General features: G+C 64.9%; 44 protein-coding genes and 4 pseudogenes. 26 read left to right on the top strand and 22 right to left on the bottom strand.

Translation table 11 applies throughout. From position 1 onward, the window contains the following. Both ACTIFP_RS17450 and ACTIFP_RS17445 read left to right on the top strand, forming a co-directional pair. A partial coding sequence (locus ACTIFP_RS17450) for a hypothetical protein (protein ID WP_439569948.1) occupies positions 1-571 on the top strand: 571 nt, incomplete at its 5' end. Between the two features lie 22 nt (positions 572-593). Then, entirely contained in the window at positions 594-1,214 is a 621-nt protein-coding gene (locus tag ACTIFP_RS17445; RefSeq protein ID WP_439569947.1) for a c-type cytochrome, read from the top strand. Here ACTIFP_RS17445 and ACTIFP_RS17440 read toward each other — a convergent pair. Continuing rightward, a complete protein-coding gene (locus ACTIFP_RS17440) occupies positions 1,186-1,758 on the bottom strand; it encodes a rhodanese-like domain-containing protein (RefSeq protein ID WP_439569946.1) in 573 nt (190 codons plus the stop codon). The genes ACTIFP_RS17445 and ACTIFP_RS17440 overlap by 29 nt on opposite strands. Before the next feature lie 86 nt (positions 1,759-1,844). On the opposite strand from ACTIFP_RS17440, the gene ACTIFP_RS17435 reads away from it, so the two are divergent. Both ACTIFP_RS17435 and ACTIFP_RS17430 read left to right on the top strand, forming a co-directional pair. Next, on the top strand, positions 1,845-2,642 hold the full coding sequence (locus ACTIFP_RS17435; RefSeq protein WP_439569945.1) for a quinoprotein dehydrogenase-associated SoxYZ-like carrier: 798 nt from the start codon (positions 1,845-1,847) through the stop codon (positions 2,640-2,642). Beyond that, entirely contained in the window at positions 2,642-3,595 is a 954-nt protein-coding gene (locus ACTIFP_RS17430; protein WP_439569944.1) for a quinoprotein relay system zinc metallohydrolase 1, read from the top strand. Before ACTIFP_RS17435 ends, ACTIFP_RS17430 begins: the two co-directional genes overlap by 1 nt. Here the strand turns inward: ACTIFP_RS17430 and ACTIFP_RS17425 are convergent. The 6 genes and pseudogenes from ACTIFP_RS17425 to ACTIFP_RS17400 form a co-directional block, all read right to left on the bottom strand. Next, positions 3,592-5,904: a TonB-dependent receptor gene (locus ACTIFP_RS17425; protein ID WP_439569943.1), complete on the bottom strand. Its 2,313-nt coding sequence runs from the start codon at positions 5,902-5,904 to the stop codon at positions 3,592-3,594. The two genes, ACTIFP_RS17430 and ACTIFP_RS17425, sit on opposite strands and share 4 nt — an antisense overlap. 74 nt (positions 5,905-5,978) lie before the next feature. After that, entirely contained in the window at positions 5,979-6,497 is a 519-nt protein-coding gene (locus tag ACTIFP_RS17420) for a cytochrome b (protein WP_439569942.1), read from the bottom strand. Between the two features lie 5 nt (positions 6,498-6,502). Continuing rightward, positions 6,503-8,446: an acetate--CoA ligase gene (gene acs / locus ACTIFP_RS17415; protein WP_439569941.1), complete on the bottom strand. Its 1,944-nt coding sequence runs from the start codon at positions 8,444-8,446 to the stop codon at positions 6,503-6,505. An 11-nt stretch (positions 8,447-8,457) separates the two neighbouring features. Then, complete coding sequence (locus ACTIFP_RS17410) at positions 8,458-10,464, bottom strand: TonB-dependent receptor plug domain-containing protein (RefSeq protein ID WP_439569952.1); 2,007 nt, start codon at positions 10,462-10,464, stop codon at positions 8,458-8,460. Positions 10,465-10,541: 77 nt separating this feature from the next. Then, positions 10,542-11,934 (bottom strand): annotated as a pseudogene (locus ACTIFP_RS17405) (porin). A 123-nt stretch (positions 11,935-12,057) separates the two neighbouring features. Continuing rightward, on the bottom strand, positions 12,058-13,023 hold the full coding sequence (locus tag ACTIFP_RS17400) for a PQQ-dependent catabolism-associated beta-propeller protein (protein ID WP_439569940.1): 966 nt from the start codon (positions 13,021-13,023) through the stop codon (positions 12,058-12,060). Positions 13,024-13,168: 145 nt separating this feature from the next. On the opposite strand from ACTIFP_RS17400, the gene pedF reads away from it, so the two are divergent. The 4 genes from pedF (at position 13,169) to ACTIFP_RS17380 (ending at position 17,055) form a co-directional block, all read left to right on the top strand. After that, positions 13,169-13,573 (top strand): cytochrome c-550 PedF, encoded by a 405-nt coding sequence (gene pedF, locus ACTIFP_RS17395; protein ID WP_439512547.1) that lies wholly within the window; start codon positions 13,169-13,171, stop codon positions 13,571-13,573. Positions 13,574-13,579: 6 nt separating this feature from the next. Continuing rightward, entirely contained in the window at positions 13,580-14,437 is an 858-nt protein-coding gene (locus ACTIFP_RS17390) for a substrate-binding periplasmic protein (RefSeq protein WP_439512546.1), read from the top strand. 123 nt (positions 14,438-14,560) lie between these two features. Beyond that, a complete protein-coding gene (locus ACTIFP_RS17385; protein WP_439512545.1) occupies positions 14,561-16,306 on the top strand; it encodes a methanol/ethanol family PQQ-dependent dehydrogenase in 1,746 nt (581 codons plus the stop codon). Between the two features lie 62 nt (positions 16,307-16,368). Continuing rightward, on the top strand, positions 16,369-17,055 hold the full coding sequence (locus tag ACTIFP_RS17380; protein ID WP_439512570.1) for a response regulator: 687 nt from the start codon (positions 16,369-16,371) through the stop codon (positions 17,053-17,055). 12 nt (positions 17,056-17,067) lie between these two features. Here ACTIFP_RS17380 and ACTIFP_RS17375 read toward each other — a convergent pair whose 3' ends face one another. The 4 genes from ACTIFP_RS17375 to adh form a co-directional block, all read right to left on the bottom strand. Then, complete coding sequence (locus tag ACTIFP_RS17375; RefSeq protein WP_439512544.1) at positions 17,068-19,329, bottom strand: NahK/ErcS family hybrid sensor histidine kinase/response regulator; 2,262 nt, start codon at positions 19,327-19,329, stop codon at positions 17,068-17,070. Continuing rightward, on the bottom strand, positions 19,326-20,468 hold the full coding sequence (locus ACTIFP_RS17370; protein ID WP_439569939.1) for an FIST N-terminal domain-containing protein: 1,143 nt from the start codon (positions 20,466-20,468) through the stop codon (positions 19,326-19,328). Before ACTIFP_RS17370 ends, ACTIFP_RS17375 begins: the two co-directional genes overlap by 4 nt. A gap of 74 nt (positions 20,469-20,542) precedes the next feature. Next, a complete protein-coding gene (locus ACTIFP_RS17365; RefSeq protein ID WP_439569951.1) occupies positions 20,543-20,932 on the bottom strand; it encodes a DUF779 domain-containing protein in 390 nt (129 codons plus the stop codon). A gap of 124 nt (positions 20,933-21,056) precedes the next feature. Continuing rightward, positions 21,057-22,577, bottom strand: coding sequence for an aldehyde dehydrogenase (adh, locus tag ACTIFP_RS17360; RefSeq protein ID WP_439512542.1), 1,521 nt, complete (start codon positions 22,575-22,577; stop codon positions 21,057-21,059). A 360-nt stretch (positions 22,578-22,937) separates the two neighbouring features. Here adh and ACTIFP_RS17355 point away from each other — a divergent pair, with 360 nt between their 5' ends. Next, complete coding sequence (locus ACTIFP_RS17355) at positions 22,938-23,921, top strand: DUF3500 domain-containing protein (protein WP_439569938.1); 984 nt, start codon at positions 22,938-22,940, stop codon at positions 23,919-23,921. After that, complete coding sequence (locus tag ACTIFP_RS17350) at positions 23,918-24,457, top strand: hypothetical protein (RefSeq protein WP_439569937.1); 540 nt, start codon at positions 23,918-23,920, stop codon at positions 24,455-24,457. The genes ACTIFP_RS17355 and ACTIFP_RS17350 overlap by 4 nt, the downstream gene beginning before the upstream one ends. 342 nt (positions 24,458-24,799) lie before the next feature. Here ACTIFP_RS17350 and istB read toward each other — a convergent pair whose 3' ends face one another. Together istB and ACTIFP_RS17340 are read right to left on the bottom strand one after the other, a co-directional pair. Beyond that, on the bottom strand, positions 24,800-25,528 hold the full coding sequence (gene istB / locus ACTIFP_RS17345) for an IS21-like element helper ATPase IstB (protein WP_031304487.1): 729 nt from the start codon (positions 25,526-25,528) through the stop codon (positions 24,800-24,802). After that, positions 25,515-25,883: pseudogene (locus ACTIFP_RS17340) on the bottom strand (IS21 family transposase); the annotation flags it as partial. The gene istB and the pseudogene ACTIFP_RS17340, both read right to left, overlap by 14 nt. On the opposite strand from ACTIFP_RS17340, the pseudogene dnaE2 reads away from it, so the two are divergent. Further along, positions 25,876-26,286, top strand: a pseudogene (gene dnaE2, locus ACTIFP_RS17335) (error-prone DNA polymerase); the annotation flags it as partial. The pseudogenes ACTIFP_RS17340 and dnaE2 overlap by 8 nt on opposite strands. On the opposite strand, the gene ACTIFP_RS17330 reads toward dnaE2, so the two are convergent. Then, complete coding sequence (locus ACTIFP_RS17330) at positions 26,220-26,858, bottom strand: hypothetical protein (protein ID WP_439569936.1); 639 nt, start codon at positions 26,856-26,858, stop codon at positions 26,220-26,222. The pseudogene dnaE2 and the gene ACTIFP_RS17330 sit on opposite strands and share 67 nt — an antisense overlap. A gap of 66 nt (positions 26,859-26,924) precedes the next feature. Next, positions 26,925-27,929, bottom strand: a complete 1,005-nt coding sequence (locus tag ACTIFP_RS17325; RefSeq protein ID WP_439569935.1) for a serine hydrolase domain-containing protein — start codon at positions 27,927-27,929, stop codon at positions 26,925-26,927. Positions 27,930-28,060: 131 nt separating this feature from the next. On the opposite strand from ACTIFP_RS17325, the gene ACTIFP_RS17320 reads away from it, so the two are divergent. From ACTIFP_RS17320 to ACTIFP_RS17300, 5 genes and pseudogenes are all read left to right on the top strand, one after another. After that, a complete protein-coding gene (locus tag ACTIFP_RS17320; RefSeq protein ID WP_439569934.1) occupies positions 28,061-28,801 on the top strand; it encodes a GntR family transcriptional regulator in 741 nt (246 codons plus the stop codon). Then, on the top strand, positions 28,798-30,114 hold the full coding sequence (locus tag ACTIFP_RS17315) for a hypothetical protein (RefSeq protein ID WP_439569933.1): 1,317 nt from the start codon (positions 28,798-28,800) through the stop codon (positions 30,112-30,114). The genes ACTIFP_RS17320 and ACTIFP_RS17315 overlap by 4 nt, the downstream gene beginning before the upstream one ends. A 99-nt stretch (positions 30,115-30,213) precedes the next feature. Further along, entirely contained in the window at positions 30,214-31,101 is an 888-nt protein-coding gene (locus tag ACTIFP_RS17310) for a TonB-dependent receptor plug domain-containing protein (protein ID WP_439569932.1), read from the top strand. Next, positions 31,013-31,216, top strand: a pseudogene (locus ACTIFP_RS17305) (P-type conjugative transfer protein TrbJ); the annotation flags it as partial. The gene ACTIFP_RS17310 and the pseudogene ACTIFP_RS17305, both read left to right, overlap by 89 nt. Positions 31,217-31,315: 99 nt before the next feature. After that, entirely contained in the window at positions 31,316-31,591 is a 276-nt protein-coding gene (locus ACTIFP_RS17300) for a helix-turn-helix domain-containing protein (protein ID WP_439569950.1), read from the top strand. Between the two features lie 228 nt (positions 31,592-31,819). Here ACTIFP_RS17300 and ACTIFP_RS17295 read toward each other — a convergent pair whose 3' ends face one another. After that, complete coding sequence (locus ACTIFP_RS17295) at positions 31,820-33,145, bottom strand: tannase/feruloyl esterase family alpha/beta hydrolase (RefSeq protein WP_439569931.1); 1,326 nt, start codon at positions 33,143-33,145, stop codon at positions 31,820-31,822. A 25-nt stretch (positions 33,146-33,170) separates the two neighbouring features. Further along, the gene (locus tag ACTIFP_RS17290) at positions 33,171-33,929 is read right to left on the bottom strand and encodes a phytanoyl-CoA dioxygenase family protein (protein ID WP_439569930.1); all 759 of its coding nucleotides are present in this window, start codon (positions 33,927-33,929) and stop codon (positions 33,171-33,173) included. A 115-nt stretch (positions 33,930-34,044) separates the two neighbouring features. Here ACTIFP_RS17290 and ACTIFP_RS17285 point away from each other — a divergent pair, with 115 nt between their 5' ends. Next, positions 34,045-34,836: a helix-turn-helix transcriptional regulator gene (locus ACTIFP_RS17285; RefSeq protein ID WP_439569929.1), complete on the top strand. Its 792-nt coding sequence runs from the start codon at positions 34,045-34,047 to the stop codon at positions 34,834-34,836. Between the two features lie 33 nt (positions 34,837-34,869). On the opposite strand, the gene ACTIFP_RS17280 is transcribed toward ACTIFP_RS17285, so the two are convergent. From ACTIFP_RS17280 to ACTIFP_RS17265, 4 genes are read right to left on the bottom strand one after another with little or no spacing between them, the layout of a single operon-like run. Then, the gene (locus ACTIFP_RS17280; protein WP_439569928.1) at positions 34,870-35,325 is read right to left on the bottom strand and encodes a GNAT family N-acetyltransferase; all 456 of its coding nucleotides are present in this window, start codon (positions 35,323-35,325) and stop codon (positions 34,870-34,872) included. Beyond that, the gene (locus ACTIFP_RS17275; protein ID WP_439569927.1) at positions 35,319-36,239 is read right to left on the bottom strand and encodes a phytanoyl-CoA dioxygenase family protein; all 921 of its coding nucleotides are present in this window, start codon (positions 36,237-36,239) and stop codon (positions 35,319-35,321) included. The genes ACTIFP_RS17280 and ACTIFP_RS17275 overlap by 7 nt, the downstream gene beginning before the upstream one ends. Before the next feature lie 5 nt (positions 36,240-36,244). Beyond that, positions 36,245-37,516, bottom strand: coding sequence for an MGH1-like glycoside hydrolase domain-containing protein (locus ACTIFP_RS17270; protein WP_439569926.1), 1,272 nt, complete (start codon positions 37,514-37,516; stop codon positions 36,245-36,247). A gap of 23 nt (positions 37,517-37,539) precedes the next feature. Continuing rightward, the gene (locus tag ACTIFP_RS17265; RefSeq protein ID WP_439569925.1) at positions 37,540-40,119 is read right to left on the bottom strand and encodes a TonB-dependent receptor; all 2,580 of its coding nucleotides are present in this window, start codon (positions 40,117-40,119) and stop codon (positions 37,540-37,542) included. A 151-nt stretch (positions 40,120-40,270) separates the two neighbouring features. Here ACTIFP_RS17265 and ACTIFP_RS17260 point away from each other — a divergent pair, with 151 nt between their 5' ends. The 9 genes from ACTIFP_RS17260 to ACTIFP_RS17220 all read left to right on the top strand — a co-directional run bounded on the left by ACTIFP_RS17260 (position 40,271) and on the right by ACTIFP_RS17220 (position 50,627). Then, positions 40,271-41,173: a LysR substrate-binding domain-containing protein gene (locus ACTIFP_RS17260; protein WP_439569924.1), complete on the top strand. Its 903-nt coding sequence runs from the start codon at positions 40,271-40,273 to the stop codon at positions 41,171-41,173. An 88-nt stretch (positions 41,174-41,261) separates the two neighbouring features. Next, positions 41,262-42,572 (top strand): glycerate kinase type-2 family protein, encoded by a 1,311-nt coding sequence (locus tag ACTIFP_RS17255; protein ID WP_439569923.1) that lies wholly within the window; start codon positions 41,262-41,264, stop codon positions 42,570-42,572. A gap of 13 nt (positions 42,573-42,585) precedes the next feature. Further along, entirely contained in the window at positions 42,586-43,845 is a 1,260-nt protein-coding gene (locus ACTIFP_RS17250) for an MFS transporter (protein ID WP_439569922.1), read from the top strand. After that, entirely contained in the window at positions 43,832-44,875 is a 1,044-nt protein-coding gene (locus tag ACTIFP_RS17245; RefSeq protein ID WP_439569921.1) for a zinc-binding dehydrogenase, read from the top strand. Before ACTIFP_RS17250 ends, ACTIFP_RS17245 begins: the two co-directional genes overlap by 14 nt. After that, a complete protein-coding gene (locus tag ACTIFP_RS17240; RefSeq protein ID WP_439569920.1) occupies positions 44,872-45,855 on the top strand; it encodes a Gfo/Idh/MocA family protein in 984 nt (327 codons plus the stop codon). Before ACTIFP_RS17245 ends, ACTIFP_RS17240 begins: the two co-directional genes overlap by 4 nt. Continuing rightward, positions 45,852-47,564: a glycoside hydrolase family 36 protein gene (locus ACTIFP_RS17235; RefSeq protein ID WP_439569919.1), complete on the top strand. Its 1,713-nt coding sequence runs from the start codon at positions 45,852-45,854 to the stop codon at positions 47,562-47,564. Before ACTIFP_RS17240 ends, ACTIFP_RS17235 begins: the two co-directional genes overlap by 4 nt. Then, complete coding sequence (locus tag ACTIFP_RS17230; RefSeq protein WP_439569918.1) at positions 47,561-48,574, top strand: UDP-glucose--hexose-1-phosphate uridylyltransferase; 1,014 nt, start codon at positions 47,561-47,563, stop codon at positions 48,572-48,574. Before ACTIFP_RS17235 ends, ACTIFP_RS17230 begins: the two co-directional genes overlap by 4 nt. Next, on the top strand, positions 48,571-49,722 hold the full coding sequence (galK, locus tag ACTIFP_RS17225) for a galactokinase (RefSeq protein WP_439569917.1): 1,152 nt from the start codon (positions 48,571-48,573) through the stop codon (positions 49,720-49,722). Before ACTIFP_RS17230 ends, galK begins: the two co-directional genes overlap by 4 nt. A gap of 26 nt (positions 49,723-49,748) precedes the next feature. Further along, the gene (locus ACTIFP_RS17220; RefSeq protein WP_439569916.1) at positions 49,749-50,627 is read left to right on the top strand and encodes an ROK family protein; all 879 of its coding nucleotides are present in this window, start codon (positions 49,749-49,751) and stop codon (positions 50,625-50,627) included. Positions 50,628-50,643: 16 nt separating this feature from the next. Here ACTIFP_RS17220 and ACTIFP_RS17215 read toward each other — a convergent pair. Then, positions 50,644-50,786: hypothetical protein (locus tag ACTIFP_RS17215; protein ID WP_439569949.1), on the bottom strand; the 143-nt coding region annotated here is incomplete at its 5' end.

Genomic DNA, 50,786 nt, shown 5'->3' with positions numbered 1-50,786 from the left:
CGACGTTCAATCAGGCGCGGCGCTCGCTCGGCCCCTTTACATTGAGGCTAGCGCCAATCCGCGCAGCGGTTCGTGCACCGGCCATCCCTTGCAGAAAGGTCCAAACTACCGCACTTTCTCGATGGCCAGAATGGGAGGCGAGCAGGGACTCTGCGGCAGTCGCCCCGAAGCGAATAGCCTTCACGCGTTGGCTTGGCTGATGCCGGCTGCGTTCACAGTCCACATCGGTGAAGAGTTTTTCGGCGGCTTCCAGTCCTATGTCATCGCGAGGATGCACGGGCCGCCGATGGGCGACACCGCCTTCCTCATCAACAATGCGGTGTTTATGACGATCCTGCTCGCACTCAGCATACAGGTCTCGCGGCGGCCTTCGCGAACCTCGGCCTTTCTGCTGATGTGCTGGGCGAGCGGAAACCTGTTCTGGGATTTCCTGGTCCATCTTGGCTACACGGTTGGAACCGGCATGCGTCGGCTCTCGCGAGCGCCAGCCGGTCGGACCTTACGCGGCATATTGGCCATTGGTGCAATTACCGCGACGGATTTTTCCGGGCAGAAGTCGCGCGTCGATTGATTCTACAGAGGGCAACTGCATTATGAAACTGCGCCTGACCGGTCCTTTTGGTGTTGCGCTGATCGCTCTGACGGTCGGCTGCTCATCGCAGCCGCAAGATGATGCCGAGGCGTCCGGAGCGCCGGACGCCGAAATCGCCGCCGGGCCCGCGGCCGCGCCCGGAGCGGCGCCTGAATCCGCAACGATCTCGCCGCCCGTCGACCCGGCGGCGGATGCGGCGGCTGCGGCAGCGGAGAAGGAAAAGGCGGCTGCTGCCGACAAGGCTGCGGCCGAAGCCAAGGTCGCAGCAGAGGCCGAAAAGGCCAAGCTCGCGGCTGCCGCGCCGCCGCAGGAGGTCAAGGTCGCAGCGGCGCCGCCGGCGGCTTTCGCGCGCTGCTCCGTTTGTCACGATGTCACCAAGGGCGGTCCGAACAAGCTCGGGCCGAATCTCTACGGAACCTATGGCAAGGCGGCAGGCGTCCATGCCGGCTTCCAATATTCGGCGTCGCTCAAGGCGGCGGGGCTACGCTGGGATGATGCGACGCTGGACAAATGGCTGGAGGCGCCACGCACGCTGGTGCCGGGCAACACCATGAGTTTCCCGGGGCTGAAGGACGCCGCCAAGCGCAAGGAAATCATCGATTATCTGAAGACGCTGAAATAGCGCCCGCTTCTGGCAGAAGCGGGACGAGGGGCCGTCCCAGGTCGGACCAGCCATCGCTGCCTTCGGCGAGCCACCAGATGTTCGAATAGCCGCGTGCAGCCAGCCGTCGGGCCGCATTCCAGCTCATCCAGCAATCGGCGCGACAGAAGACTATGATCATTTTGTCGCGCCTGCCGTTGGTGAGCTGCACGATCCCGCGATCGAACCAGCGCGCGATATCGGCGTCGGGCTCGCCGCGTCCGGCTTCGGGGAACCAGTGCGCCCCGGCGATGCTCAGCCGCGGTACGGCAATCGTCCAGACCCCCGTCTGCGTGTCGCGACGCCCACCCTCTGCGGGCATGACGTCGATGAAGATCGCATCAGCGTCGGGCCGCAACGAGGCTGCAGCCGCTGGCGCGATGCGATGCGTCCCGGCCGGGGTCTGCGAAATCGGCGCACGGTAGGACGCGATGCGATATCCGTCTGCGTTGAACAAGGCCGTCTGGGCTTCCGCTCCCACCGAAAAGGGGAGAGCCACCGTTAATCCCAATGCCAACCACCGCATCACCCAACCCCTGCCGGTCACCTTGTCTTAAAGTGCAATGGTAGCCGAGAATTTCAGGATGTAGACTAGGACCTTGGGAGAATAGCATGAAGCTGCCTGGGGTCCTTCTATCGGTCATGCTCGTGGCGGCGTCGTTGCCGGCCCGTGCCGCCGACTATCCCGCCGATCCGCTCGGCTCGCCGATGTGGACCTATCATGCCGAGCGCATTTTCGGGGCGGCGTCGGTCCGCTTCGACCCGCGGGTCAAGCTCGTCTATCCCGAGATTGCCGAGAACCAGCGGGCCTTTCCGGTGGCGCTCGATGCGCGCGGCGTCGCCGGGGTGAAGCGCATGCTGATCTTTGCCGATCTCAACCCGATCCCGGTCGCGATCGACTATCGGCCGGGGACCTCGCTCGCCTATATCGCGACACGTATCAAGCTTGACCAGCGAACTCCCGTGCGCGGCGCGGTGCAGTTGCAGAGCGGCGAATGGCTGGTGTCCGGGGGCTGGGTCGATGCCGCGGGCGGCGGCTGCTCCGCGCCGCCGGTCAGCCGCGTGAAAGGGGATTGGGCCCAGCATCTGGGCGAGATGCGCGGCGCCGCCTGGCCGATCGCGGGCACGGCGGGCGGCAGCCTGTTGCGGCTTACCATCCGCCACCCAATGGACACCGGGCTGGTCGAAAATATCGGCCTTTACCATTTGCAACATCTGGCGGTGAAGGACGCGAGCGGCGCCGCGCTTGGAGAAATGGAGATCTGGGCGTCGGTTGCCGAGGATCCGGCGATCACCGTCATGCCTGTCGCCGCCCGCGGTACGGCCTTCGTCATCGACAGCCGCGACACCAATGGCCGGACCTATGCCGCGCGCATCGAAGCTTCCGGCGCGTCGCTCGCGCTTCGCTGATGCTTTGGTCGCGGCGGCTGGTGCTAGGCGGGTTGATTGTCGCCGCGCCGGTCGCAGCGGCGCGCGCTGCGGACGGCTATGCGATCATCCCCGAAAAGATCGGCGACGGCATATGGATGGTGCATGGCGCCGATGCGCCGATCCTGTTCGCCAACGGTGGCGCGATTGCAAATATCGCGATCGTCGACACGCCGGCGGGAACCGTGCTGGTCGATTGCGGTCCGTCGCTTCGTTATGCGACGGCGCTGAAGGCTGTCGCGGAGAAATTAACCGGCAAGCCCGTTATCCGGGTGTTCCTGACCCATCTTCATCCCGATCACGGCCTCGGTATCGCCGCCTTCGATCCCGCGATCGTCGCCGCGCTTCCCGAGACGATCGCGGCGCTATCTCGCGACGCGCGGGGCTTTTCGGATGCGATGTACAGGATGCTCGGCGACTGGATGCGCGGGACCGAGCTGGCACTGCCGGGTTTGCCGATCGACGGCGACGGCGAGGATTTCGGGGGCCGACGGCTTGGGCTGTTGAAACTTGGCGGGCACAGCAGCGGTGACCTCGCGCTGATCGACCAAGCCACCGGCGTCCTGATTGCGGGCGACCTGGTGTTTCATAATCGGGCGGCGAGCACGCCAACCGCCGACATCGAGCGCTGGCGGACCAGTCTCGCCGCGCTCGCCGCGCTGCCGCACAAAGGGCTGATCCCCGGCCACGGCGCCTTCGATCCATCGGGCCGCGATGCGATCGCCCAGACACGCGACTGGCTCGGCTGGCTCGAAGAGGTGCTGACGGCCGCCGTCGCTGACGGGCTCGATATGGTCGACGCCGGCAACATCGCCATTCCGGAGCGGTTCGCGAGCCTGGCCGCCGCGCGCTACGAGTTGCAGCGCAGCGTGTCGCATCTCTATCCGGCGCTCGAAGCGCGGCTGCTGCCCCGCGTCGATACCCCCGAAGGCTAGAATCTGGCTTTCAGCCCCGCGAGCCAGCGGCGCGGCGCGCCGGGGCCGTAAGCGCGCGGATTCGATGCGCCCGGCGCTTCGTCGAGCTCGATCTCATCGACTTCGGAGAAGGTACCGAAGGTCGCATATTTGCGGTCGAAGGCGTTGCGAAGCTCACCGAACAGCGTCAGGCCAGGCATCAGTTCGATGCCGCCACGAAAGTTGACGACGACATAACCCGGGACCTTGGCGTTGGCATTGCCTTCGTCGCCGATCAGAAACTGACCCGAGCGAGCTATTACGTCACCGCCGATCGACCAGCGCCCCCCGTCATAGTCGAGCGCGAGCGTTGCGCTGTGCCGCGGAATGCCGGGCAAACGGTTGCCGCGCGCTACCGCGATCGTGCCATCGTCTTCGCTTTCGGGATTGGCGGGGCTGCTCAGCACCAGCGGGGTACGATAGGTCGCGTCGATGAAGGCATAGCTCGCGCTGGCCGAAAAACCGTTGGTCTTGGCGGTCAGCGAGGCTTCGATGCCTTGGCGCCGCGATTTGCCGACATTCTGGAAATAGGCGCGGCCGCGAATATTCGATGCGATATACTGGATATCGTTGTTGTTGGTCGTGCGGTACGCCGACACCAGCCACTCGAATTGCAGGGCGCCGTGGCCGGATTTGCCGAGCGCGCCGGCTTCCCATGTGCGCGCGACGACCTGTTCGAGCGGCGGATCGGCGACGAAGAAGTTGGTGAGGCTGCACGGCGCTTCCTCGTCGGCGCACGACAGTTCGGCGGGGGTAGGAGCGCGGCTGCTCTCGGCATAGCCGGCGCGCAGCGACATATTGTCCGAAACCTCATAGTCGAGTTCGATCCCCGGGTTCAGCCGACGAAAGGCATGCCGGCCGTTGAGCGCGGTCCCGATCTGGTCCTCGAGCACGATCCTCGCATGGTTCCAGCGGAGCCCGATTTCGGCCGACAGCCCGGGCGCGATCGGCAGCCGGTCGGCGAGGAATATCCCCCAGTTGCGCGTCTTTGCGATCAGGTCGACCGGCGCGATGGCGCCATCCTCCTGGACGATCTGGATACCGAAACCCGCGACGCTGCGCTCCTCGGTCAGACCGCCGAGTTCGGTCGAGGTGCCGAAGCGCGTCCGGCTGCGATCATGGCTGAAGCCGATGGCGAGATGATTTTCGCCGCTGCCCAGCGGTCGCGCGTCGATCAGCTGAAACAGGACCCCTGCACTGTTCGTGCGCGTGCGTCCGCGATTGAGGACGCCATAGCCTTCGCCGCCTAGGCTATCTTCGATCGGGTCGCCGTCGGCATCGGTCAGCCGAGCCTCCTCGTCCTCGCTTTCGTCGTCGCTCACGCCTTCGAGGCAGAGCAGGCCCTCATTCTCCTCCTCTTCGCATTCCTCGATGTCCGCGGCGTCGCCGTTCACCGTGCGCGAGCGCAGTTGCTGGGAATAGAGGCTCGCCTCGATCCGCGTCTGCGGCGTCAGCGCGATCCACGGATGCAGGCTGACGCGGCCATAGCGGTTCCGCGTGTTGTCGGGAAAGGTGAACACGGCGTCGCGGTCGGCCGCGAGCAGTTCGACGGGGGATACGCCGTTGCCGGTAAGGTTCGTATCGGCGCCGATCAGCTTGACATGCAGCCCGCCGCCCGCGCCATCGAAGCCGAAATCGGCATAGCCATTATAGAGCGTCGACGGGCTGAAATCGCGCCAGCCGGCCTCATGGCTTTCCTGCACAGTGACAAAGCCGCTGAACATGTCCTTCGAGAAGCCGGCTGCCGCGCTGCCTTCGGCATAGCCGAAACCTCCGCCGCTGCCGGTCAGGACCAGACCGGGATCGCTGCGGCCGGTCTTGGTTTCCAGAACCAGTGCGCCGCCAAGCGCATTCAGGCCGTAGACAGGGCTGGCATCGAGCAAGCTGATCCGGCGGATCGCGGCTTCGGGAATCAGGTCGAACTGGACGGTGTCGCCGAACGGCTGGTTGAAGCGCGCGCCGTCGAGATAAGCGGCAAGTCCCTGGGCCTGACCCTGCAAGGGCGAGGCGACGAAGCCGCGATAAACGAGATTGGGCTGCCACGGGTTATTCTGTGCATCCTGCAGCGAGACGCCGGCGACCTTGCGAGCGAGCGCAGCGAGAAGGTCGGGTGTGCCGGCGCGGTCGATGTCCTCGTCGGTCAGGCGGATTGCATCGTCGACGTCGATTGCGCCGCCCGGTGCAGTCACAACGATCGTCTGCGCCGACATGTTCTCTGACGCCTGCGCCAAGGCTGCCGGCGCCCACAAGCCACAGAGCGCGGTGCCCGCGCCCAGCCAATAGCGTTTCATCCCTGTTCCCCTGCGGCCAAGGCCCGACCTAAAGACCTAAAAAGAGGTTCTCGCGGTCGCCATTGGTCTTTGGGTCAGGGTAGCATGCGGCGCAGCACCTGATCCTTGAGGATGAAATGATGGCGGAGCGCCGCCGCGATGTGGAGCAGCGCCAGGGCTGCGAACAGATAGCCCAGCCACTGATGCCCGGCTTTGGCAGCGCCCACGGCCCATTCACCGGATTGGACAGGAAGCTTCGGGATGGTTGCGACCCAGAACCAGCTGAGTGGATATTTACCCGCCGACGTGAAAATCCAGCCGGTCAGCGGCATGACCAGCATCAGCGCATAGAAAAGGGCGTGATTGACCTTTGCCGCCTTGCGTTCCCACGCCGGCATGCCGCCGGGTAGCGGCGGCGGACGGTGTGTCAGGCGCCAGACGATCCGCACGATGCTCAGCGCGAGGATGGTGAAGCCGATCGACTTATGGACCTGCATCACGCCATCGAACCGCTTCATCAGCGCGTCGTGATAAAGGCCGATCGGGATCGTAACGAGAAGCAGCACGGCAATCGCCCAGTGCAATGCCCGCGCAACGCGCCCATATCGCCCCATGGCGGTCATCCTATCCGGTTCTCCACGAGCTCATGTACCACAGCGGGGTCGGCGAGGGTGCTAATATCGCCCAGCGCTTGGGCCGATACCTCGCCCTCGGCAATCTTGCGCAGGATCCGCCGCATGATCTTGCCCGAACGGGTCTTCGGCAAGCCCGGCGCGAACTGGACGGCGTCGGGGGTGGCGATCGGGCCGATTTCGGAGCGGACCCATTTGACGAGATCCTTGCGAAGGTCGTCGCCGGGCTCCTCGCCGGCGTTGAGCGTCACATAGGCGTATATGCCCTGTCCCTTGATGTCGTGCGGGAAGCCGACGACCGCGGCTTCGGCGACCTTCGCGTGGAGCACGAGCGCGCTCTCGACCTCCGCCGTCCCCATGCGGTGGCCGGATACATTGATGACGTCATCGACCCGGCCGGTGATCCAGTAATAGCCGTCGTCGTCGCGCCGGGCCCCGTCGCCGGTGAAATATTTGCCGGGAAAGGTAGTAAAATAGGTCTGGAAAAAGCGGTCGTGATCGCCCCAGACGCTCCGCATCTGCCCGGGCCAGCTTCGCGCGACAACGAGATTGCCTTCGGCCGCACCGCCCAGGCACTCGCCCTCGCCATTGACGATTTGCGGATCGACGCCGGGCAAGGGGAGGGTGGCGGAGCCGGGCTTCAGCGCGGTCGCGCCCGGCATCGGCGCGATCATCGCCCCGCCGGTTTCGGTCTGCCACCAGGTGTCGATGATCGGGCAGCGACCTTCGCCGACGACCTGGTGATACCAGCGCCAGGCCTCGGGGTTGATCGGCTCGCCGACCGTGCCGAGCAGCGTGAGCGATGTCCGGCTGGTCGCCGCGACATAGGCATCGCCCTCGCGCATCAGTGCGCGCAGCGCTGTGGGGGCGGTGTAGAGAATCTCGACACGGTGCCGATCGACGACCTCCCAGATGCGCGACGGCGTCGGCCAATTTGGGACGCCCTCATAGATCAATGTCGTCCCGCCGTTGGCGAGCGGGCCATAGACGATATAGCTGTGGCCCGTGACCCAACCGATATCCGCGGAACACCAATAAACCTGTCCTGGCCGGTAATCGAACACCATCTCGTGCGTCAGGCTGGCCCACAGCAGATAGCCGGCGGTGGTGTGAAGCACGCCCTTGGGCTTGCCGGTCGAGCCCGACGTGTAGAGGATGAACAACGGGTCTTCGGCATCCATCGGTTCGGGCGGGCATTCGGCGGCGGCGGTGGCCGCCTCGTGATGGTACCAGCGATCGCGACCCGGTGTCATCGCCACGTCGCCGCCGGTGGCTGCGACCACGATCACCGTCTCCACGCTGCTGCAATGGGCGAGTGCGGCGTCGACATTGGCTTTCAGCGGGACCGTCTTGCCGGCCCTCCGCCCTTCGTCGGCGGTGATTACAATCGTCGAATCGCAGTCGATGATCCGTCCCGCCAACGCCTCGGGCGAAAAGCCGCCGAAGACGACCGAATGCACTGCGCCGATGCGCGCGCATGCGAGCAGCGCGATCGCCGCCTCGGGAATCATCGGCATATAGATGGTGATCCGGTCGCCCTTTGCCGCGCCGGCGCTCTTGAGCACATTGGCGAAGCGGCACACCTCGTCGTGCAACTCGCGGTAGGTCAGGCATCGCGGTTCCGCGGCCGGATCGTCTGGTTCCCAGATTATCGCCATCGCATCGGCGCGCTCGGCGAGATGGCGATCGATGCAGTTCGCGCTGACGTTGAGACGTCCGTCGGCAAACCAGCGGATCGCGAAGTCATCGGCGTCGAAACTGCTTTCGTCGGCCTTCGTCGGCGCGGCGATCCACTCGAGCCGCGCCGCCTGTTCAAGCCAATAGGTTTCGGAATCGGCAAGCGACCGCGCGTGGTCTGCTGCCCTCCGCCCGGTGTTCACGCGCGCGTTCGCCGCCCATGTGGCAGGAACCGGAATCAGCTCTTCGGACATATGGTGCTCCCCTAAAGCCCGAAGCGCACCCCGATCCAGAAGGTCCTCGGCGTGCCGAGGTCCATGGATCCGGCGACGTTGCGGGTCACGATGGTTTCGTTGAACAGGTTCTCGGCGCGCCCGACGAGCGTGATGCCGTGCCCGAGCGGCAGCCGCGCAACCGCATCGACGGTCAGCGCGGAAGGCAGGACATCGGTCTCGAGATCGTCCTCGAACTGCCGCGCGACATAGCGAAGCGTCGTCGACAGCGCGGGCCCCGATCGCGGCTCATAAGCCAGCGTCGCGCTGGCCGCATGGCGCGGGCTTTGCGCCGGGGTAAAGCCGTCGAGCGCCGCCGAAGCGCCCGATCCGCGGACGACGCTGTGGCTATAGGCGTAGGATGCCGTCAGTGACACAACGCCGAGCCTGGCGCTGCCTGTCAGTTCGATGCCCCGGGCGACGATGGCGTCGACGTTGCGCCGCTGGCGCAAATTGGGGCCGATCGTGACATTGGCAATCGCGTTGTCGAGGCGGTTGTAAAAGATGGTCATGCCGAACTGCGCGTCAGGCGAGGCATGAACATCGATCCCGGCCTCGACGCCTTTCAGCTTTTCAAGTTCCAATGCGGCATTCGCCTGCGTCGTGACGGGAAACACCGCAAAGGGGCGGTAGAGTTCGTTCAGCGTCGGGAGCCGGAACCCGGTATAGCCGGCGGCACGCAGCGACAGCGCGTCACCAGCGCGATAGAGCGCGCCCACGCGCCCGCTGGCCTGCCAGCCCCTGCGGTCATCGAACTGCCGGTCGATGGTCGACACGCTCGCCGCGTTGCGCTCGTCGAAAAAGCCGTCGGTGATTGTCCAACGGTCGGCGCGCAGCCCGCCGGTGAGCACGAGCGGTCCGAGTGTCCAGTCGTCCTCGACGAAAAAGCCGAGCGTGCTCGTATTGCCGCCCGCGCGGCGGCGCGCGGTGACCAGGCCGGTGACGCCGCTATAGGCGTCCTCGTACATCGTGCCGTCGGCCAGACGGACGTCGGTGCCGAGCCGCAGAACATGGCTCGGGCCGACTGGCGGTCGCAGCTCGATCTTGCCGCCAAGGCCGGTCGATGGGGTATTGCGCTGATCGAGCACCTTGCGAAAGCTGGTCGCGCTGATCACGATGTTGGAAAAATTGCGCGCCTGGACATAGGTGAGCGCATCGATCTGCCAGCGGCCGCGTGAGATAAGGCGGATGCTGGCGTCCTGCCCTTCGGAACTATTGTCGGCGCCCCGGAAGCGCAGCACGCGATCGTCGCGGAAAATCAGGCCGCGCGCCTGGATCTCGACATTGGCGGATACCGGCGCAACCGCGCGCAGGCCTGCCGACCAGCCCTCATAGGCGGCTGGCACCGTCGCGGCATTGCGCTGCGCAAGCGGGGTCGTATGAAAGCCGTCGCCCCGGTCCCAACGGCCCGACAGGGTGACGAAGCCGCCGCCTAGGTCAGGCGACAGGCTTGCCGAGAGCTCGGTCGCGTCCCGGCTGCCGTAAAAGCCGCTGGCTGCGACCCGCGGCAAATCGGCACGCGCGGCGCTGATCATTTCGATCGTCCCCGCAACCGCGCCCGCGCCGAACGCCCCAGCGCCGCCGCCGCGCGTCACTCGCACGGCAGACAGGCGTTCGGGGACGAGCGCACTAAATGGAATATATCCGAAGAAGGGGTCGGCCTGCGGAACGCCGTCGAGGATCAAGAGTGCGCGGCTCGAGGCGTTGCCCCCCAGCGCGCGCAGCGTCGCGCCCTGCGCCGACGGGTTGGCGGATCGGCTGTCCGATCGGCGAAACTGCTGAAAGCCCGCGACGTCGGCGAGCAGTTCTTCGATGCGGCCCGACGCACTGTTCTCGAGGCGGTCGCGCTCGATCACGGTCGACCCATAGGCCGGCGTTCCGGGCGGCAAAGGCAGACCGAGGCCCAGCACGACGATGTCGGAAGGCGCATCCTCGGACTGCGCCAGCGCGGGGACCGGGATCGCCAGCGCGAGCAAGGCAAGATGGATGATGCGGCCCATGAAATCCCATTCCCCAAAAGCCACTGGCGGCCTCCTACGAATAGGAGACCGCCAGCATCGGCATATTGTCCTTTCGGTCAGAAGAACAGGATGGCGCCAACCGCGATCGTATCCGCCTCGGCTTCGTTGCCGTTGTGCGCTTCCGACGTGGTGTTGATATATTCGCCGATCAGCGTCACCCAGCTCGTCAGGCTGTAACGAACCTGCCCGACGTAGCTGCTGTTCTTGTCGACGAGGGTCGGGTTGGCGAGGGCATCGGCAGCATTCGCATAATGGAGGTTGCTTTCTCCGTAGCTGCCGCCGACGGAGAATTTGCCGAAGGTCGCAAGACCCTGAACATAAAAGCCGTCGCTGTCGCGCTTGTTGCCCGCACCGTCGCTGTCGAACAGGTTCAAGGCGGTCGTGCCCAGCCCCGAGGCATTGTAATAATAGCCGGTGACGGTCAGCGGGCCGTAGCCGAGCTTGGCCCCCGTATCGAAGCCGCTTCCGGTATAGGAGGTGCCGGGATTGACGCCATTATGCTTCTGCGTGATCCCCGACAGCCAAGCCCGGGCGCTCAGATCGCCGAATTTGCGATCATAGGTGATCTTGCCCTGAAAGCCCGGCGACTTTCCGGTTTCGGCGGGGCCGGTCAGCGAGCGCAGCGGCTCGAAAATGCCGGCCGTGACCTGCAGCCCGCCGAAGTTCGGCGAGGTGTAGGTGATCTGCGGCTGGAAATCGGTGTAGATATAGCCGATGCCGATGCGCCCGAGCGTGGTGTTCGACGGTGCGACATTTCCGCCTGTCGACCCGCCGGAAAGCAGCGTGATGTCGTTCAAAATGCCTTCCGAACCGAACAGGCCGATATCGCGTCCGATCTTGAACTCGCCCAGCCCCTTGCGGCCGAAGGTCAGATAGGTCTGGCGAAAGTCGATACCCGACGTGCCGAGCGCGGACGGGTTGCCGGCGCTGTTCGCGCCGCCGACGTTCGTGACGCTGTTGATACCGGGATAGATGCCGAAATGTGCGCCGACGTCCCATCCGCCCTGGTTGGTCATCGCCTCGATCTTGAGGAACCCCGGCAACAGCCCGTTGCGCACCGCCGAAGAATTGCCGCCCAGCGCGACAGACGCCGCCAGTCACCGCGGTATTCGGTCCCGCGGCCTGCGCATTTTCATGGACGTAGAAACCGTTGACCGAGCCCGAGAATTTGAGCGTGACGTCGCCGACCTGCATGCCGAGACCCGAATCCGCCATGCGCACGACGCGCTTGTCGTCGAGCGCCGATGCCGCCTGGTCCATCGCGGGCGCGGGGGCGGCGACCTTCGCCTCTTCCTCCGCCATCAGCTGCTGATATTCCTCGTCGGTCAATATTCCCTTTTCGTGGAGCCGCTTGAGCAGCGAATCATTCGACCCCGCCTGTGCGGGCGCGGATACCGCCATGGCGGCCAAGGCTATTGCGCTTCCAAGAAGCAACCTGTTGCGGGCCATTTATTCCTCCCCTGTGTGCTGCGCCGATCTTGCGGCCGAGGAGAGAATGGGCGGGGTGCCGTAAGGGCGAAATTGGACTTTGGTTCTCATCCCTTCGGCCGGGATGGCGTCTCGTCCAAAAGGTCAGGGTGCGATGGCGACGCCCCAAGGGGCGGTTCCCACCGCTACGGTTCCGGTCACTGTCGAGGTGGTGAGGTCTATTACCGAGACATTGTCCGAAAGGCCGTTGGCAGCATAGGCGCGGCGCCCGTCCGCGCTGATCGCCAGGTGCCAGACCCGCTTTCCAACCGGGACATAGGCCCTCACCGTGCGCGTCGCGACGTCGACCAGTGCCAGATGGTCAGCGCGGCCAAGCGCGATTACGGCCGTCTTGCCGTCGGGGGTAAAGCGGATGCCGCACGGAAGCATCTTGTATGCCGGGACGCCGGGAATTGCGAACGCGACAGTTGCGACGATCTTGCGCGTGGCAACATCTGCAATCTGAACCGTGCCCCCGACTTCGGCCGCGATCCACAGCTCCTTGTTGTCGGCGGTGAACTCGACGTGACGGGGGCGAAGATCGGTCGGCGTTTCGTCGATCATCTGGCGCGTCGCGAGATCGATCCAGTTGACGACATTGTCTTCTTCGGACGTGACCGCGACCCACTTTCCGTCGGGGCTCTGGGCCACACCTTCCGGTTCGCCGCCGACCGTGACCTGGAAATCGACCTTGCGGGCGTGCAGGTCGATTGCGGTCAGGGCGGCATCATCCTCATTGGCCACGAATAGGGTGTTGCCATCGTTCGACAGAAAAAATTGCTCCGGATCCTGGCCGGAAGGCAGCTCGGCCACGATCTTGCCGGTCGCGCGGTCGATGACCTGGACGCTATGATCGCCGCTTGCGCAAACATAGATATATTTGCCGTCCTTCGACAGTGTGATGCCGCGGGGGCGGACACCGACGGGCCAGGTCGCGGTCACAGACATGCTGGCCGCATCGATCACCGAGATGCTGTTCCCGCGTTCGTTGGAAACATAGATCGTCTCCGCTTGGGCACACGCCGGGACGAGCAGGGCGTGAGCGCAAAATAGGAGCGAAGCATTTTTCATGATCGAAGGGTTATCGCAGCCCACGGGTTCGCGGCATTGTACTAATGGCCAATGGGTCGGGCCGGAGCCTCGGCCTATAAGCTCGCAGACAGGGGTGTTTCTGATTGTTTGCGAGGCTTTGATGCGGAATATCGGACGAATGATAATGTTCGGCGCGGCCGGCGTGCTGGGACTGTCGCTGGCGTCGACCTTGCTGGCTCATGGCAATGTCACGCCGCAGGCGGTCGACGTTAGCGGCCTCAAGCCGATCGGTGCCGATTGGCTCGGCAAGAATCCCTATTCCGGCGACACGAAGGCAATCGCTGTCGGGGCCTCCGCCTACAACCAGAATTGCGCACGCTGCCACGGCCTCGACGCCATATCGGGCGGAATCGCACCGGATCTGCGCTATCTCGAACTCGGCGAAGCCGGCGATCAATGGTATCTGGAGCGCTTTCGTCATGGCTCGGCGCGCGACGGCAAGGTTTACATGCCGCCGTTCGGCGACGTCCTGGGACAGCAGGCCGGCTGGGCGATCCGCGCCTGGCTCGAAACCAAGCATGAAGAATAGACCGGCGTGATAGACCGTCGCGCGCTACTGGCCGGATTGGGCGCAACGGCGACGCTCGCCGCGCTCCCGGTTACAAGCTCGGCTGCGCCACTTGGCAAGGTCAAGGAGCTGGGTGTGCTGCGGGTCGCCGTCTACAAGGACAACTGGCCATGGTCGGCGCTCCGGGACGGGAAGCCGACCGGGATCGATGTCGAAATTGCCCAGGCGCTCGCCAAGGGCCTCGGTGTCCGGACTGACGTCGCGGAGATCACCGCCGACGAAAGCGTCGATGACGACTTGCGCAACGCAATCTGGCGCGGGGGCCTGCTCGGCTTCGCGCCGGCGGATGTAATGATGCACGTGCCGTTCGATCGTGCATTCGGTGCACGCAACGATCAGGTCGCGCTGTTTGCTCCCTATTATCGCGAGAGCTTCCAGCTGGCCTGCAACAAGACGGCAGTCGACTGCGAAGCCCCGCCCGTTCAGTTTCGCGGCAAGCGGCTGGCGGCCGAACTCGACAGCATCCCGGATTTTTATCTGTTGGGTACATTCGGCGGCATCTTGGCCAAGGACGTCGTTCATTTTCCTTCGGGCGCCGAGGCGGCTTTGGCGGTCGCCGGCGGCCAGGCCGATGTGGTGATCGCGAGCAAGGCCCAGATCGAGGCGATGATTCACGAAACCAAGGCGTCGAATATCGCCCGGCGCAAAATGCCACTGCCTGCCTTTTCCTCGCCGGGCTGGGATATCGGCATGGCGGTCAAGGAAAACAGCCGAACGCTCAGCGACGCGCTGGAGACAATCCTCGGTAAGATGACGGACGCGGGTGAGCTCGCTGCCATATTTGCCCGTTATGGAGTGGCCTACACTCCCGCGCTCGCCGGCTGACCGTGACGCGACCGAAGGTCCAATTGTCCTGAACCAGACAGCCAATAAGCTCGCGATGACACCGTATTCGCGGGGCCGTCGGCGTGTTGGCTGCACGTCGCATTCGAACAGGGAGGAACGACGATGAAGAAGCATGTGATCCGATCGATCATCAGCGCAACGACGCTGGCGCTTGCAATGGCAGGTCCGGCGATGGCGCAACAAGGACCCGCCGACGCCGAACTGATGGCCGATGCACAATCCACCGGAGACGTGCTGAGCTATGGCATGGGTCCTCAGGGGCACCGATTCAGCCCCCTTACGAAACTCGACTCGAGCAATGTCGCAAAGCTGACCCCCGTCTTTTCGGCATCGCTCGGCGGCGAAAAGCAGCGCGGCCAGGAAGCGCAGCCGATCGTCTATGACGGCACCATCTATGTCACCGGCTCCTATTCGCGGCTGTTCGCGTTTGATGCGCGAACCGGCGAAGAAAAATGGCAGTATGATGCGCGGCTGCCCGAGGGCATCATGCCATGCTGCGACGTCGTCAACCGCGGCGCGGCGATCTATGGCAACAAGATTATATTCGCGACGCTCGACGCGCGCTTGGTCGCGCTCGATCGCAACACCGGCAAGGTCATCTGGAACAAGCAGATCGCCGATTATCAGGCGGGCTATAGCGCGACTGCGGCGCCGATCATCGTCAAGGGCATGGTCATTACCGGCAACTCGGGGGGCGAGTTCGGCGTGGTCGGGCAGGTCGATGCGCGCGATGTCGAAACCGGCGAGCTGATCTGGACGCGCCCGGTTATCGAGGGGCACACAGGCACGCTGCGCGGCCAGCCGAACGGCGTGACGGGAACTCTCAATGCCAGCTGGCCCGGCGATCTCTGGAAAACCGGCGGCGGCGCGACCTGGCTGGGCGGGACCTACGATCCCGACACCAACCTGCTCTTTTTCGGCACCGGCAACCCGGCGCCCTGGAACAGCCATTTGCGCAAGGGCGACAATCTCTACACGGCGTCGACGCTCGCGATCAATCCCGACGACGGCAAGATCGTGTGGAGCTACCAGACGACGCCCCACGATGGCTGGGATTTCGACGGAGTGAACGAATTCATCCCGTTCGATGCGACGATCAACGGCAAAAAGATGAAGCTGGGCGCCAAGGCCGATCGCAACGGATATTTCTTCGTGCTCGACCGGACCAACGGCAAATTCGTCAGTGCGAACCCGTTCGTCATGCAACCGACCTGGGCCAGCGGCTTCGACAAGAACGGTCGGCCCAAGTTCGTCGAGGCGAACCGGCCCGGGCCGCCGTCAGGATCGGAAAAGGGGACGACCGTCTTCGCGTCGCCCTCCTTCCTGGGCGGCAAGAACTGGATGCCTATGGCGTACAGCAAGCAGACCGAGCTGTTCTACATCCCGTCCAACGACTGGGGCATGGATATCTGGAACGAGCCGATCGCCTACAAGAAGGGGGCCGCCTATCTGGGTTCGGGCTTCACCATCAAGCCGATCGCCGACGATCATATCGGCGCTTTGCGCGCGATGGATCCGAAGACCGGCAAGATCGTCTGGGAATATAAGAACAAGGCGCCGCTGTGGGGCGGTGTCCTGTCGACCGCCGGCAATCTGGTGTTCACCGGAACGCCTGAAGGCTTCCTGAAAGCCTTCGACGCGAAGACCGGCAAGGAGCTCTGGAAATTCCAGACCGGTTCGGGCGTTGTCGGCTCTCCGGTCACCTGGGAGCAGGACGGCGAACAATATGTCGCCGTGATGTCCGGCTGGGGCGGCGCCGTGCCGCTTTGGGGCGGCGAAGTCGCAAAGTCGTTCAGCGGCATCAATCAGGGCGGATCGCTCTGGGTCTTCAAGCTGCCGAAGTCATGATGGTCCGGTCGGGAGGCATGGCGATGCGGCCGTTGTCACGCCTCCCGATCTCTGACACTGATATGCACGCCGGATACGGTCGGAGGATTATGACAGCCGAAGCAACGATGGATCGTATCCTCATTGTCGACGATCATCCATTGGTGCGCGACGGGCTGCGCAGCGTCATCGCGGTCACTTTCGATCAATGCGAGATCCTCGAGGCGGCCAGTCTCGAAGAAGCGATCGCGACGCTCGACCGACAGAGCAATTTCGACCTTGTGCTGCTCGACCTCAATATGCCCGACGTCGTCAGGCTCGATGGCCTGCGCTTTCTGCGCCATCGCTTTCCCAGCCTTCCAATCGTCATGGTGTCTGGCACGTTCGACCGGCAACTCGTCCAAGAGGCGCTCGGCGCGGGCGCTGCCGGCTTTATTCCCAAATCGATGAAGCGCAGTGCCATCCTCGAGGCGCTGCACCGGATCATGTCCGGCGAGATCGTCGTGCCCGACGTGCTTGCGGAAGAAAGCGAAACGTCGCGCAAGGATACCGACATCCGAGTTCGGATCGACAGCCTGACCCCGCAGCAGAAAATCGTCCTAAGTCATTTGGTTCAGGGCAGACTCAACAAGCAGATCGCTCACGACCTGAGCGTATCGATGACCACCGTGAAGGCGCATGTGTCCGCGATTCTTCTGAAGCTTGGCGTGTTCAGTCGGACTCAGGCCGTCATTCTCGCCAATCGCGTCCATTTCAACGACGGTGAATAGAGCTTCGAGGCACTAGCTTAGCATCGTCCTCAGCAGCGCCCGCATCTGCGCCGGCTTGATCGGCTTGCCCAGCAAGGGCATCTCCTGCGCGTCGAGCCGGACTTTCAATTCGTCGCTGCGGTCGGCCGAGATGATGATCGCCGGGATATCGTGCCCGCGCTGCGCACGGACCAACCGAACCGCTTCGTCCCCCGTTTGCCCGTCGTTCAGATGATAGTCGGCGATGACGAGATCAATCGGTTGATCCTGTTGTGCCTGCCGACACGCTTCGTCGTAGGTCGCGACCGTGGCGATCTCGCAGCCCCACCCGGACAGCAGCGTCTGCATGCCCTTTTGGATCTGCGCCTCATTGTCGATGACCAATATCCGACGACCCTTCATCGAGCGCGCGCCGCTAGCGGGACGCTCGTCGCCGGTAATGCTGGACCGTTCTTCGCCCAGTGGAACGTCGATCGAGAAACAGGATCCGCGGCCGGGTGCAGAGGTCAGGTTGATCGGATGACCAAGCATGTCGCTGGCACGGCGGACGATGGCGAGGCCGAGCCCTTTGCCGGGGACTCGCTTTACCGAATCGAGGCGTTTGAACTCCTCGAAAATTTGCTCCTGCTCGCCGACCGCAATGCCGGTCCCTGTATCTGAGACCGAGACGCGGATCGTGCCCTGTTCAATGGCCTCGCATGACAGAGTAACACTGCCTCGCGGCGTGTACCGGATCGCATTGGACACGAAGTTCTGGAGAATGCGGCGCAGCAGCCGCACATCGCTTTCGACCCAATAGGCCTTGTTGTCGACCCTGAAATCGAGCCCCGCCGACATCGCCATGGGCGCGAATTCGATCCTGAGCGTCGCCAGCAGGGCGTCGAGACGGAAGTGGCTGACTTCGGGTTGGATCGCACCGGCGTCGAGACGTGAAATCTCGAGAAGGGCTTCAAGCAGATCCTCTACCGAGTCGAGCGCCGTGGATGTCTGATTGATCAGCGCCCGCGTCGGCAGCGCGAGACGCCGCTCGGTCAACGCTGCGGTAAACAGGCGGGCCGCGTTGAGCGGTTGCAACAGATCGTGACTTGCCGCCGCAAGGAAGCGGGTCTTGGACCGGTTAGCCTCCTCCGCGACCGTCTTGGCCTCGGCCATGGCGGCTTCCGCGGCCATCCGTTCGGCAATCTGGTGCTGCAGCTTGCCGTTGACGGCACTGATTTCGGCCGTTCGCTCTTCCACCCGGCGCTCCAAAGTCTCATTGGCTTCGCGAAGTGCGGCGGCTGATCGCAACGCGCCTGTAATATCGAAGAAGCTCATGACCATGCCGCCGTCGGGCATCGGCGTGCGGCGGACTTCGATGACGCGGCCGCTACTATGATGGCGGCGCGAAATCGTTTCCGAAGCGGAATTGGGTAGCCACGCTAACGGTTCGTCGGCGTCCATCGGACCGTTGAGGCGGGTGCACATGTCCACCAGACCTTCGTGCGTCGCGACGCTGGCGATGGCGTCGACCGGAAGGCCGATAATCGAGAGGAGCGGCCCGTTCCACGCCACCAGCCTATGATCTATGTCATAGACGCACACGCCTTGGGGAATCGCATCGAGCGTGGCTTGCAGGACGATGCTCTTCGCCGCGAGCTCGCGCGCGCGCTCGCGCGCATCCTCCGCTTTTACGTCGGTTATGTCGGTGTAGATGCCGACAATACCACCCTCGCTCGTTCGCAGTTCGTTGATCTGAATCCACCGCCCGTCCGACAGCGCCTGAACATGACCGCCTTCGGCAATGCTGTGACGTGCCAACCGGTCGGATACCCAGCGGTCGGGTGCGACCAAAGCGCCCATGGTCCTGTTATTGTCGGCGACGATGCGCGCGATATCGCCAAAGGTCAGATTTTCGTCGAGGTGGTCGGCAACCTCGGGCCACAGGCTGAGATACGCATCGTTGCACAAGATGAGCCTGTCATCGGCATCGAAGAGAGCAAATCCTTCGACGAGTGATTCGATCGCGTCGCGAAGTCGCGCGCGCGCCGCATCTGCCCCCGCATGCGCGTCGGCCAATTCGGCGTTGACCGTCGCGAGGCGCGCCATGGCATCTTCGATCACGCTGGTACGATCGCGAACCATGGCCTCAAGCGAAATTGCCGTCTCGAACATCGTAAAGGCGCTGCCCTGCAGGTCGGTGGACCGTTCCACCCTGTCCATCAAGGCGGCGTTGATCCTTTCCAGTTTCGCAATGCGCGCGCGTAACGCGCCGATCTCGTCGGCTTCGAGGGTCAACGGGGAAGCGGCATTGCTCATCTGCCGATCGCGAGGCCGCTGAAAGTCTGATTGACGTGAGCGGCGTGATACTGCTCACCATAGGTGTTGAATCCGATCACCCTGTTGGCCGAATAAAGCTCGGAGACTTCGCGAGCGACCTGGCGACGCTCGGCGTCGATCCGGTTCAGAACGCAGTCGAACGCGATAATATGATCGATGGCTCCGACCTCGGCCGCCACCTCCCGAAACAATGTCGTCATCCCTGAAACCCGATCGATCGGCTCGCCGATGGTTAGGACGATGCCTTCGTCGATTGCGCAATAGAATGTCAGGCTGCCGTCCGGATTGACGCTTTGAATCGAGCGGACATAATATTCGCCGCCGGCTCGCACCATCGGGGGGTGGGCGGCAAAAAAACCAAAATCCAGAGTCTCGCCTGGATGACCGGCCAGTCGCTGATATTCGATTGCGGCGGGCTCGGCATTGATCTCGGTCACGATCCGCTGGGTCGGGATGGCGCCGGTGACGACCATCTTCCTAGTGCCGGGCACATAGTGCTGGGACCGGAACACATGCATCGGCTTTGCGGACGACAGGATGGCGACGACGGCCGCGTCGTTGTGGAATCGACCGCCGTGGAAGATGCCGGTTTCGCGGAAAAGCAGACCGTCGCCCGACGAGCCGCCGATCAGGGGAATGTCACCGAGAGCGTCCTGGACGGTCATCGTCAGCAATTCTTCACGGTGCGACAGGCCATCGACGAGGAAGAGGGCGACCCGGTTTACATTTTCACCCAACCCCCGGGCGCCCATTTCCGCGCGCGCGGCCAGCGCGCGTATCGCATCGCGGCCGCATAGGGGCTCGAAATTGTCGAGTTGGTCGAAGCAATGCGTCGCCATGTGAAAGCTGTTGGCCGGAAAACCGACAAACGCGATGCTGTCCTCGTCATAGCCGATCGCCGTTACTTCGCCCGAACTGGTGCAGCCGAATACGGTCAGCCCTTCCGAATTGCGGTTGATCGCGCGGGCCAAGGCATCCCGATCATAGCGATGCGAGCAAAATATCAACCCTCCGGCGAGCGGAACATCGCCGATCTGCGCCATGATGTCGGCAAGCGCCGCCGACGGGTCGGCCTCGTGCGAAGAGGCCACGGCAAGATCCTTGGTTAGGGTGGTCACGTTGCTGCTCTCCCGGTTCTTTTCTTTTCCGGACTATGCACCTTTTCCGGTGCCATTGTCTCTTTCCGAATGCGCTATCCCCCACGCTCCGGTTCGCCCGCCATTTCCAGAGCCGCCGCTTCCTCATCGGTAAAGATGCGCGACCGGACGAGGAAACGGACCCCCTCGGGGCTTTCGAGCGACATGCCCGCGCCCCTGCCGGGCACAACGTCGATCGTCACCTGCGTATGGCGCCAATATTCGAACTGCGCCGCGCCGATCCACACCGGAACATCACCTGCAATATGGCCCAGCAAGATGTCTTGCGCACCGGTCCGAAATTCGCCGCGAACAAAGCACATCGGGGCGGACCCGTCGCAGCACCCGCCCGACTGATGAAACATCAGGTCCCCGTGCTGCTCCGACAGCCGCGCGATCCAGGCATCGGCGTGGGGTGTCGAGAGAACGCGGTGCGGTGGCTTCATCATTTGTGTGCCGCCTCCTTCGAACGACAAAGGGCGGGCATCCTTCTGGATGCCCGCCAAGGCAGTGAATGGCGGCGAGTGAGTTTCGGAGATGGACGCCATTCACCGGGAGTGTCGGTCGCCGTCAGAAGAAACCCAATGCTTTGGGGCTGTAGCTGACGAGCAGATTCTTGGTCTGCTGATAGTGGTCGAGCATCATCTTGTGGTTCTCGCGCCCGATACCCGACTGCTTGTAGCCGCCGAACGCCGCATGCGCCGGGTAGAGATGATAGCAATTGGTCCAGACCCGACCGGCCTGGATCGCGCGGCCGAAACGATAGGCGCGGCTCCCGTTGCGGGTCCAGACGCCGGCGCCAAGGCCGTAAAGAGTGTCGTTAGCGATCGCCAGCGCCTCGTCGTCATCCTTGAACGGGGTCACCGACAGGACGGGGCCGAAGATCTCCTCCTGGAAGATGCGCATCTTGTTGTGCCCCTCGAGCACGGTCGGCGTGACATAATAGCCATCGGTCAACTCGCCGCCGAGCGATGCGCGGGTGCCGCCGGTCAAAACCTTGGCGCCTTCGGCTTTGCCGATATCGATATAGGCGAGGATCTTCTCCAGTTGGTCGTTCGATGCCTGGGCGCCGATCATCGTTGCCGCATCGAGCGGGTTGCCCTGCTTGATCTTCTCGACGCGCGCGATCGCACGTTCCATGAATTTGTCATAGATGCTGGCCTGAACCAGGGCGCGGCTCGGGCAGGTGCAAACCTCGCCTTGATTGAGCCCGAACATCGCGAACCCTTCGAGCACCTTGTCGAAATAGTCGTCGTCGGCGTCCATGACGTCGGCAAAGAAAATATTCGGCGATTTGCCGCCCAGTTCGAGCGTGCAGGGGATCAGATTCTCGCTGGCATATTGCATGATGAGCCGACCCGTCGTCGTCTCGCCGGTGAAGGCGATTTTGGCGATGCGCTTGTTGCTGGCGAGCGGCTTGCCGGCTTCGATGCCGAACCCGTTGACGATGTTGAGTACGCCTTCGGGCAGCAGGTCGGCGATCAATTCGGCGAGCACCATGATCGACATCGGCGTTTGCTCGGCGGGCTTCAGCACGACGCAATTGCCCGCCGCGAGCGCGGGGGCCAGCTTCCACACCGCCATCAGTATCGGGAAATTCCAGGGAATGATCTGCCCGACCACGCCGAGGGGTTCATGATAATGATAGGCGACGGTGTCGTGGTCGATCTCGGCGATGGAGCCTTCCTGCGCACGGGCGCAACCGGCAAAATAGCGGAAGTGATCGATTGCGAGCGGCAGATCGGCGTGCGTGGTCTCGCGTATCGGTTTGCCGTTGTCGATCGTCTCGACCATCGCGAGGAGGTCGAGATTGGCTTCCATCCTGTCGGCAATCCTGTTGAGGACGATTGCGCGCTCGGTCGAAGAGGCGCGTCCCCAGCCGTCCTTGGCCTTGTGCGCGGCGTCGAGCGCCGTTTCGATGTCTTCCGCGGTCGATCGCGCGACTTTGCAGACCGGATGGCCGGTTATCGGCGAGATATTGTCGAAATATTGGCCCTTCGCCGGCGCGACCCATCGGCCGCCGATAAAATTGTCGTAACTGTCGCGGATCAGCAATTTGCCCGCGAATTTCCCCATGGCCTGTTCAAGCATCTTGTGCCTCCGATATCGTGCGCGAATTTTGGTTCGCCCGGAGAATGCCCGCTATTCGGGCGGTGGCACAATTATACCTTGGGTCGAAGATGAGCCGTTGCGGACGCGCTGGTTCCACGCGCCAGCCCATCACATGCTCGGCTATCGTCGCGTGTCCGTACCGCGATAGAGGCTGCTTCGAGTGCGGCGCTTCTGGTAAAAGCGCACGATGACGGTAGGATATCGACTTACTCCGACGGGTTCGATGCGAGGTGTGCGATGCGTGCTGTCCCCAGAATGCTTTTGCTTCCGGTCCTGATGTCGGCCTATTTTGGAGCTGTAGCATGCTCGGGACCGGGAGGTGATGGCGAGAAAGTCGATATGCCGATCGCGACGTCCGTCGCGGTCAAGCCGGCTGACGCCAAGGCGCTGGCGATCGTCGATGCCGCCAATGACTTCCTCGCGACGCTCAACGACGCGCAGCGCAAGGCCGTCGTTTGTGCCTTTGACGACAACCAGCAGCGCGCGCGCTGGTCGAACTTTCCGACCAGTTTCGTCGAGCGCGGCGGCATCATGCGCCGCGACCTCAACCCGGAACAGCGCGCCGCGCTCGACCGGTTGCTGGGTGAGGTGTTGAGCGAACGCGGCGTCCGGAACGCCCATATGCAGATGGCGGCGGACGACAAGCTCAAGGGCGGCGACGGCCCCGCTGCGGATTTCGGGAGCGATTTCTATTATGTCGCCTTTGTCGGCGCGCCTTCGACCGACAAGCCCTGGTTGTTCCAGTTCGGTGGACATCACCTCGCGATCAACGTGACCTTCGTCGGTGCCGAGGCGAGCTTTTCTCCGATGCTCACCGGTGGGCAGCCGCTGACGATCGATTTCGAGGGGCGCAAAACCTATATCACGAAGCGTGAACTGGATGCCGCTCATGGGCTACTGGCCAGCCTTGATGCCGCTCAGAAAAAGGCCGCGGTCCGCGGCGACGAGCGCATCGACCTGATCCTCGGACCGGGCGAATATGGAACGACGCTGGCGCCCGAAGGCATTAGCGGTGCGAAACTGAACGCGGCGCAGAAATTGCTGCTGCTCGCGGTGGTCGAGGCGCGCGTCAGCCAGTTCAATGGCCGCGACGCGGCGGCCAAAATGGCGGCTGTCCGCAGCCATATCGACAATCTCCATTTCGGATGGTGGGGCCCTCAGGACAAGCCGGGGACGGCCTATTTCCGTATTACCGGTCCAGGGCTCGTGATGGAATATTCGCCCCAGCAGCTGGGCAGCGACGACCCCACCGAACATGCCCACAATATGTATCGCGACCCCGCCAATGATTATGGCGCAGCCTGGGTTGCAGCGAAGAAATGAGGGCTGCGCTTGGTGCGGCTGCTGCTGTCGCCTTCGTTTCGGCCGCCTCGGCGCACCCACACGCCCATGTCGACCAGCAGGCCTTGCTGTCGCTCGGCCGAACTAAGGCGGTGCTGACGTTCGCGATCACGCCCTCGACGAAGGATGGGGCGCATATGTTCAGCCACCTCGACGCGAACGGCAACGGCCTGTTGGAGGCTAGCGAGAAGGCGGCATTCGCCGAATCGCTTTTGGCGCAGACATATCTCACAGCAGACGGGGCTCGCATAAAGCTGCGCGTGACGTACATGCAGTTTCCTGGCCGACGCGCCATGGCGGCGGGTACAGGCGCGATTAGAATTTCCTCAGAGGCACCTGTATCTCTTCCGGCATCCTCTCGGCACCGGTTGGATCTGATGGTGGCGCACAGCGGATTTGCCGAAGGGTGGACCCTGCAGGCCTTTTACTATCGCGACCTGCTCAGCGGGCGGAGCGTGCCGTCTGTCTCACGGAATCCCAAGATCGGGAGCCTCGGCATATCGGTCCCGTCAGGCTAACAAGGAGAGGTATCGGAGGCCGCCGATCGAAGTCGGCCAAAAGCCCTCTGCGCCTGCTGCAACCAAATTCCCTTTTGGCATATTTCAAGCGATCGCTGGCATCGGCTTTGGAAAGGAGTGGACCTGTGCGGACGATTGAGATCTGGCCGGATGAAATCGAGGGCTGTCAAACGGCGTTCAAAAGGGACCCCCGATCGGCGTCGAAGAGGGACCCCCTTTTCGGATAATATGATGCTGGTTTGTTGAAGATGGCCTTGCGCTGCGTGCGGCGGAGGGCGGGCGTAGCCCGACCGGAGGCGCGCGCAGCGCAAGATAGATTTTTGAAGGCGCCGAAGGTGGCTGTCAGCTGCGGTTTTTGAAGCGCCAGCTGTCGTTGCCCGTCTCGACGATATCGCAGTGGTGGGTGACGCGGTCGAGCAGCGCCGTGGTCATCTTGGGATCGCCGAACACGGTCGGCCATTCGCCGAAGGCGAGGTTCGTGGTGATGATGACGCTGGTCCGCTCATAAAGCTTGCTGATGAGGTGGAACAGCAACTGCCCTCCCGAGCGGGCGAACGGCAGATAACCGAGCTCGTCGAGCACGATCAGGTCGAGCCGCGACAGCTGCGCCGCCAGGGTCCCGCCTTTGCCGATCCGGGTCTCCTCTTCGAGGCGTGTCACCAGATCGACGGTGTTGAAGTAGCGGGCGCGAGCGCCCCTTCGCACGACATTGGCGGTGATCGCGATGGCGAGGTGGGTCTTGCCTGTCCCCGTGCCGCCGACCAGCACGATATTGCGGCGAGGCGGGAGGAAGGAGCCATCGTGAAGGGAGCGGATCATCTCCTCATTGATCGGTGTGCCCTCGAAGCTGAACCGCTCCAGGTCCTTCACCACGGGCAGCCTCGCAGCCGTCATCCGATAGCGGATGGAGGCTGCATCCCGGTGGGTCGCCTCAGCACGGAGCAGGTCGGTCAGTATCTCCATGGTGGTGCGCTTGCGCTGGAGGCCGGTGGTGACCGCCTCGTCGAACGCCGCCGCCATGCCCTTGAGTCCGAGGCCGCGCATCGTGTCGATCATATCATGCCGCTGCATCATAGCCTCGCAGCAGATCATAGCGGGCACAGTCGGCGAGCGGAGGATGCTGCAGCATCCGGTCTTCCGAAGTGACGATGCTGTGGGGTGTCGCCGGCTCGCGGCGCCGGGAGAGGATGTTGAGGATCAGCTCGTCGCTGGCCGTTCCGTTCGCCAACGCTTCGCGCACGGCAGCCTCTACCGGCTCCAGGCCATCGGTGAGCACCGCCGAGAGGACCCGCACGAACCTGCGATCGGCCTCGTCCCCGGTGCCGAGCCTTCGCCGTAATCGGTGCAGGGCGGGCGGCAGATCCCAGTCCTGGAACGGTGCGCCGTTACGCAGCGCGCCGGGCTTGTGCGCGAGGACCGGCAGATATGGCTTTCCCGAGAGCCATGCCGCGAGCTTCGCGAAGATCGCCTATGCGAGCTGCTGGATGAAGCATCACCATCCCGATGTCTTCTGTGCCGCGTTGCTCAACGCCCAGCCGATGGGCTTCTATGCCCCCGCGCAGATCGTGCGCGATGCCCGCAATCATGGCGTCGAGGTGCGCCCGGTCTCGATCAACGACAGCCATTGGGATTGCACGCTGGAGGAGAGCGACACCCATGGTGGAGCCGGGCGCTATCTCGCGGTGCGCCTCGGCTTTCGCCAGGTACGATCGCTCGCCAATGTTCATGGCGCTGCGATCGTCGGGGCGAGGGGGGATTTGCCCTACGACTGCGTCGAGGATGTCTGGCGGCGCGCGGGCGTGCCGCGCGCCGCGATCGAACGGATCGCCTCGCGCCACAGCATCTCGCCAATGTCGACCTCGATTTCGTGCGGCGCATTGGGCGCCGGCACGATGAAGGCCGCGATCTCGCTTGGGCTGAAGCTGAAATAGGAGGGAACCTCCCGGCCGAGCTGCGCCTTCATCGCGCCGTCGGCGGCATTGCAGTCGTTGCAAACGAGCAGCCGCGCGAAGCGCTCCACGAGCGGGAACGTCGTCGCAAATGCCCGGCGCCTGATGACGCCCGTCTCGCCGGGTGCGGCGGCGAGAATCTCCTTGCCGATCACTCTCTTGAGATGGTCGCACAGATGATCATGATGTTCATCGAGCTGGCAAAGCAGGACATTGTTGTCGGTGAGCCGGGCGATCTCGAACTTCGGCCGTTTGCAGACCGGGCATTCCCATCCCGTCCACGTCTGCGACCAGGCCTCACCCAGCTCGAGCTTGTCGGTCCCGAACCGTTCGAGAAGCCAGAGCGTCAGGCTGCTCCAGCGCCCATCGCGTGATCCGGTCAGGTTATGGTGCTGCATCTCCTCGTCGGACATGGCGGCGAAATCGGGCAGACGAACGGTCACGGTCTTCATCGGCGCAAGATGATATCAGTTGGCCGAGTTCCGCAATGGAGAACCGCGCTCGCATCGCTTGGGGCGTTAGTCGCCGAGCAACAGCCCGACGAAGTGCGCATCGGACCAGCCGCTCTTCCGGCCCGCGGCGAGCGCCATGATGTCGAGCTTCGCCTGCCGGACGATCGTCAGCTGCCTGGACGGGATGACATAGAGGCGCTGGTCGCCGGCGCCTGCCGCCACCACCATGTCGGCGGGCAGCGTGCCCGCATGCTGGGTGATGTCGGTCGAGCGTGTGACGGGGTCGCTGGCCGGGCTGGCGCGCGGCAGCCACCAGGTCAGGCCATAGGCCGGATTGGCTTCGCTGCCCTTGAACAGCTCGGCGAGCGCGGCCGCATCGACGAGCGCTTTCCCATCCTGCGTCCCGCCGCGCCGCACGAACTCGCCGATCTTCGCCCACTCGGTGGCCGCGAGCACGAGGCCCTGCGGCATCAGCGGTGCCCCGTCGGGGCCGCTGCGCCAATCGCCGACGGTCACCCCGATCTGGGCCAGGATGCGCCGCTCGATATAGCGGCGCGGATCGCCGTCTTCGCCCTTGGCGACGAGCTTGCGGCGCATGATCTCGCCGAAGATCTGCATCGGGGCCGGGCCATATTGAAACTTGCTGCCCGGGGGCGCTGCGAGCGGCAGCTTCACCGAATCGAGATAGGATTGCGGTCTGCCGACCGCAGAGGCCTGCCCGCTTGTCATCGACAGGAGCTGGCGCAGCGTGATCTTGGCCTTGGCGGGATCGCTCTTCCATTCGGTCAGCGTGTCTGCCGCCGCCTCGTCGAGTGTCAGCAGCCCATCCTGAACCGCGGCAGCGGCCATCAGCCCCACGAGACTCTTCGTCCCCGACCAAAGCTCCTGCGGCGTGCTTGTGTCGGCGCTGGAGCAGCGGATTTTGCCATTCTCGAGAACCAGCACCGCGACGCCCGCATGCGCATCGGAATAAGCGAGCGCCGCAGCGCAGCCGGGAAGCGGGGAAGGTTCGGCGGCGGGGGCAGGGGCCGCCGCTATCGCGGCGGCAAGAAGGAGGATGTTTCGCTTCAAAATCCGGCTCCCGTTTCTCGTGCTTGTCTTTGCTGATATTATCGATAATAATTTCAATCGCAATCATCGATTGCTCGTGTGGGCTGCCCGACTAGGATGCACCGCGAGCAGGACAAGCCGAACGGAGAGAAATGGCCGCGACGAAGATGGAGGACGGCGACGCGCCGACCCAGGACCGCGTGATCGCGCGCTTGCTGACCGACGATATTGTCGAATGGCGCATTCCGCCAGGGACATGGCTGCGCGAGCGCGAGATCGCGGCGCGGTTCGACGTCAGCCATGCGCCGGTGCGCGAGGCGTTCCGCCATCTCGCGCGGATCGGGCTGGTCAAGGTCGTGCCATGGCGCGGCACCTATGTGATCGACATTGACGAGCATGCGGCGAACGAGGTCTATGAGCTCTGGAAGGCGCTGTTCGGCGTCGTCTGCCGTCTTGCCGCGGTAGAAATGACCCAGCGCGACGGGCGTGAACTCATGCACCGGCTCGTCGAATATAAGGACGTGACCCAGCGCACCGAGGATACGTTCGAGCATATCAAGGTCTCGAACCGGATCGGCCGCTTCATCGCCAAGCGCAGCAATGCGCCGCTTGCCCTCGAGCTTCTCGACCGCGTCGCGCTGCTCGCGCGCTGGCAGCATAATGTCTACACCGACAGCTATATCGAGACCCACGGCAATGAGGCGGGACGGCGCTCGGCGGTACTCTACGAAGAGCTTTGCCGCCATATCGTCGCCCGCGACGGGGACGCAGCCGATGCTTCCGCGCGCGACCTGATCGGGGTGACGCAGGAGAGCTTCGGGCGCGCGCTCGAGGAATATAAGGCCCGCCATGCGAAGCCCAAGCCGGGCCGACGCCGGGCGAAGGCGACATGACGCGTCCGGTCACCGATCGCCGGACCCTGCTCAAGGCGGGTCTCGCGGCGCCGCTCGCGCTCCAGGCGAGCAATGCCGGAGCCGCCGACAGCAAGGAAATCGCGATGTTCGGGCCCGAGCGACTCTTCGCGGACCTCAAGACCTACGCCGATGCCGGCAACAAGCAGGCGGGCGGTGCGGGCGACCGCGCCACGGCCGACTGGATCGCGAAGCGGTTGGCCGCTGCCGGCTTCACCGTCGAGCGGCAGCCGTTCGATGTTCCCTGGTTCGAGACCTCGCAGTGCGAGCTCGCGCTCGGCGATCTGAAGGTCGCGCTCGTCGCACAGCCGCTGGCCGCTGAAACCGGCGCCGCGGGACTCGAGGCGCCGCTGCTGCTGGCCGAGACGGCCGAGCGGCTCGACGGCGCGATCGCCGTCGTCCGCCTTCCGCATCGTCGTTGGTCGAGCCTTGTCGATCGGGCGGTTCGCGAGCCGCTCGCCGACGCCCTGTCGCGCGGCGCGAGCGCGGTGATCCTCGTGACGACTGGCCCCTCGGGCGAAGCGCTTCTCCTCAACACGCCAGCCGATCGACCGATATCCGACAAGCCTCTGGCCCTGTTGGCGCCGCGTCTCGCGGCGCCGGTGATCGAGGCGGCGCGGCATGGCAAGCCGGCGCGGCTCACGCTTCTCGGCAGCGGCGGGACGCGCAAGGCCGAGAATGTTATCGGCCGCCGCCTTCGGCCCGGCCGTCCCTGGCTCGCCGTCTCGACGCCGCGCTCGGGCTGGACCGATTGCGCGGGCGAGCGCGGCCCGGGCATCGCGATCTGGCTGGCGCTCGCCGACTGGATGCCGCGTGTCTTTGCCGAGCATAATCTGCTGTTCGTGTGCAACAGCGGCCATGAATATGAAAATCTCGGCGCCAGCCACATCGTCGAGGCGATCGGGCCGCCGCCCGCCGAGACCGATTTCTGGCTGCATCTCGGCGCCAATGCGGCGACGCGCGATTATCAGGAAATGCCCGGCCGTCTCCTGCCGCTGCCGAGCGCCGATCCGTTCCGCTTCCTCATGACATCGCCCGAATATGTCGAGCGGGCGCGCGAAATCTTCAAGGGTCAGCCCGGCGCGGAGATGGCCTATCCCTCGTCCGACGGGACGGCGGGCGAACTCTCCGAAGTGATCAAGGCGGGCTATACGCGCCATGCCGGAGTCTTCGGCGCACACCGACATCATCATGCCCCGACCGACATATTATCGAGCGTCGCGGCCGAGCCGCTTGCCGCTACGGCGCGCGGCTTTCGGGATCTGCTGAGCGCGGTCATTCCCACCCCCCGCTGACCGCCTCGCCGGACGCTTCGCGTTTTTCCGGCTTGACTCGTGCGTCCTGATGCACAAAATTATCGATAATAATTGCGATAAGACGATGGGGAGAGACTTATGGGACGCAAGGTGCATCTTCTATTCTGCACGGCCGCCGTTTGGGTGGCCGCCGCAGCCGCGCCCGCCTTCGCCCAGGAGGAAACTCCCGAGGCTCTCCCGGTCGATACGGCGGCGGAGGCGGGCGATGACGGCGCGATCGTCGTGACCGCGCGTCGCCGCGAGGAGCGGCTTGCGGATGTGCCCACCGCGGCATCGGTCATCGATGTCACCGCGCTGAACGATCGCGGCGGCGCGACGGGAAGCGGCGAGCTGCTCGCCGATCAGCCGAGCGTCCGGTTCAACAATCTGAGCTCGTCGATCACGTCCGAAATCTCGATCCGCGCCTCGTCGACCGCGCGCGCGACCAACGGCGACCCGAGCGTCGGCCTCTATCGCAACGGCGCCTATATCGCCGGCGGCCCCGTCGGCGGACGCAACTTCACCCGTCTCGACATGCTCGATATCGGCCGCGTCGAGGTGCTGCGCGGAACGCAGGGTGCGCTTTATGGCCGCAATGCCGTAGGCGGGGCGATCAATATCATCTCGGCCGAGCCGGTCTTCGATCTCGGGGGCTGGGCGAGCGCGCGCTACGGCTTCGAGACCAACAGCCTGCAGCTCCAGGGCGCGGTCAATGTGCCGCTCGGCGACGGCATTGCAATGCGTATCAGCGGCGATCTCGTCGAGCAGGACATCCTCGTCCATAATCATCCAAGCGGAGATCCTTCGCCCAGCGAAGAAGATGTCGCGGCGACCCGGCAACTCGACCAGATCGGCCGGTCGCTCGATATCCAGATTGTCGATCACATAATCGTGACCGCAGCCTATCCTGACCGCCGCGCGCACACTCGAGCAGATCAACAACCAGATCAAGCAGCTCCAGAACCAGGCGACCTCGCTGCTCAATGAGGCGCGAAATCTGCAGAGCCTGCCCGTTTCGACGCTCGGGGAATTGCAGGCGCAGATCGACCAAACCCGCCAGTTGCTCGGCGACGCCGAGGGCATCGCCTTCGATGTGACCGATACCGTCGGCGCTGACGCCGGAGAAGCTCATCCCGCCGATGATCGAGCGCTTCATCGCCGGCGACCGGGAGTTCAGCAAACAACGGCGAAGGAAATAGCGATGCACCGCCGGGGAAGCGGGGCCAGCTTGACGACCGGCGACGATCGGTCGCCGATCGAACCGATCAGTGTTCGCGTTCCCGACGCCAGCCGGATGACCGGTCTGGGTCGCTCGACCATTTATGAGCTGATCGCCTCGGGGGACATTGAGGCTGCAAAAGTTGGGCGTGCGACCGTCATCATGGTGGAGAGTATCCGTAACTTTCTCACCGCAAATCGGATGCGGCCGCGCCCTCGCGGAAGGGAGGCACCTCCGATGTCGCGGGATGCGACCTAACAAAAACGGTCTATCGTATTCCGGAAACTACTCGTCGAAACGGGGCCGAAACTGGGGCATTTCTCCAACGCTCATCAGGCAAAATCACTTGAAAACAAGGCTTTAATGCCTTGGTATGGATCCCTCCTCCGCTACCAAATTCATCCCAATCATCGAGAGTGAATGCCTTCCGCTGGTATTGGATTGGCTGCCGCGCCGCGATGACCGGCGCCCGCCGGAAACAATCGGTCAATCGATGCTTTCGTCGCCGATCGTCGCTGGGTTGGTCGGGCGCAGTGCCGCCTGGACGGCGCCTTTGCGGCTTCGCAACCGATCGGGCGCGACGCCTTTTTCGACCCAGCGTTCGAGCGACAGGCGCACGTCATAGTCCGGGCGCGCCGCATAAGGCGGGGCGTCGAGCGACTGGCCGAAGTTCACCGGACCCGCTCCGCCCTGACAGTGCAGCATGCCGGGGACCATGAACAGGCGATAGAAATCGGTGATCGGGTCGGGGCCGTGCGTCGCGGCGGCGACCGAGCCGTACCATTGGCGCCCCAGTTCGGGCGCGATCACCGCGTCGCCCCAGCCGAAATAGGACAGGATCTTGCCGCCCCGATCGCGAAAGCGCTGCAGGTTGCGGGGCTGGACGTCGAGATTGGTGGCGAGCTCGGCCGCCGAAAAATGGGCGAACAGATGCGCGCGCGATTGTTGCGCAAAGGTCAGCTGCGATGGCGCGGCCGGGTCGGGATTGGCGATCCACCGCGTCCAGTCGTCGGCGATCATCGCGGCGGGCACATACCCCGCCGTCATGATCTGATCTACGGTTGCGCGCTGCGGCGCCGACAGGGTGACCCGGGACCAGCCGATCGGGCAGGCGCCCGGCCGCTGCGCGATCCCGTGGCGCACCGAACCCGCGGGACAGTTGGCGAGCGCCGCTTGCCGGATGCGTTCGAGGTCGGCGCGCCCCAGCCATCCGCCCGGCGCGCGCATTGCGTCCTGCATCGCGCCGAAATTGCGCAGTTGCTGTGTCCACGGGGTCGCCGGAGCTCCCGCGATGATACCGCTCCAGTCCTCGGGCCAGCGCGCCGCCGCCATCAGCGCCATGCGCCCGCCGTTCGAGCACCCCATGAAATAATGGTGCGCGGGCGCGCGTCCATAATAGGCGCCGACCAGCGCGGCGGCGGCATCACGGGTCGCCTTGATCGATCGCCAGCCATAGTCGGCCAGCGCCACGGGATTACCCGGCGCCCAGCTGGCGTCGAAACCGTCGCCGCGGTGCCCGGTATCGGTCGCCGCGATCGCGTCGCCGCGCCGCGCGCCTTCGGCCAGCGTCGGCAGATGGATCGCACCCGCGAAACCGCCATTGCCGATCTGGTAATAGCGCCCGCTCCAGCGCGTGGGGGCGGGCAGATAGACGGTGAAGCGGATGTCCGAACCGGGCACCGGATGCGCCGATCCGCTGACCTGGCACACGCCGTCCGACAGCAGCGCGCTTTCGACGACAGCCTTGTCGATCGTCAGCTTGGTCAGCGCCGCGCAGCGATCGGCGTCGGGACTGGGGCTGGCCAGCGACAAAAGCAGCGGCAGCCAGGCGGCGGCGTCAGGCAGCTTGCTCGTCTTCCCAAGCGAATTTGAAGGCGCCCGCAGTCGGATCGGCGCCCGCCAGCATCATCCCCTGACCGCGCGACGTGTGCCGGTCGTTGAGCGGGACGTCGGCGGGATCGCGAAGCTGGATCAGCAAGGTCGTGCGCGGCTCGTCCGAGGTGTTGAGCCCCGACCCGTGAACGGTGAGATAATGGAAGAACAGCGCATCGCCCGCCTTTGCCGGGAGCGGGGTGGCGCCCTCGATCGGATAGGTTGCGGTCGAGGCATGGTGGTCGGCGCCCTCGGCGGGGAGCGGGCCGAGCTTGTGCGTGCCGGGATACACGCGCAGACACCCTTTCTCCTCGGGCGCGTCGTCGAAGTGCAGGATGACCGCGATCATCGAATGGTCGCGGTGCGGGAAATAGGGATAATCCTGGTGCATCGGAAAGGGCGAGCCTTTCTCGGGCGGCTTGATGAACATCTTGTTGTGGTGCAGCTGGACGTTCGGGCCGATGATGTCCTGCGCGATGTCGGTCAGCCGCGGGTCGGTAAGCAGCCGCGTGACCATCGCCGAGCGGAAATGGACGTCGTGGCAATGGGTGATCGTCGTGCCGCTGCCGCGCACGCTGTCCCACGTCGCGTCGCTGTTGCCCTCGTTGTCGGCGATGCGGTGCATTTCGGCGCGGAAAGCCGCGGCTTCTTCGGCGCTGAACAACCCGGGGACGAGGACATAGCCCTGGTCGTCGTAGAATTTTTTCTGCTCGTCGCTCAGCATTACGGTCTCGCCCTTGTGGATCTCGATACAGTGGATCTTGATGGAACCGGATCGTGCCGTGTTTGGCCAAACGGCGCAATTGGCGTGACCATGATCTTGTGGTAAAAAATCGAACATGGAAAGCCTGTATCTGCCGCTGGAGATCTTGCCGCGCATCGTCGTTGCGGGGCAGTTCCTGCTCGCCGACCGCGACTTTTCGACGATCCACCATGGGCGCACCCATGCGCTGCATCTCCACGGCTATACTGGCGAAATGCAGCTGGCGGGGAGGCGCATCGGGATCGGGCCGGGCGACATCACGCTGAGCCCGGCGGGGCTGCCGTCGAGTTACGACCTCGCCGCGCCGGGGGCGCATTGGTGCATCCATATCGAAGCGGCGGAGGGGGAAGGAACCGGCGCGCCGATCGCGCTGCATCTGCCCGGCTGCGGGGCGCTGCGCGAGCGTTTTGCCCATGTCGGCGGCCTGTTCGCGACCGCGAGCGACCCGATCGCGCATATTGCGGCGCGGCTGGCGGCGCAGGAGTTGCTGCTGACGCTCGCACGCCGCACCGATCCGCTGCCCGAGGATGATGCCGCGGCGCGCGCCGCCGAATATATCGACCGCCATTTCCACGAGGCGATCGGGGTGCGCGACATTGCCGTCGCGGCGGGGCGCTCGCCTGCTTATCTGGCGCGGCTCTTTCGCAGCCGCTTCGGCACCACGGTACCCCACCGTCTGCTCCAACGGCGCGCCGAACATGCGCGCTTCCTGCTCGAATCGACCGACCTGCCGATCTGGCGCGTCGCTGAACGCTGCGGCGTCGCCGACGCGCAGCGCTTCAACAAGATGGTACGCAGCCTGCTCGGCGCGAGCCCGAGCGCGGTGCGCGCGCGGGTCAGGGGACCGGTGGTCGATCCCGACCGCTGACGCGGTATTCTGACGCCCGTCGAACGCGACCCGCTATGCAAGCAGCCTTTTTTTCATGAAGGTGCGGCGATGGCCGGGCGGCCAGAGCTCGCGGCCATTGTCGAGCGCGCCGAACAGTTCGTAGCCGAGCCGTCGGTAAAAACCTTCGGCGCGCTCGCTCGACGTGTCGAGCCAAGCGTGGTGACAGCCCTGTGTGAAAGCCTCAGCCTCGGCCTTCGCCATCATCCGCGCTCCGAGGCCGCGGCCCCGCTCGGTTTCGGCGACCCAGAGCGTCTTGACCAGCAACCAGCCGTAAGCCATCGTTCCGGTCAGTCCAGCGATGAGCGTGCCGTCGTTGTCGTGTGCGACCACTGCGAGCGGCGCAACGTCGTTGGGCGGCGTGTTGGCACGCAGAGCTTCGGTCAGCCGTGCTTCGATTTCTTTGGCAAGCGCCTCGGTGGCCGGGACGACGGCGATCGCGGCCGGATGCTCCGTATCCGGCTTCACCACCGCGCTGGGGTGCCCGGCGGGCGGATCGGATCGCGCGGGTGGATGAGCTTGCGCGCGAAGGGATTGGCCCGAGCCAGCATTTCCGGGGAGGGTTGATGTCCGAAGCGCGGTCGGTTCCACGCCGATCCATAACGATAGACGCTGATCCGACGCTCGCCCGGATTGCTGCGCCGCGCCGATCCGTGGCACAGCGCATCGACGAACAGCAGCATGTCACCGGCCTGCATATGGACCTCGATCGCGCCTTCGACATCTTCGGCCGAACCGCCGCCGTCGCTGGACCATTCGTGGACGCGGTCGCGGCGCAGGAATGCGGGGTGGATCATGTTCGATTTGTGCGAACCGGGGATAATCATCGTCGCCCCGTCCCCGGCGCCGATGTCTGTAAAGGCCGTCAGCACATTGACCTCGCCGCACAGGAACCGGCCGTTCAAGTAGCGATAGCCGGTGCGACTGCACAGCTCATGCCCACCCGAATGGATGGGGATCGCGTCGCCAGGACCGCGCACCGAAAAGAAGGCTTCGTCGACCGCGGCCGGGCCGTGATAGATGTCGTGCGTTTCGTGCCCGCCGATAAAGCGGAGCAGATAGTTGATGTAGCGTGGGTGGTCGATCATCGCCTCGAACACGCCGCCGAGTTCGTAGATTTGTTGATAGCTGGTGCCGCGATGTTCGGGGTGGTCCTCGCGCTGGACCCAGCCATGCCACTGCCCGCGCGCGAGGTCGCGCGGGATTGCATCGATCAGTTCGTTCGCTTCCGCAATTTCATTGGGGCTCAGCACGCCTTTCAGATGCAGAAAGCCGTTCAGATCGAACAGATATTCGTCGAGCGCGCCCGGCACCTGCGCGTCGGGCCGGTCGATCGGCGGCGGCGCGATATGATGGTGATGATAGCGTCCGATCATTTCGGTCATGACAGCTACCGCCAGGCGAGCCAGATCGCCGCGGTCCACGAGAAATCGTCGCCGCCGCTGCCCGACCCATCGACCGGGCTATAGGCTTCGTAAAAGCCGCGCTGTTCCATCAGCGCGAGCGTGTCGTGCCGTACCCGCGCCGCTTCGGCATCGAAGCCCGCTTCGGCAAGGCCGGTGCCGATCATGTAATTGACGACCGCCCACACCGGGCCGCGCCAGTAACGGATCATCTGGAAACCCGGATCCTCGGGGTCGAGGCTGGGCATCAGATATTCGACCTTGCTGCCGATGCGGTGGAGGTGTGCGAGCATCGCGGCGTCCTTCGCCGGATCGGCGAGCCCGGCGTAGAAGCTGAGGAACGACGCGCTGGTGATGAATCCCGACGAGCGGCCGGTGAGCAGGTCGCGCGAACACCAGCTGTGCTTTTCCTCGTCCCACAGCCAGTCGATGCCAGCCTCGGCCCGTGCAATCATGGCGCGGATTTCGGCGGCTTCGGTTTCGCGGTCCAGATAATCGGCGAGCGCGAGCAGGTCGCGGTTCGCGCGCAGCAGGATCATCGACATGCCGACGTCGGCGACCTTGAACGGGTTGCCCGCGGTGATCCGGGCATGATCCCAGCCTTGCGCGACGCCATATTGGACCAGCGCGAGATAGCGGTCATATTCGAGCTTGGTCGGGCGCATCTTGGCATCGAGATGGCCAGTATCGCGGCGGGTATATTCGCCGACGCCCGAAATATCGATCGGCTCGCCCGGTGCGTCCCATTCGGGCGAGTTGTCGCGGCCGGTTTCCCACGGGTGCATCGCGACGACGACGCCGCGTCCGTCGGGATCGCGATAGTCGCGGAACCAGCGGTGCCAGGCGATCAGCTTGTCGAACAGGCTTTCGAGGCGGAGGCGGTAAGCGTCGTCGGCGTCGGCCGCGATCGCGCTGTCCCACAGCTTGCGCACCACCGTCGCCGCGACGGGCGGCTGGGTTATGCCCGAGGTGACGGGGGTCTTGCCCGTCGCCCAGACCGACGGGCCGGGGAAATAGCCGGGATCGTCCTGCCAGAAGACGATATGCGGCACAAAGCCGTCGTCCCACTGCGCGCTGAACAGCGTTTCAACCTCTTGCCACGCGCGGTCGCGGTCCCAGGTGTCGAAGCCGAGGGCGACGAAGGCCGAGTCCCAGTTCCACTGGAAAGGATAGACCCGGCCGTTGGGGACGGTGTAGCCGCCTCGGTCGTTGGCGGTCAGGATGGCGCGGGCACCCGCGTCAAGCTTGTCAATTGTCATGTCGCGGATGCCCGTTTTCTGTTTCAGAAGTTGAAGGTAGCGCGCGCCGTGATGCGGCGCGGCAGGACCGGGCGGCCCACGAAATAGGCGCCCCCGACCGTCTGGTTGTTGTCGAGACGCGGCGACCCTTCGGTCGTGGCGTCGGTGTCGAACAGGTTGAACACATTCACCCCCAGGCGCAGGCTGTTGCGCCCGAGCGGCACGGTATAGCCGGCATCGAGGTTGACGATATTCCACCCGTCGAGCTTGATCGCATTGTTTGACGCGGTGAAATTGTCGCCGGTGTAATTGGTGAAGAAGGACACATCGAGCGCGCCGTCGTCATAATAGAGCCCGGCGTTGTACAGGACCTGCGGCTGGCGTTCGAGATCATTGCCGACAATTGCGGGGTTCGACGTCGGGACGCCGCCGACGTTCGACTGGAACTCGGTATATCGTGCCTTCTGCACCGTCAGATTGCCATTGAAGCGCAAATTGGTGAGCAGTTTCAGGTCGAACACCGCCTCGATGCCATAGGATTCGGTGGCGACGAGGTTGACGAGCTCCTGAAAGCCGCCGCCCGGGGCGTTGACGAACAGCACCTGGCGACGATTCTTCAGGCTGGTGTAGAAGGCCGAAGCCTCCAGGCTGAAGGCCGGCTGGCTGACCTTGATACCGCCCTGGACCTGCTTGATGATTTCGCCTTCATAACTCGCCGTCCCCGGCGACGCGCTGGCGTTCGCGGCGGTCCCGGCGGGCAGCGGCAGGAAGCCGACCGCGCGCACTTCGGGGAAGAAATAGCCGCGGCTGCCGTTGAGGTAGAGGCTGACGTCGTCGGTAAGCTTGTACAGCGCGCCGGCGGCGATGGCCCATTCGGTGGTCGACACCTTGCCGGTCAGATAGCCGTCATTGCCCCAGATCACGTCGCGCAGCGCGCCCGACAGGTTCGGCGTCGTCGCGTCGGTGACCGTCGTCGAAGTCCGCTCGCGGCTGATGTCGCCCTTATAATGTTCGACGCGCCCACCGATGTCGATGTTGAAGCGCTCGCCGATCTGCATCTGGTCGGCGAAATAGACCGCGTAGCGTTCGGCCTGGTGGCGGTTGTTGACATAGCCGCCGCCGGCATTGAGCACGCCATTCCGCGAAATGATCGTCGTCGCGCCGGAAACGGGGTTGGTGACGGTCAGGTTGACCAGCTGCGGCCGGTTGTTGAACGCGCCGAGGAAGGTGGTCGTCACATTGACGTCGCGCGCGACCGTATCGGCATAAAAGCCGCCGAGCGTGAAGCTGTGCTCGACACGGCCGGTCACCGCCTGCTTGGTCAGGTTCAGTTCGGCCGAAAGGTCGTGCATCGGGCGGTTGCGGTCGGTGAAGCGGTTGGCGAACAGGATGTCGCCCGCCGCTAGCGCGCCGCCGCCGACATAGGTGAAGGTCGCATTGGCGGCGGTGATGCCGTTCAGTTCGGGAATCTGCCCGCGCCGCGCCGCGTTCGAGACAAAGGCAGCGCGCGTTTCGGGGACGTTGACGATGCCGTCGCCGTCCGACCACAGCCCGAACTTATGCTTGTAATCCGAATATTTGACGCGGCCGTTGATGCCCCAGCCGCTGTCACCGAAATCCTTGTCGAAGGCGAGGGCGATCTGACCGCCCTTGGTCGATACGCCGTCGGTGATGCCGGTGGTAAAGGCGCCGTCGGGGGTATTGAAGCCCAGCCCGGCGACATCGGGCGTCAGCAGCTGGTACACTTTCTTGCCGTCGTTGCCGGCGATGCGGCCGCGGGTCGTGCCATCGAGCGGGACGGGCAGATAAAATTGCGCCTGATCGTCGATATATTGGCCCGACAGCGTGATCGACCCGCTGTCGTCGGGGAATTCATATTTCAGGTTGCCGCGAAGCTGGAAGCCCTCGGTATCGAGGCCGGTTTTGATCGGGCCGTCGTCCTTGCGATAGAAGCCCGACAGCGCGAAGAACAGGTTTTCGCCGAGCGGCCCGCTGATCGCCGCGTCGCCGCGATAGCGGCCCTTTTCGGCCCATTCGATCTGCGCGGTGCCCTCCAGCTCGTCGCGCCCGGTCTTGCTGATATAGTTGATCAGGCCGGCGACCGACCCGGGGCCGAACAGGTTCGACACGCCGCCGCGGACGAATTCGAGGCGCGAAATGCCAAGGTCGTTGCGGTAATAGACGTCATAGGCCGACGAGTTGAGGCCGAAGGTCGACATCACCGGAATGCCGTCATACATCAGCGGCGTGAACTGATATTGCCCGCCCGAGGGAAGGCCGCGCACAAACACGTTCGATGCGACCTCGCCGCCGCCCGCGTCGGCCTTGATCGTCGGGATGCTGGCGAGAATGTCGGCCTGGCTGCTGACGCCGAGGCGCGCCAGCGAATCCCCGCCGACCGAGGTCACCGCGAGCGGCGTGTCGAGCGCGATGCGGCCGCGGCTGGTGCCGGTGACGATGATCGTGTCCTGATCGCTGGCGACCGCCTCGTCGCTGGCCACCGCTTCATCGGCGGCGGCGTCCTGCGCCTGCGCGGTCTGAAGCGGGATCAACGCGGCCGAAAGCGACGCTGCACACAGCAGCGAACCGCGGAGATTGCGCGAAAAACGGCGATGGATGGTCATGCTGGTCTCCTCCCATTGGTTTCTTCCAGGCCCTTTGCAGGCCGTTGTCATAAAAACTGAAGGGCGAGAGGCGCTGACGAAAGCCCGTATTGTTGCAACGCTGTGTTGCTGATATTGACATAATAAGACATAAAATTGCGGGAGAGAAGCGATGCTCGATCTGGGCGATCTGCAGGTCTTTTCGAAAATCGTCGAGACCGAAAGTCTGACCAAGGCGGGGCAGGCGCTGGGGTTGCCCAAATCGACCGTCAGTCGGCGCATATCGCGGCTCGAGGAGAATCTGGGCGTCCAGTTGCTCCACCGCTCGACCCGATCGGTAACGGTGACCGAGGACGGCGCGATGTTCTTCGAATATTGCCTCCGTTCGCTCGGCGTCCTGCGCGACGGCGAACGCGCCTTGCAGAACCGGCAGAATGTGCCGCGCGGCGTCGTCAAGATCGCGATTCCCTATGTGCTCGGGCAAAGCCTGATCGGGCCGCTGCTCGCGAGCTTCCTCGATCTTTATCCCGACGTCAGGCTGGTCAGCGTACTGACCGACGATGCGGTCGGGCTGCTCCGCGCCGGTTTCGATGTCGCGCTGGCGGTCGGGCCGTTCGCCGATTCCGAACTCGTCGCGGTCAAACTGGGGGTCACCGAATGCGGGATTTTCGGTGCACCGGGCTATTTTGAGCGCAAGGGCATGCCGCAGAACCATGTCGAGCTGCCGCGCTTCGATCTGCTCGCGGCGGGCACGGTCGACCGCCGCCACCGCTGGCCGCTCCACACCGATACCGAACAGGTGACGGTCGAATTCTCGCCGCGGCTGGTGTGCAACGATCTCATCCTGCTGCGTCACGCGGTGCGCTCCGAACTCGGCATCGCGACGCTGCCGGCGTTCCTGTGCAAGAGCGATCTGGCCGAGGGGAAACTGGTCGAAGTGCTGCCCGGCTGGCAGGCGCCCGACATGAGTTTCTATGCGCTTTTCGCCGATCCCAAGGGGGTGCCCGTGCGGGTGCGGTCGCTGATCGACTATCTTTCGGAGAAGCTAAGACCCACGCTTTCCTGGGAAATTTAGGGTCGTTGCGAAAGATGGAACAAACTGTTCCACAATCTTGCGCTAGGCGCTTTTGCCGCTCTGCTTCACCCCAAGGGGCAAATCATAAGTGGAGGGTGTCATCGCTACTAAGGCCGAACAGGTGAGCCAGGCGAGCCAGCGCGACAAGCTGATCGCGCTGTTCCGCGAGTCGGTGCGCGCGGTGAGCCCCGAGGTCGCGATGCCGCGCAAGATCCCGCATTCGCCGCATGGTCGGACGGTGGTGATCGCGGTCGGCAAGGCCGCCGCCGAGATGATGCGCGTCGCGCAGGTGCGCGCCGAACGGCCGCTCAAAGGCCTGGTCGTCACGCGCCACGGCCATCTTCCGGAACCCGCGCCGCAATGGCCCGATGTCGAGATTATCGAGGCGGGGCATCCCTATCCCGACGAGAACAGCCTGATCGCCGCCGACCGTGCGCTCGCCATCGCGACCAAGCTCGAGGCGGGCGACAATCTGCTGCTGTTGCTATCGGGGGGCGGATCGGCGCTGCTCGCGGCGCCCGCGGCGGGGCTGACGCTGGCCGACAAGCAGCAGATCACCCGCGCGCTGCTTCAGTCGGGCGCGACGATCGAGGAGATTAACTGCGTCCGCAAGCATCTCTCGCGCGTCAAGGGCGGGCGGCTGTCGGTCGCCGCGGGGGCGGCCCATGTGACGACGTGGATCATCTCTGACATCCCCGGCGACGATCCCAGCTTCGTATCGTCGGGACCGACGGTGGCGGACCTCACCAGCTTGTCCGACGCGCGCGATATTGTGGCCAAATATGGCATCCCGCCGTCGCCGCAGGTCGCCGCCGCGCTGAACGACCCTGCGAACGAAACTCCGGCCGCCGACGCGCTGGGGATCGCGGGGGGCGAGACGCAGATCATCGCCAAGGCGCGCGACGCGCTCGCCGCGGTGCAGGCGATGGCAAGCGACGCGGGCTATCAGGTTACCAACCTCGGCGACCAGCTGCAGGCGGAGGCGCGCCATCTGGGCGCCAGCCATGCCGCGCTGGCGCGCCGGATGGCAAAGGACGGCAGTCCGCGCGTCATCATCTCGGGCGGTGAGACCACCGTTACCGTCACCAACAAGGCGGGCCGCGGCGGGCGCAACCTCGAATATCTGCTCGGCCTCGCGATCGCGCTGAACGGCGAGTCCGGCATCTTCGCCATCTCGTGCGACACTGACGGCATCGACGGTACCGACGATGCCGCGGGGGCGACGATCGGCCCCGACACGCTGGCGCGCGCGCGGGCCGCCGGGATCGATCCGGCTGAATATCTGGCGTCGAACAACGCCTACAGCTTTTTCGAAAAACTCGGAGACCTGGTCATAACCGGGCCCACGCTGACCAATGTGAACGACTTTCGGGCGATCTTGATCGACCCGGCGGCGTAAAGGGAGAGACGATATGGTGGGGAATAAGGGAGGCCTGGCAGCACGCGCCAACTATCCGTGGATATTGATCGGGCTGCTCTGGCTCGTCGCCTTCCTCAACGCGGCCGACCGCAACATCCTGCTCGCCGTCCTTCCCGACCTGAAGGCCGAATTCGACCTGACCGATACGCAGCTGGCGTTGCTCGGCTCGGTGTTCTTCTGGATTTATGCTGTCGGCGCCTTTGTCGCGGGACGCATCGGCGACAGCGTGCGGCGTAGCCGCCTGATCATCTTCGGCCTCGTGTTCTGGAGCGTCGCGACGGGCATGTCGAGCCTGGCCACCGGCTTTGCGCTGCTGCTCGCGATGCGCGCGCTCGTCGCGGTCGGCGAGTCCACCTATTATCCCACCGCCACCGCGCTGATCGGCGACTGGCACAAGCCGCAGATGCGCAGCCGTGCCTTGTCGCTCCACCAGACCGCGGTATTCGCGGGGTCGGGGCTTGGCGCGGTCGCGGCGGGCTATATCGCCGACGCGTTCAGCTGGCACGCGCCCTTCCTGATCTTCGGCGGCGTCGGCCTGATCTATGTCGCGGTGCTGTGGTTCTTCCTCCATGACGCGCCGATCGTCCACACCGCCGCCGAGCAGGGCAAGCCCGCCGAGCCGATCGGCATCGTCCTGCGCATTCCCGCCGCGCTGATCCTCTGCGTCGTCTTCGCGCTCGCAACCGGTGCATCGACCGGCGTGACCTTCTGGGCACCCTATTTTGTGAAGAATCTGCTCGGGCTGAACCTTGCCGAATCGGCGTGGGTCGGCGCGGCGACGATCAATATCGCGGGCTTCTGCGCGGTACCGCTTGGCGGGTTGCTCGCCGACACGCTCGCGAAGAAATCGCCGATCGGGCGCTTTACGACCCTCGCGATCGGGCTCGGGCTTGCTGCGTTGCTGCTGCTGCCCTTGCTCGGCGCGAAGACCGCGACCCAGATCGGCATGGTGCTCGTCGCGACAAGCATCGCAAAGGGCATCTTCGACGGCTGCATTTACGCGGCGATGCAGGATGTCGTCCCGCCGCACGCTCGCGCGACCGCGGTGGGGATGATGACGATGATCGGCTTCATCGGCGCCGGGATCACCCCGATCCTCGTCGCGTGGATCGGGGAAAGCTTTGGCATGGGATCGGGGATCGTCGCGATGGCGGGCTTCTATGCGCTCGCCGTGCTGCTCCTGCTCGGCACCCGCCTCCAAGCCCGCCGCGGGGTCGCCGCCAATCAGGAGATCATCGATGTCGCTCAGTAAGGCGCTGGTCCTGACCGCGCCGCGCCAACTGACGTTCGAGGAAAGCGCCTGGGCGCCGCTGGGCCCCGATGAGGTGCGCATCCGCACGCTCTTTTCCGGAATCAGCGCGGGCACCGAACTCACCCAATATCGCGGCACCAATCCCTTCATGCACCGCCGTTTCGACGAGGCGCAGCGCCTGTTTGTCGACGCCGAGGTGCCGAGCTGGGACTGGCCGGTGCGCAACCTCGGCTATGAGGAATCGGGCGAGATCGTCGCGGTCGGTAGCGGCGTCACCGACCTGAAAATCGGCCAGCGCTTGTTCGGCACCTGGAACCACAAGACGCATCATGTCGCCACCGCCGACTATGCCCGCGACCGGCTGCTGCCCGAAGGCGCCGACCCGCGCATCGGCATCTTTTCGCACATCGGTGCGGTGGCGCTGAATGGCGTCCACGACGCGCAGATCCGCATCGGCGACACCATCGCGGTGTTCGGCCTTGGCGTGCCGGGGCAGATCGCCGCGCAGGCCGCCCGCGCCTCGGGCGCGCGGGTGATCGCGATCGACCCCGACGCCGGGCGCCGCGCGATTGCGCTTCGCCACGGCGCACATATTGCGATCGATCCGACGGGGGCGGCCGAAGAGATCAAGCGCCTTACGGGCGGCCGCGGCGCCGACGCGTGCATCGAAGTGTCGGGCGCGGCGCCTGCGCTTGGCGAAGCGATCCGCGCCGCTGCTTACAACGCCCGCGTCGTCGCGATGGGCTTTTTCCAGGGCGCGATCGCGGGGCTGAAGCTGGGTGAGGAGTTCCACCACAACCGCATCCAGCTCATCTGCTCGCAAATCTCGGGGGTTTCCCCCGACGCGAGCTATCGCTGGTCGAAACCGCGACTGTGGCAGGCCGCGATCGAGTTGCAGCACGGTGGCACGCTCGACCTCATCCCGCTGATCACCCACCGCGCGCCCTTTGCCGACGCTCCGAAACTATTCGAACAACTCGATCAGGGCGCGCCGGGCATGTTGCAGGCGATGCTGGAGTTCGGCGCATGAGCGTTCTGCGCGTCGGCCTGCTCGGCTGCGGTGGCATCGGTGCACGCCATGCGGGCGCGGTGGCTGCGCTGCCCGGGGCTATGGACCTAGTTGCCTGCTGCGGCCGCGATGCCGAACGGACGCGCGCGTTTGCGGGCGAGCGCAACGCCGCCGCCTATATCGACATCGACGCGATGTTGCGGGACGAGCGTCTCGATCTCGTCATCGCGACATTGCCCCCGTTTAATCGCGGCGGCGAGATCGAGCGCGTTGCCCAGGCCGGAGTCCATCTGCTCGTCGAAAAGCCGATCGCGCTGAATCAGCAGGCAGCCGACGCGATGGTTGCCGACGTGTCGGCCACCGGCGTCGTCGCCGCGATCGGCTTCATGTATCGCTTCGGCGATGCGGTGCAGCGTTGGAAAGCCGCCGATGCCGGACAGGTCGGGCTCTACGCCGGCGCCTATCATTGCAACGCGCTCCACGCCGACTGGTGGCGCGAGGAGGCGAAGTCGGGCGGCCAGATACTCGAACAGGTGATCCACCAGATCGACCTGATCCGTCACCTGATGGGCGAGCCCGACAGCGTCTATGCGCGCCGCACCAACTTCGTGCACCATGATACGCCGGGTTATGACGTCGAGGACATGAGCGCGATCCTGTTCGGCTGGGACGATGGCCGCATCGCGACGCTCAACGCATCGAACATCGCGGTCCCTGGGGTGTGGCACAAGGAATGGGCGGTTTATGCCGAGCGCATGACCGGACGCTTCACCAGCTGGAACGACGCGGTGCTGACGCGCACCATCGGCGAGGTTGCGGCTGAGGAGATTGCGGGTTCGACCGATCCGTTCGTCGCGCAGCTCGCCGACGTGCACCGCGCGATCACCACTGGCGGCGGTGCGCCTTACATCCCGCTTGCCGAGGGTGCGGCGACTCTGAAGCTTGCGCTCGCGGCGCGGCAATCGGCCGACGAGCGCCGCGAGATCCGGCTGAAGCCATGAGGTCGTTCCAGAAAAACGGGATCGTCCTTGGCGACGTGCAGCCGCTGCTCGGCGGCGTGGTGCCCGCCTGTTCGGTGACGCCGCTTGAGAACGGGATCGAATGGGCACTCGAAAGCGGTGGTGCGGTCCGCCTTGTCATCGCCGGAGATGGTGACACGACCCGCCTCGACGTCTCGGCGAGCGGTCTCGACGAAGCACCGCTGTCGCTCGGCTTGCGCTTCGGCGCGGTGCGGGGCGTTCGCCGCTACCTGCGCAACGGCTATCACAGCTGGGACGGCAGCTTCTTCGCCGACCCCGGCACCCCCGCGGGCGATGCGCCGCCGGGCAAGGAGCCGACGCTGGGCTTCGCGATGACCGCGTTGGTGCCGACCGAAGGGCAGGGCGCGGTTGTCCTCGGTTTCGGGCGCCACGATCGCTTCCAGAACCGCTTTCGTTTCGGCGGCGATGCCGCAGCGATGACGATCGACGTCGAGACATTGCTCGATCGCACCGGCGCAACCGCGACCGAAACGCTGCTCTTCTATGCCGACCCCGATGTCGAAAGCGCGCTGATCCGCTGGTCCGATCATGTCGCCGCCGCGTCGCCGACGCTCCCGCGCCTTCCCGAAAAGCGGATCAAGGGCTGGTGCTCATGGTACAATCTCTACGCCGCGATCACCGAGGAAAATATCCGCGAGCATCTGAACGCGGCGCGATCCTATTGCGACGTGCATGGCACCGATCTCGACATCTTCCTGATCGACGACGGTTTCACGCCCGAGATGGGCGACTGGCTCGACGTCAAACCGCAATTCCCGCGCGGGATGCGGCCGCTGCTGGGCGAAATAGCGGGCGCTGGTTTCACCCCCGGCCTGTGGATCGCGCCTTTCATGGTCGGCAACCGCAGCCGCCTTTATGCCGAGCATCCCGATTGGGTCGTGCGCGAAAGATCGACCGGCAAACCGCTGATCCAGATGGCCTTTTACGGCGAGTTTCGCTGGCACAAACGCAGCGAAGAATATTATGTCCTCGACATCACCCACCCCGGCGCCGAGGCCTATATCCGGCAGGTCTTCCGCACCTGGGCGCACGACTGGGGGGCGCGTTACTTCAAGACCGACTTCATGTTCTTTGGCGCCGAATATGGGCCGGATCGTGCGGCGTGGCACGAGCAGGGCCTGTCGCGCATCGCCATCTGGCGCAAGATGGGTACGATCATCCGTGAAGAGATTGGCGACGCGCTCTGGCTCGGCTGCGGCTGTCCGCTCTGGGCCTCGGTCGGGCTGGTCGATGCGATCCGCATCGGGCGCGACGTCGGGGTCAAATGGGCGGGCGACCAGTCGGCCGAAAGCCTGCTCCGCGACCAGGCGACGCGCAACCACGCCGCGGGTCGGCTGTGGCAGGCCGATCCCGACTGCATCCTGCTCCGTGAACGCTTCCACGACCTGACCGACGCGCAGGTGAAAAGCCTCGCGCTGCTCGCAGGGCTTTCGGGCGGGGTGCTGATGACGAGCGACCATCTCGGCGAACTGACCCCCGCGCGGGCGGCGCTGTTCGACGCACTGGCGGGCCTCGATGTCGCCGAATGCCGTTATCCGTCGCTGGGCAATGGCGAGGCGACGATCGTCCAGCGTGCGACGCTGGCCGATGGGCGAACGCTCGAATTACACCTCGATCCTGCGACGGGCGAGAGTCGTTGCCGCGACGACGCCGGGGCGATCTGGCCATGACCTTCGACCCGGCGGAACACCCGCACCGGCGCTACAATCCGCTGCGCGGTGAATGGATTTTGGTCTCACCGCACCGGGCGAAACGGCCTTGGCAAGGCGAGCAGGGCAGGGCGGCGACCGAAACGCCGCCAAGCTACGACCCGGGCTGCTACCTCTGCCCCGGCAACGCGCGCGCGAATGGCACCACCAATCCCGCCTATGCGGGGCCGTTCGTGTTCGACAACGACTTTGCTGCGCTGCTCACCGACACGCCCGCGCCCGAAGACGGCGGCGAAGACCCACTGTTCCGTACCGCCGCCGCGTCGGGAAGCTGCCGCGTGATCTGCTTCTCCCCCGACCACGCGCGCGGATTGGCGTTGCTGTCGGACACGGAGATCGCCGCGGTCGTCGGTTGCTGGTGCGACCAGTGCGCCGATCTTGGCCGCACCCACGCGAATGTGCAGGTGTTCGAGAATCGCGGCGAAATGATGGGCTGTTCGAACCCGCATCCGCACGGGCAGGTCTGGGCGACGAGGCATATCCCGGCCGAGATCGAGTGCGAGGATGTCAATCAGCGCGCCTGGGCCGGGGCGCAGCCGATGCTCCTCGAACTTGCTGCGCGCGAGGCGGGCGGCCCGCGCGTCGTCGTGGAGCACGGCGACTGGCTCGCGATCGTCCCCTATTGGGCGAGCTGGCCGTTCGAGACGCTGTTGCTGCCGCGCTTTGCGGTGCAGCGCCTGCCTGATCTTGATACGGTGCAGCGGCAAAGCCTCGCCGCGATCCTCGGTGAGCTCACGCGCCGCTACGACGCGCTGTTCGCCTGCGCCTTTCCCTATTCGATGGGCTGGCACGGCGCGCCGTTCGGCGAGGGGGATGTGCGCCATTGGCAGCTTCACGCGCATTTCTATCCGCCGTTGCTCCGCTCGGCGACGGTGCGCAAATTCATGGTCGGTTATGAAATGCTCGCCGAGGCGCAGCGTGACCTGACCCCCGAGCAGGCCGCCGAACGGCTGCGTGCGGTGAAGCCGTGACACTCGCCGACCGCACGCTCGCCCGTTTTTCCGTGCTGGTCGGCCCTGCGCCCGATCTCGTGGTTCGCGCGCCGGGCCGCGTCAATCTGATCGGCGAGCATACCGACTATAATGACGGCTTCGTCCTTCCCGCCGCGATCGGATTGCAAAGCATTGTCGCGGTGCGCCGCCGGCCCGACGGGATTGTGCGGATGGTCGCGACCGATTTCGGCGATGCGGTAAGCGAGTTCGATGTCGCCCAAGCGATTGCACGGGACGCCGATCAACCCTGGTCCGACTATATCCGCGGTGTCATGACCATCCTGCAGGCCGAGGGTGTCGAGCTCGGCGGCTTCGACATGCTCGTCGCGGGCGATATCCCGCAGGGTTCCGGCCTTTCCTCCTCGGCCTCGCTCTCGGTCGCGAGCGGCATGGCGCTTGGCGGGCTGTTCGCCCCGGACCGCTTCGATGCCACCCAAATCGCGTTGATCGCGCAGCGCGCCGAATGCGATTTCGTCGGGATGCGCTGTGGTAATATGGACCAGCTCGCTTCGGCGCTTGGGGCGGCCGATCATGCGCTGCTGATCGACTGCCGCAGCCTCGCTGTCCAGCCGGTCATGTTGCCGCCCGGTGTGGCGGTCCTGATCGTCCATTCGGGGATCAGCCGCGGGCTCGTCGATGGTCACTACAACGAACGTCGCGCGCAGTGCGAGGCGGTCGCGCGCCAGCTTGGCGCCGCCGCGCTGCGCGACGTGACAGAGGATCAGCTTGCGGCGGTCCGCGCCGATCTCGACCCCGTCGCCCATCGCCGTGCGCGCCATGTCGTCACCGAGAATGCGCGCACGCTCGCCGCCGCGGCAGCCATGGCCGCGGGCGACCTTGTCAAGCTCGGTGAATTGATGGCCGCGTCGCACGCGTCGATGCGCGATGATTTCGAAATCACGCTTCCGGCCATCGACGACCTGGTCGCCGAGCTCCAGACCGCGATCGGCCTCCACGGGGGTGCGCGCATGACTGGCGGCGGCTTCGGCGGCGCTGTCGTCGCGCTGGTCGAGGCCGATGCCGTCGGGGCGGTGGCCCGTCACGTCGAAGCGCGCTATCGCACCCCGGACGGAAACAAGCCGCTGATCATGGTTGAACGCGCCCACGCCGGCGCGGCCTTCCTTTAAAAATGAACGGCGTAAGGGACGGGATGATGAACGACAAAATCGCGCTGGTCGAAGCGGGCGGCACCAAATTCATCGTCGGTGTCGGCGATGCATCGCGGCACATCCACGCCCGCACCCGCATCGACACCACGCGTCCCGAAGAAACGGTCCCCGCCGCGATCGACTGGCTGCGCGCGCAGGGCGGCGATTACGCCGCGGTCGGTATCGCCAGCTTCGGCCCGCTCGACCTCGACCGCACCTCACCCACATGGGGCCATATCACGCGCACGACCAAGCCGCACTGGAGCGATGCCGACATCGCCGGTCCCTTCGCGCGCGCCTTCGCCTGCCCGGTCGCGATCGATACCGACGTCAATGGCGCGGCGCTGGCCGAATGGAAATGGGGCGCAGGGCAGGGGACGACCTCGACGCTGTACCTGACGGTCGGTACCGGTGTCGGCGGCGGTGCCGTCGTCGGCGGGCGGTTGGTCCATGGCGTCAGCCACCCAGAGATGGGGCATATCCGCATGCCGCGCCATCCCGCCGATACCGGCTTCGCGGGCCATTGCCCGTTCCACGGCGACTGCCTCGAAGGCCTTGCCGCGGGCCCATCGATCGTCGCGCGCTGGGGGGCATCGCTGTCCGACCTGCCCGCCGATCATATCGGGCACGACATCATCGCCTGGTATCTGGCGCAGGCGGTGCAGACTTTTCAGGCGATCCTCGAGCCGGCGCGCATCGTCCTGGGCGGCGGCGTCATGCAAACTGCGGGCCTGCTCGACCGGGTGCGCGCGATCGCGTGGGAACATGGCGGCGGATATTATGCGGGCGATTGCCGCACCACGCTGGTGAACCCGGGGCTGGGGCACGATGCCGGTCTGCTGGGCGCGCTGGCCCTCGCGCTCGGCGCCGCGGACCCTCGCTAACGCCCGGCCAGCATCTTCACCCCAGGCTCGGTAGGTCGAGGCCCTTTTCGCGCGCGCAGTCGATCGCGATGTCATAACCCGCGTCGGCGTGGCGCATCACGCCGGTGCCGGGGTCGTTCCACAGCACGCGTTCGAGCCGCTTTGCTGCTTCGGGGGTGC

Source organism: Sphingopyxis sp., from assembly GCF_051861155.1.
Taxonomy (GTDB): Bacteria; Pseudomonadota; Alphaproteobacteria; order Sphingomonadales; family Sphingomonadaceae; genus Sphingopyxis.
Note: the sequence above shows the minus strand (reverse complement) of the source record. Positions and strands in the feature narration are given on the sequence as shown.

Excerpts from the sequence above, each read along its gene's own strand:
- ACTIFP_RS17445 (WP_439569947.1), top strand. The coding sequence starts at position 594 with ATGAAACTGCGCCTGACCGGTCCTTTTGGTGTTGCGCTGATCGCTCTG.
- ACTIFP_RS17440 (WP_439569946.1), bottom strand. The coding sequence starts at position 1,758 with ATGCGGTGGTTGGCATTGGGATTAACGGTGGCTCTCCCCTTTTCGGTG.
- ACTIFP_RS17435 (WP_439569945.1), top strand. The coding sequence starts at position 1,845 with ATGAAGCTGCCTGGGGTCCTTCTATCGGTCATGCTCGTGGCGGCGTCG.
- ACTIFP_RS17430 (WP_439569944.1), top strand. The coding sequence starts at position 2,642 with ATGCTTTGGTCGCGGCGGCTGGTGCTAGGCGGGTTGATTGTCGCCGCG.
- ACTIFP_RS17425 (WP_439569943.1), bottom strand. The coding sequence starts at position 5,904 with ATGAAACGCTATTGGCTGGGCGCGGGCACCGCGCTCTGTGGCTTGTGG.
- ACTIFP_RS17420 (WP_439569942.1), bottom strand. The coding sequence starts at position 6,497 with ATGGGGCGATATGGGCGCGTTGCGCGGGCATTGCACTGGGCGATTGCC.
- acs (WP_439569941.1), bottom strand. The coding sequence starts at position 8,446 with ATGTCCGAAGAGCTGATTCCGGTTCCTGCCACATGGGCGGCGAACGCG.
- ACTIFP_RS17410 (WP_439569952.1), bottom strand. The coding sequence starts at position 10,464 with ATGGGCCGCATCATCCATCTTGCCTTGCTCGCGCTGGCGATCCCGGTC.
- ACTIFP_RS17400 (WP_439569940.1), bottom strand. The coding sequence starts at position 13,023 with ATGAAAAATGCTTCGCTCCTATTTTGCGCTCACGCCCTGCTCGTCCCG.
- pedF (WP_439512547.1), top strand. The coding sequence starts at position 13,169 with ATGTTCGGCGCGGCCGGCGTGCTGGGACTGTCGCTGGCGTCGACCTTG.
- ACTIFP_RS17385 (WP_439512545.1), top strand. The coding sequence starts at position 14,561 with ATGAAGAAGCATGTGATCCGATCGATCATCAGCGCAACGACGCTGGCG.
- ACTIFP_RS17380 (WP_439512570.1), top strand. The coding sequence starts at position 16,369 with ATGCACGCCGGATACGGTCGGAGGATTATGACAGCCGAAGCAACGATG.
- ACTIFP_RS17375 (WP_439512544.1), bottom strand. The coding sequence starts at position 19,329 with ATGAGCAATGCCGCTTCCCCGTTGACCCTCGAAGCCGACGAGATCGGC.
- ACTIFP_RS17365 (WP_439569951.1), bottom strand. The coding sequence starts at position 20,932 with ATGAAGCCACCGCACCGCGTTCTCTCGACACCCCACGCCGATGCCTGG.
- adh (WP_439512542.1), bottom strand. The coding sequence starts at position 22,577 with ATGCTTGAACAGGCCATGGGGAAATTCGCGGGCAAATTGCTGATCCGC.
- ACTIFP_RS17355 (WP_439569938.1), top strand. The coding sequence starts at position 22,938 with ATGCCGATCGCGACGTCCGTCGCGGTCAAGCCGGCTGACGCCAAGGCG.
- ACTIFP_RS17350 (WP_439569937.1), top strand. The coding sequence starts at position 23,918 with ATGAGGGCTGCGCTTGGTGCGGCTGCTGCTGTCGCCTTCGTTTCGGCC.
- istB (WP_031304487.1), bottom strand. The coding sequence starts at position 25,528 with ATGCAGCGGCATGATATGATCGACACGATGCGCGGCCTCGGACTCAAG.
- ACTIFP_RS17330 (WP_439569936.1), bottom strand. The coding sequence starts at position 26,858 with ATGAAGACCGTGACCGTTCGTCTGCCCGATTTCGCCGCCATGTCCGAC.
- ACTIFP_RS17320 (WP_439569934.1), top strand. The coding sequence starts at position 28,061 with ATGGCCGCGACGAAGATGGAGGACGGCGACGCGCCGACCCAGGACCGC.
- ACTIFP_RS17315 (WP_439569933.1), top strand. The coding sequence starts at position 28,798 with ATGACGCGTCCGGTCACCGATCGCCGGACCCTGCTCAAGGCGGGTCTC.
- ACTIFP_RS17310 (WP_439569932.1), top strand. The coding sequence starts at position 30,214 with ATGGGACGCAAGGTGCATCTTCTATTCTGCACGGCCGCCGTTTGGGTG.
- ACTIFP_RS17300 (WP_439569950.1), top strand. The coding sequence starts at position 31,316 with ATGCACCGCCGGGGAAGCGGGGCCAGCTTGACGACCGGCGACGATCGG.
- ACTIFP_RS17290 (WP_439569930.1), bottom strand. The coding sequence starts at position 33,929 with ATGCTGAGCGACGAGCAGAAAAAATTCTACGACGACCAGGGCTATGTC.
- ACTIFP_RS17285 (WP_439569929.1), top strand. The coding sequence starts at position 34,045 with ATGGAAAGCCTGTATCTGCCGCTGGAGATCTTGCCGCGCATCGTCGTT.
- ACTIFP_RS17275 (WP_439569927.1), bottom strand. The coding sequence starts at position 36,239 with ATGACCGAAATGATCGGACGCTATCATCACCATCATATCGCGCCGCCG.
- ACTIFP_RS17270 (WP_439569926.1), bottom strand. The coding sequence starts at position 37,516 with ATGACAATTGACAAGCTTGACGCGGGTGCCCGCGCCATCCTGACCGCC.
- ACTIFP_RS17265 (WP_439569925.1), bottom strand. The coding sequence starts at position 40,119 with ATGACCATCCATCGCCGTTTTTCGCGCAATCTCCGCGGTTCGCTGCTG.
- ACTIFP_RS17260 (WP_439569924.1), top strand. The coding sequence starts at position 40,271 with ATGCTCGATCTGGGCGATCTGCAGGTCTTTTCGAAAATCGTCGAGACC.
- ACTIFP_RS17250 (WP_439569922.1), top strand. The coding sequence starts at position 42,586 with ATGGTGGGGAATAAGGGAGGCCTGGCAGCACGCGCCAACTATCCGTGG.
- ACTIFP_RS17245 (WP_439569921.1), top strand. The coding sequence starts at position 43,832 with ATGTCGCTCAGTAAGGCGCTGGTCCTGACCGCGCCGCGCCAACTGACG.
- ACTIFP_RS17240 (WP_439569920.1), top strand. The coding sequence starts at position 44,872 with ATGAGCGTTCTGCGCGTCGGCCTGCTCGGCTGCGGTGGCATCGGTGCA.
- ACTIFP_RS17235 (WP_439569919.1), top strand. The coding sequence starts at position 45,852 with ATGAGGTCGTTCCAGAAAAACGGGATCGTCCTTGGCGACGTGCAGCCG.
- ACTIFP_RS17230 (WP_439569918.1), top strand. The coding sequence starts at position 47,561 with ATGACCTTCGACCCGGCGGAACACCCGCACCGGCGCTACAATCCGCTG.
- ACTIFP_RS17220 (WP_439569916.1), top strand. The coding sequence starts at position 49,749 with ATGAACGACAAAATCGCGCTGGTCGAAGCGGGCGGCACCAAATTCATC.